We start from the raw sequence: 56,454 nt of genomic DNA, 5'->3' as shown, positions 1-56,454 counted from the left end.
TCCCCCCGGTGCAGGATATCGCACCGGGCGATGGGCCGCCTCATATCAGGCTGGACAAGGCCGCAGAATTCCTGATCGGAGACCGCCTGAGATGAATGACAAGACAGGTCCCGTTCTGATCGAACTCGACGCAGACGAAGAGGTGCAGACCCCGGCTGAGGCTCCGGCTGTGCCCGATGCGGCGGCCCCTGACGGGCAGGCGATGCAAACGGTCGTGGCGCTTGCCGCGCGCAAACCGTCCCGATTGGCACGTTGGTTCTGGTCGCTTTTGCTGTCTGTGGTGCTGTTCTTTGTCTCACTGGCAGCGTGGAACGCGATCACTGCGCTTTTGGCGGCAAACCCGGTTATGGGCTTTGCGGCGACCATTCTTGTGACCGCCTTCGCGCTGGTTGCACTTCTTGTCGCATTCAAGGAATTGGCCGCTTTCCTTCGATTGGGACGCATGGACAGGCTGCATCAAAAGGCCTTGGCAGCGGCATCTTCCGGGTCCTTGGCTGAGGCCAAGGAAGTAGCAAAGGCGATTGGCAAACTCTACGCAGGACGTCCCGAGTTGCGCCCGGGGACCGAGACCGTGACCGTGCGTATGGATGAGGTCTTTGAGGCTGAGGCCTTGCTTGGCCTGACAGAACGTGAGGTGTTGGCCCCTTTGGACGCCGCAGCTCTGCGTGAGGCGGAGGCCGCGGCGCGGCAAGTCGCGACAGTCACCGCTCTTGTGCCGCTGGCTCTTGCCGATGTGGTATCGGCTCTGACGGCGAACCTGCGCATGATCCGCAGGATCGGTGAAATCTATGGCGGCCGGTCGGGAACCATCGGGTCTTGGCGTTTGGCTCGGGCTGTCATGGGGCATCTGGTGGCCACAGGGGCCGTTGCAGTGGGTGATGATCTTTTAGGCTCTGTCGCTGGCGGGTCGATCCTATCGAAGCTTTCGCGCCGCTTTGGCGAAGGTCTGGTCAATGGTGCCTTGACGGCGCGCGTTGGGATTGCTGCGATTGAAGTGTGCCGGCCCTTGCCATTTCAGGCCGTCACCCGACCTTCTGTGGCAGGGTTGATCACACGCGCCCTAACCGGGGTATTTGACCGAAAGGACGCCAATGGAAACGCTCGCGATTGACCTGACCACTTATCAGCGCAGACCGCTGGACTCGCGCCACGTCGATCGGATGCGCAAGTTGGGTGAGGTGCAGGACCATCCCGCCGGGCACGTCCTGCAGCAGACGGGCGCGCCGATCGAGGCGTTTTTCTATGTCGAAGAGGGTGAAGTCGAAGCCATCGATCCCGTGACGGGTGAGCGCTACGGCGAAGGCACGCTGGGTCCCACGCAATGGTTTGGCGAGATCAGTTTTCTGAACGGCGGCAACGCGATGATGGGCGCGCGCACAACCATGCCGTCGCGGATCATTCGGGTGGAGCGTGAAGCCATGCTGAACCTGATGAGCCAAATCCCCGAGATGTCGGATATCATCATCACGGTCATGGCGGCGCGGCGGCGCAGGCTCTTGGAGAGCAATCAAGCAGGCCTGCTGCTGATCGGCGCAGACGTGGATCGCGATATTCGGCGCATTCAGCAATTCGCCGGGCGCAACAGGATCCCCTACCGCGTGATCGAAATCGGGTCGGGCGAGGCGCATGAGATATCGGAAACCTGTTCGATCATGCCGACCGAGCCAGCTGTGATCTTTGGCAAGAACAACGTCATCGAAGACCCGACGCCCGCGAAGGTCGCGCGCCTGTTGGGCTATGACATGGCGCTGGGCGACCGCGAACTGCATGACGTGCTGATCGTCGGCGGCGGCCCCGCAGGTGTGGCGGCAGGTGTTTATGCCGGGGCCGAAGGGCTTAGCGCTCTGGTGATTGAGGACCTGACCATCGGAGGGCAGGCAGGCACGTCGAGCCGGATTGAAAACTACATGGGTTTCCCGACTGGCATCAGCGGCGGTGATCTGGTCTGGCGGGGCGAGGTGCAGGCGATGAAGTTTGGCACGCGCTTTGCCGTGCCGCGTCGGGCCACCGCGTTGGAACACCGCGAGGACGGCATTTTCGACGTGACGCTGGGCGACGGCACTGTGACCTGTGCGAAATCCATCGTCGTGGCAACGGGCGTGCAATACCGCCGACTGCCGATCAACCGGTTGGAAGAATTCGAAGGCGCGGGCATCTACTATGCTGCGACGGAGGTCGAGGCGCGCTATTGCCGTGGGTCCGAAGTGGTTGTGATCGGCGGCGGCAATTCGGCTGGGCAGGCGGCGATGTATCTCAGCCGCACAGCCAAACACGTGCATGTGCTGGTGCGTGGCCCGTCCCTTGCGGCGTCGATGTCAGATTACTTGCTCAGCCGCTTAGAGGCCGATCCCGCGATCACCATCCACTTTCAAACGCAAATGACAGAGTTGCACGGTGACGAGGACCTGACGGGCATCACCATCCGTGACGGGCAGGCAGGGCAAGAGTTTACCATCCCAACCTGCGCTGTTTTCATCATGGTAGGCGCCGCACCGAACACCGAATGGCTGTCTGGCCTCGTGCAACTGGATGAAAAAGGCTTCGTCAAAACCGGGCCCAAGGTGGGCGCCGACAGCCCCTATGGAACATCGCATCCGGGCATCTTCGCCGTCGGCGATGTGCGGGCCGGATCGGTCAAACGTGTGGCCAGTTCCGTGGGCGAAGGATCGGTGGTGATCTCAAAGGTCTGGGAACATGTCCAAAGCGTGGGATAGGGCGTAGCCTGACCCTTCTATGTTTCAAAAATACTCAATTGCTCCGGCGACAGTAAGCGAAGCAGAAGGCCTCCTTGTCGTGACCGTTGCGGCTGATATAACGCCGCCAGCATGACACTCTTTGTGATCATTATTCGAATTATATCCCCGGCGCTCTGACAGCTAGAGACGCCGGGCCAAGGCGTTTGAGACCTCGCGCCGCCCAATTCCCGAAATTCCATCCGGACGGAACCGATGTCTGATCAATCCATCGACTACAAAGACACCCTCAATCTGCCTGAAACCGACTTTCCCATGCGTGCGGGCCTGCCCAAGCGCGAGCCTGAATGGCTCAAGCGTTGGGAGGAACTGAAGGTCTATCACACCCTTCGGGATGCAAAGGGCCGCGAGCCGTTTACACTGCATGACGGCCCGCCCTATGCGAATGGCCATCTGCATATCGGCCACGCGCTGAACAAGACGATCAAGGATATCATCGTGCGCTCGCATCAGATGATGGGCCATGACGCGCGTTATATCCCGGGCTGGGACTGTCATGGTCTTCCGATCGAATGGAAGATCGAAGAGCAGTACCGCAAGAAGGGCAAGAACAAGGACGCTGTGCCGATCAACGAATTCCGGGCCGAGTGCCGGAAATTCGCGGAAGGCTGGGTCGATATCCAGCGGGATGAGTTCAAGCGGCTGGGGATCACAGGCAACTGGGACAAGCCCTATCTCACGATGGATTTCCACGCCGAACGGGTGATCGCGGAAGAGTTCATGAAGTTCCTGATGAACGGGACTTTGTATCAGGGCTCAAAGCCAGTGATGTGGTCGCCGATTGAACAAACCGCACTGGCCGAGGCCGAGGTCGAGTATCACGACAAGGACAGCTTCACGATCTGGGTGAAGTTCCGCGTGGCGGGGCAGGTGCCTGGTGATAAGACGCCTGACCTGACCAAGTTGACCTCTGCCGACATGCGCGCGCATGAACTGCAGAATGCTTTCGTGGTTATCTGGACCACAACGCCTTGGACCATGCCGTCGAACAAGGCGGTCGTGTACGGCGAAAGCATTGCTTACGGCCTTTATGAGATCACAGGCACACCCGACGAATGCTGGGCCAAGGTGGGTGAGCGATACCTTCTGGCCGACAACTTGGCGGCGGATGTGTTCAAACGCGCGCGGCTGGAAGAGGGGCAGTACACCCGCCTCCGCGATGTCAGCGCGGAAGAACTCAAAGGTCTCGCACTTTCTCACCCGCTGGCCGGGGCCGAAGGTGGTAATGGCGAATGGGATGATCTCCGCGACTTCCGCGCAGCCGAGTTTGTGACCGACACCGAAGGCACCGGCTTTGTTCATTGCGCGCCATCTCACGGGATGGAGGAATATGAACTCTATCGTGACCTGAACATGCTGAACCAAGTCATCACCTACAATGTGATGGACGACGGCAGCTTCCGTCAGGATCTGCCGTTCTTTGGTGGCAAATACATCCTGTCGCGCAAAGGTGGTGAGGGTGACGCGAACACCGCCGTGATCAACAAGCTGGTCGAAGAAGGCGGTCTGCTTGCGCGCGGTAAGATCAAGCACAGCTATCCGCATTCCTGGCGCTCCAAAGCTCCGGTGATCTACCGCAACACGCCGCAATGGTTTGCCGCGATTGATAAACCTGTGGGCGATGGTCTTGACACGCATGGCACCACGATCCGCGAACGTGCGCTGACCGAAATCGACAATGTGAAATGGACGCCCCAATCAGGTCGCAACCGTCTGCATTCGATGATGGAAAGCCGCCCGGACTGGGTGCTGTCGCGTCAGAGGGCGTGGGGCGTGCCGTTGACCTGCTTTACCAAGAAAGGCGCGTTGCCAACGGATGAAGAATTCCTTCTGCGAAATGAAGAGGTCAACCGCCGCATCGCGGATGCCTTTGAGGCCGAAGGAGCGGATGCGTGGTACGAAGACGGCGCGAAAGAGCGGTTCTTGTCGGGCATCGTGAACCCTGAAGATTATGATCAGGTCATGGATATCCTCGACGTCTGGTTCGACTCGGGCTCGACCCATGCCTTTACGCTGCGTGATCGCGAAGACGGCACCGAAGACGGGATCGCGGATGTCTATATGGAAGGCACCGACCAGCACCGCGGGTGGTTCCATTCCTCGCTCTTGCAGTCGGTCGGCACCACAGGGCGTGCGCCCTATCGCAATGTCGTGACGCACGGTATGACGCTGGATGAAAAGGGCTTCAAACAGTCCAAATCGCTGGGCAACATCACCCCGCCAGAAGACGTCATCAAACAATACGGTGCGGACATCCTGCGCCTCTGGGTGGCTCAGACCGACTATACCGCCGACCAGCGGATCGGGCCTGAAATCCTGAAAGGGGTCGCCGACAGCTATCGCCGCTTGCGCAACACGTTCCGCTTTTTGCTTGGCTCGCGTGTCGAAGGCTCGCCTGCCGTGGACGTGGCCGAAATGCCTGAACTGGAGCGCTGGGTGTTGCACCGTTTGGCGGAACTGGATGCTGAGGTGCGCGCGGGATACGGCGCCTTCAATTTCCAAGGCGTCTTTCAGGCGATCTTCAACTTTGCGACGGTCGAGCTGTCGGCGTTCTATTTCGATATTCGCAAGGACGCGCTCTACTGCGATGGCGACACCGCGCGCCGCCGCGCTTGCCGTCATGTGCTTGATTTGATCCTTGAGCGCTTGAACACGTGGCTCGCGCCGATCCTCGTTTTCACCATGGAAGAGGTCTATCTGGAGCGGTCCGGCGGCGAAGGTTCGGTTCACTTGATCGACATCCCGGAGACGCCTGAGGCATGGAAAGATGACGCCTTGGCGGCCAAATGGTCCACCATTCGCAAGGTGCGCCGTGTCGTGACCGGTGCGCTGGAGGTTGAGCGTCGTGAAAAGACCATCGGGGCAAGCCTTGAGGCGGCGCCGACTGTCTATGTCGATGGCGATACAGCGGCTGTTCTGGCGGATACTGCGTTTGACGACATCTGCATCACCTCGGACATCACAGTGACGGAAGGGACCGCACCCGATGGCGCGTTTGCCCTCGACGACACGGCAGGGATCGGCGTGACATTCTCCCAGGCTGAGGGTGAGAAATGTCAGCGTTGCTGGAAGATCCTGCCAGACGTTGGCAGCCATGCGCATGGGGGCGTCTGCGGTCGCTGTAACGACGCGCTGGGTTAAGCGCGCTCGCGACCTATCATTCAGGCCCTGCCGGTGCGGCGGGGCCTTTTTGTTGGTTGGGAGGATCGGCAGTGTCGAATGAAGAACCTGGCATTGAGCTTCACACGCCTGTCCCCAAAGCGCTTGGCCTCGCGCTGCAAAAGGGATTGGAGGAGGCGGGGCAAACGCTGACAGAGGCCGACTTGCGGCCGTTCCTGCTTTCGGTGACCGATGACAGCGGCGCGTTACGCGCGGGGTGTCGCGGTGAGATCGCCTTTCGATCGGCTCGCGTTTCTCAGCTTTGGGTCCATCCTGATCTTCGCGGGCAGGGAATTGGTGAGGCTTTGCTGCGAAAAGCAGAGGCGCACGCGCGGATGGCACATTGCATCCGCATCCAAATCGAGACCCGCAGCGAAGGGGCTCGACGGCTCTACGAACGGCTTGGCTATTCTGTGTTCGGCACGCTGGCTGATTACGAAGGGACGCAAGCTTTCTATTACCTTGAGAAACGGCTCGACTAGCGGGGGATAGTCCATAAGGTCGGCTGGGAAACGAACCAAAGGACCTGCTGCCCGTGACGAAACCCTTTGCCAGCCTCAACAGGGCCTATGCTCAGACCTTTCAACCCGGTCGGCTGTCGCTCGGGCTGGTGGTGCCGATTGAGGATTACCTGCCCGAAGAACGTCCCGCGATGGACCGCCATATAGACCGCGTGCGTCTGGCGGAAGAGCTGGGATTTGCAGCGGTTTGGCTGCGGGATATTCCGTTTGAGGTGCCAAGTTTCGGCGATGTCGGTCAGATGTTTGATCCGTTCGTTTACCTTGGGGCGCTGGCCATGCAGACCGACCGGATCGGCATCGGCATCGCAAGCGCAATCCTGCCGCTGCGCCACCCTGCGCATCTGGCCAAGGCGGCGGCGTCTGTTGATGTTCTTTCTGGTGGACGGATGCTTTTGGGAGTGGCGTCTGGTGACCGGCCGGAAGAATACCCGGCGATGGCCATCGACTACGAGACACGCGGCATGCGGTTTCGTGAAAGTGTCGAGTACATGAAGGCTGCCTTTCATACGAACCCGAGGCTTGAGAACGGGTTCGGGCGTTTGAATGGGCATGTCGATGTTCTGCCCAAACCCACGGCAGGCCGCATTCCCATGCTGATTACCGGGGGATGCCAGCAACCGCCTGAGTGGGGCGCAGAGCATATGGATGGCTTTATCACCTATCCACGCCCCGCAGCGATGCAGCAATCCATTGTCGAAGGCTATAGGGCGCGCGTTGCGGAGGCCTGTGACGTGGACAAGCCCGTCATGCAGTCACTTTACATCAATCTCATGTCTGCAGCGGATGCGCCTGCGCGCCCAATCCATCTGGGGTTTTCAAGCGGGGTTGAGTATTTGCTACGGTATTTGAAAGAGATCGAGGCGCTGGGCGTGAACCATGTCGCGATCAATCTGCGTTTCAATTACGCGGACACCGAGGACACGCTGCGCCAGTTGGCCGAGGTCATCTTACCCGAGTTCGCTTCAAACGTCTGAAACAAAAAGGGGCCACCCTTTGTAGGGTAGCCCCGCTTCTTGGATATCTCGCAGCTTACGAGATCATGTCGTAGGCGCGTTCACCGTGTGCGGTGATGTCCAGACCTTCGGCCTCGTCATCGCTGCTGACGCGGAGAGGTGTGATCATCTTGGTCACAAGGATGATCGCGGTGGTCATCACTGTGGTAAAGATACCGACCACAATCAGACCGCCAACCTGCTCAGTGACGCCTGCATGGCCAAAGACCACCAGCATCAGGATACCGAACATCCCGCCAACACCGTGGACGGCAAAGACGTCCAGTGTATCGTCGATGTTGAGCATGTCTTTCACCACGCGGCACAGTTCCTGACACATGATGCCAGCGACGCCGCCGATGATCAGAGCTTCGACCGGGCTGACCGAGCCGGACGCCGGTGTGATCGACGCGAGGCCAGCGATGGTGCCTGTGACGATGCCCACGAGCGAGGCTTTGCCAAAGCGGATACGTTCCCAGAGCGCCCAAGTAAGCGATGCGGTCGCCGCCGAAATGTGCGTGACGGTCAACGCCATGGCCGCGCCACCATCTGCTGCTAGTTGCGAGCCACCGTTAAAGCCGAACCAGCCGACCCAAAGCATCGCGGCACCAATCATGACCATGCCGGGATTGTGCGGTGGTTTTCCTTTGTCCTTGCGTGGGCCAAGGAACGCCGCAAGGATCAGCGCCGCCAGACCGGCGGTCTGGTGAACGACAATGCCGCCGGCAAAGTCATTTACGCCATTTTCAAAGAGCGACCACTCTGCGCCAGCCAACAGGCCACCGCCCCAGATCCAATGCGCAACCGGCGCGTAGCAGAGCAGCATCCAGAGTGACGAGAAGATCAGGACAAAGCCAAAGCCGATCCGTTCAACGTAGGCACCGACGATCAGCGCCGGTGTGATGATCGCAAAGGTCATCTGGAACGCAAAGAACAGAACCTCGGGGATCGTCCCAGAGACAGTGTCAGCGTCAACGCCATTTAAGAAGGCTTTGCCCAAGCCGCCCCAATAGGCGTTTCCGTCGCCAAACGCGATTGAGTAGCCAACCGCGAGCCACAGCACGCTCATCAAGCAGGCAATGGCAAAGCAGTGCATGAACACGCTCAGCACGTTGCGGGACCGCACGAGGCCCCCATAGAACAACGCCAACCCGGGCAGCGTCATGAACAGCACAAGCGCTGTTGCCACAATTATCCATGCGGTATCCGCACCAACCATCTGAGTCCCCTTCCGATCGTCTTTATTTTTCTCGCGGGGACACTGCGTTTGTTTTCTGGGCTGTGAATAGGCAAAGTCTGAATCCGCCCGCCTAATTTGGTGGCGCTTCCGAAACTGCACATATTTAGGGCGATATCTGGTGTATATGCGCATTTTTTATGCGGCTTCAGAAGCTTGTTTGTTCGCGAAACACGCTTCAGGTTCATGCCATGTCGTTTGACCAAAAGACGAAGGATGAGCTGCGGATGGCCCTGCTGACGCTTGCGAATGAGCGGGCGCCCGACAAGACGTTTTGCCCATCAGAGGCGGCGCGACGGGTGGCCGAGAACTGGCGTCCATTGATGCCAGAGGTACGCAGGATTGCCGTCGAGTTGGGGCTCGCGGCTACGCAGAAAGGGGTCATCGTTGACCCTGACAAGGCACGCGGTCCGATCCGGCTGAGACAACGGCCATGACCAGCGCCAGCCTTTCCACGCCGGTGGGCGAAATCCACCTGCATGAAGATAACGGAAAGCTCGTGCGCGTGACTTGGGACACCAGTGGCCTGCCAACCGTTCGAGACACCCCTCTGCTCGCAACCGCTTTGGATGAGGTGCAAGCCTATTTCGAAGGCAGGCTGACGCGGTTTTCAGTGCCGTTGGCTCTGGGCCCCAGCGAATTTCAGGCCCGTTTCCAGCGCGCATTGCTGGACATCCCCTTCGGCGAAACGCGGACCTATGGAGACTTGGCGTCGGATCTGGGCGTTTCCGCGCAGACCATTGGTCAGGCTTGCGGCGCAAACCGATTGCCGGTGATCGTGCCGTGTCACCGGGTTTTAGGCGCGTCGGGTCTTGGCGGTTTTTCTGGTGGGGTGGGCGTCGAGACCAAGGTGCAGTTGCTGCGGCACGAAGGAGCCGCAGGTCTGCTGATCTAGCGTTCTGGTATCAGGTCCTGCAGCGCCCCGGCGACCAGAAGGTAGGCAGTTGTTGCAAGAAGAGCGGTCTGCGCCAAGGCGCCGACCTCGAAGTTGACCCATGCCGCATGGCCCGCGACGGCGGTCCAGAGGATCGACACAGGAAGCGAGATCGCGCGCCACCGCTTCGTGCGGACGGGGTGGATGAATTTGACCGGCACAAACATCATTACGGCAAGGACGACGACCGCGACCAACGTGACCCAATGGTTTGGTTCCAGGGCAAAGATCACAAGGATGGCCATGTTCCAGCACCCCGGAAAACCCGAGAACGAATTATCCTGCGTCTTCATCCGCGTATCGGCAAAATACATGGCGCTGGCAAAGGTCATGACGATCAGAACGGCCCAGCCGGTCCATCCGGACATGAGGCCAGAGACATACAGCGCATAGGCCGGGATGAAGACATAGGTGAGGTAATCGATAATCAGGTCCAGCAGGACCCCGTCAAAGGCCGGTGCGTTGGTTTTGACATCGTATTTGCGAGCCAGTGGGCCATCAATGCCGTCCACGACGAAAGCCACGACCAACCAAAGAAACATGATGTCCCAACGGGCATTTGTTGCCGCCAGCATGGCCAGCATGGCAAAGACCGCGCCTGAGGCGGTAAAGAGATGCACCCCAAGTGCCTTCATCCGTAACGTCATCGGATTTTCATGACTGAACTGACGTCGGGATGCAATGTGTCCCGACGTGGATCATGCGAGGCAAATTGCTACCAGGGCTTTGCGGCTCATGTTTCGCGGTCTGCGTGTTTCGCTATCACCCTTGCCTCATCCCCGTGCCCGGGGATGGGCTGCGGAATAGACTTCCATGAGACGGGCAGTATCCACCGCCGTATAGGCCTGCGTTGTGCTGAGCGACGCGTGGCCGAGCAATTCTTGAATGGCGCGCAGATCGCCTCCGGCGCTCAACAGATGCGTCGCAAAGGAGTGACGCATGGCATGCGGCGTCGCAGTCGCCGGCAGGCCCAGTTGCAGGCGTGCGTTTTCCATGACCTTGGCCACCGCACGTGCCGAGAGTGGACCGCCCCGCGCGCCCCGAAACAATGGTCCGTCATTCTCTTGTGGCCACGGACACAGGCGCAGGTAACGGTCAACGGCGTGTCGCGTGGCTGGCAGGACCGGAACAACCCGTTCCTTGCCGCCTTTGCCGATGATCCGCAGGGCCTCGGGCAATGGCGCATCGGCGCCTTTCAGGCCAAGCGCTTCGGAAATCCGGAGCCCGCACCCGTAGAGTAGCGTCACCACTGCAACGTCGCGCGCCCCGATCCAATCCTCGCGTGCTTGCACACCGACGGTTTCGATCATCGCGGTTGCTGCGTCTTCTGCCAAAGGGCGCGGCAATTTCTTTTGAAACTTTGGTGCCCGCGCAGACAAGACGGATGTGGGTTCAATGCCGTGTTTTTCGGCCAACCAGCGGAAAAATGTCTTAACGGCGGAAAGGGATCGCGCGAGCGAGCGGGCCGCGACGCCCCGGCCACGCTCGTGTGCCATCCATGCCCGCATGTCCGAGATGCTCACGGCCTCAAGAGCAGAGAGCCCCTGCGGCGCAGCCTTGTGCCCTGTCATGAAGGTCAAAAAGCCCAGAACATCAGCCTGATAGGCTTTAATCGAATTCTCAGCCGTGCCTTTCAGCGCCTTTTCAGAGGCGAGCCAGCCTTCCAGCGCGTCACGCGCCTGCGGGCTGATGATCAGGCTCATGCCAACCAGCGGCGCAAAGACCGCTCGAAAACGCCGCCAAAGAATGTCAGCAAATCTGTGCCTTGAGCCGCCGAGAATTGGTGCGGGTCTTCTGACCCCATGACCAGCATCCCGGGCAAACGGCCTTCGCCAAGATCAAGACGGATGCAAGCCTCGGACTGAATCCAGTCGCTGCGGTCGCCATACATGCCGGGTCCTTCGCTTTGGACCTGACGCAGCACCACGGTGCGATCGTTGCTTGCCGCGCGGCCAAGATATTCGTCGATAAAGCCCGGTTGAGTGACCATCAAAATTCCGTCGAACCGGGCAACCAGCGGGTCGTCGCTGTTTGTCATGCTCTCAAGAACAAGGCGGGCCATGTCCACGCGAAGAATATCGGCGACCTCCCCCGCGACATCACGCAGGAAGGTCTCAAAGTCCATCGGGTCCAGCATGCGCAGGATCGCGCGGTGGATTTGGTTGGTGCCAGCAAGGTTTTCATAGGCTGCGGCGATCACGTTGCGATGGGTTTCTTCCAACCGGTCAAGCCGAGCTTCCAGCCGGTCCATGGCGATCCCGCGCAGGTCGACGATGTTGTTGCCCATCGTCTTTTGATGCGCTGCCACAAGCGCGCGCATGATGTCTTGGTCCGCCAACAGCTGATCGGGGGCGTCCAGAATACGGTCGCGAATATCCGCGTCCATTTGCAGGGCGTTGCTCATTCTTTTTCTCTGCCTCTATGGTTTCCGGCCCTTCTTGCCGAGGGCCTGGAAATCAAAATTGTTTTGTTGGCTATAGCACAGCTTCGCACTCGGGCGAGATTATTTCTTGGCACCGGCTGTGGGTGTGGCAATCGCGTCATGGGGCACAAGGTTCCACGCCATGCCGGCGTTGCGATAGATGCGCTGTTTCTTGTGGGGGTAGTCGCCCACGTCATGCGGCAATCGCTGGCCAACCACGATCATTCTGAGCGTCTCGGTTCCTGTATTCACGATGGTATGGGCCAGCCCGCCCGCGCGATAGCCGATGAAGTCTCCGGGACCGATCGGGTGCTGATCTTCGCCGATTGTTGCGGTCGCGGTGCCGTTAAGGACGTAAACGCATTCATCCTCGTGGTGATGGACATGGTATTCAGTCGTTTCACAGCCCGGTGCGACTTCGATGATGTGAAACCCAAGCCCGGTCAGACCGGTGAAGTCGCCCAGCGATTTGTTCACCCGTTTGGCGTTCGAGTTCAAAAAGTGTGTCTTTTCCAGCCCGTCCATCTCGGCGATCTCTTGCGCCGTCAAAAGATAGGTATCGGTCATTGTTGCCTCCTCTTCTGGCAGAAAAGGTCAGGTATGATGACGTTTTTGGCAAGGGCTGGGGTACAATGCAAAAGACCCGCCAGATTGGCGGGCCTTGGATTTGAGTATTTTTGAAACATAGAAGGATCAGACGATCTTGATCCCGGCGGCCTTGGCGTCTTCGAGGAAGGTGGCAAGGCCCTTGTCTGTCAGAGGGTGGCTGGCCAGTTTCTTGATCACTTCTGGTGGCGCGGTGATGACATCTGCACCAATGCGCGCACTGTCGAGAACGTGGTTCACCGAGCGGATCGACGCCGCGAGAATTTCGGTTTCGAATGCGTAATTGTCATAGATCGTTCGGATGTCTTCGATCAGCTCCATCCCGTCTAGGTTGATGTCATCGAGACGCCCGATGAATGGCGAGATGAACGTTGCACCTGCCTTGGCTGCCAGAAGCGCCTGGTTGGCAGAGAAGCAAAGCGTAACGTTCACCATCTTGCCTTCGTCCGACAGGACCTTGCAGGCTTTGAGGCCGTCCCATGTCAGGGGCAGTTTCACGGCGATATTTTCGGCAATGTCAGCGAGCTTGCGGCCTTCGGCAATCATGGCATCAGCTTCGGTGGCAATGACCTCGGCGCTCACCGGGCCTGCGACCAGATCACAGATTTCCTTGGTCACTTCGAGAATGTCGCGGCCGGATTTCTTGATCAGCGAGGGGTTTGTGGTGACGCCGTCGACCATGCCGAGATCGTTCAGTTCGGCGATGGCGGGGACGTCGGCGGTATCGACAAAGAATTTCATGGCGGTCCTCAGAAACAGCGCGGGTTGGAATGGCTCGCGGGTTGCTTTACCCCAAAGTTCATATGTCCGAAACCCAAGACATGTTTGCGGAAACACCCGGCGGCGAGGGCCCGGTAGAGATGAGCGATCATTTTGCCGAGGGCACGCTTGTTGGTGTGCTGACGACCCAGCCGATTGACCGTGTTCTGGACTACAAGGCGCCGGAGGGGGGCTGTTGGCTTGGAGCCTATGTCGAGGTGCCATTGGGGCCGCGCAAGGTGATTGGCGTAGTCTGGGGGCCGGGCAAGGGTGACTATGACCTGTCAAAGATCAGGTCTGTCATTCGGGTTCTGGACGCACCGCCGATGCGCGAAGAGATGCGTGAATTTCTAACGAAGGCCTCTGAATACACGCTGACGCCCATGTCCTCGATGCTGCGGCTTGGGCTGCGCGCACCGGGCTTGGGTGATCCGCCGTCGATGCGGCACGTGTATCGCCGCGGGGCTGTGGACCCGGACCGGATGACGGATGCGCGCAAGCGGGTTTTGGACACCTTGGCGGATTACGGGTCACTGGCATTCACGTTGAAAGAACTGGCCGAGGCGTCCGATGTGACGTCGTCGGTCGTGAAGGGGTTGGTCAAACTGGGCGCGGTTGTGGAAGAGGCCAGCCCGCGAGACCTGCCTTTCCCGCATCTTGACCCGGAACGTCCCGGAAAGGCGCTTTCAGAGGATCAATCCCATGCGTTGGAGGCCCTGCGCGGCGGCATCGCTGAGCAGGACTATGGCACGACGCTTTTGAAAGGGGTGACGGGGTCCGGGAAAACCGAAGTCTATTTAGAGGCGGTGGCCGAGGTGCTGCGACAAGGGCGGCAAGCCTTGGTGTTGTTGCCAGAGATTGCGCTGACATCCGAATTTCTGGACCGGGTCGAGGCACGGTTCGGAGCCCGACCGGCGGAGTGGCATTCGGGCATCACGATGACCGAGCGCCGACGGACGTGGAAGATGGTCGGGCAGGGCGCGGCACAGCTGGTCGTGGGCGCGCGATCGGCGCTTTTTCTGCCGTATCGCAACCTTGGTCTGATCGTGGTCGATGAAGAACATGACACGTCCTACAAGCAGGAAGACGGCGTTCTTTATAATGCGCGGGACATGGCCGTCTTGCGTGCTTCACTGGTTGGGGCGCAGGTAATCCTTGCCTCGGCAACGCCGTCGCTGGAAAGCTGGACCAACGCCGAGGCGGGCAAATACCAGCGCGTGACCTTGAACGCCCGTTTTGGGGCGTCGCAGATGCCCGAGATGCGGCCGATCGATATGCGGTCTGAGAAGCTTGAGAGCGGGCGCTGGATATCGCCGACGCTGCGCAAAGCCGTCGAGGCCCGGATTGAGGCTGGCGAGCAATCGCTTTTGTTCATCAATCGCCGGGGCTATGCGCCGATCACGCTGTGCCGGGCCTGTGGCAATCAAATCGGCTGTGACCACTGCGACGCGCGCATGGTCGAACACCGGTTCCTGAAACGCCTGATGTGCCATCAATGCGGCGAAACGAAACCGATGCCGACGGTCTGTCCGTCCTGCGGTGCGGAAGATCGTCTCAGTGCCGTGGGTCCGGGGGTCGAACGCCTGGCAGAAGAGGCAGTCGCGCTGTTCCCAGATGCACGCGTCGCGGTTTTGTCGTCCGATTTGTACGGGTCCGCCCGTGCGCTGAAGGCGCAGATTGAAGCCATTGCTGCGGGCGAAGCGGACATCGTCATTGGCACACAGTTGGTGGCAAAGGGGCACAACTTCCCCCTGCTGACGCTCGTGGGCGTGATCGACGCCGACCTCGGACTGCAAGGGTCAGATCTGCGTGCCGCCGAACGGACGTTTCAACTGATGCGGCAGGTGGCTGGTCGCGCGGGGCGGGCCGAGAAACCGGGCGTTGCTCTGTTGCAGACGCACCAGCCTGAGCACCCTGTGATGCGGGCGATTGTGTCGGGGGATGAAGAGGCGTTCTGGGCGGCAGAGGCGCAGGAGCGCGAGGCAGCTGGCGTGCCGCCATTTGGGCGAATGGCGGGGATCGTTTTGTCATCGCCAAATGTGCAAGAGGTTTTTGATATTGCTGGCGATATGGCCCGCAATGCAGCGCCCTTGATGCATATCGGAGCAGAGCTTTATGGCCCGGCCCCGGCCCCCATCGCTCGGATCAGAGGCAGGCACCGTGTGCGATTGTTGGTCAAGGCCCGCAAAGGCGCACCCATCCAGAGGGCGCTCGCGGCATGGGTCGGGCAGTTCAAATTTCCGAACACGTTGCGGGTGGCCATCGATATTGACCCCCAAAGCTTCTATTGAGAACGACCCCTTGTCCCAAGAGATTCAAAAGAAGGGCGCTGCAATGCTGCAGCGCCCCGGATGTGAAATATTTGTCAGTGGTAGCTGATCGATCCAGAGCCTGTGATCTTGCTGACCGAGAAGCCCAGCACGACCCCGAGGAAGCTGGCAACATGGCCGCCATTGTTCGGGTAATACAGATCAAAAGACACCTCGCCAGCAACACCGGCAACCGATTGCAGTGTGAAATCAAGGTCACCGTGCAACGAAGATGGTTCAACGAGGAAATAGCCAGCCACGCTGGATGTGAAGAGCGCGATGTCCCAGTCAGGGCCACCGGTCGCATTGTAGATGAGATAATGCGGCGGGCTGACATCAGCCGAAAGGTTCAGCGCCCACCAGCCCAGACCGGACATGGACAGAACCCCGGCCGAGTCCCACGACGTCTGAGTGTCCAGTTCCAGCACATGCTGATTTGCTTTCGCGTAGGGGTGATCCGGTTGGAGCTTCGCGAAATCCTTGATTTGTTGAATGCGCTGTTTGCTGTGCTCCAGCGCGCGGGCCTGCAATTGCTCCATTGCCAGGTCCTTGGCCTGACCTTCATAGGTGTCGTTGTCCAACATAGACTTTCCTCCAATACTTGTTGGTGCATTCGAAATTCGAAGATGAATGCACCCATAGGTTGCGGTGCGATTGTGCGTAGATCAAAAACAATATTTCTTCTGAAATGTGCGCTCGGTCACTTAATTAAGTGATTCTTTTCAATGGTTTAGATGTAAGTCGTTTGCAGAGATGGAGAATCTATAGTTTCCAAAAGCGCAACAATTTTGCCGCCTGATCAACTTTTCAGTTGTGTGCGCGCACATATTGACAGGGCCCCTGGGCCCTACGAATCGTCTTTAAGTTGTGAAAACGGCAGGGTTACTCAGCCGCCACCTGCTCCGGCACAGCCAACGCCACAATATCGAACATGATCCGGTTCAGCTCAAAGTCCTTGGGTGTGTAGACCTTGGCAACACCCATCGCACGCAGGCGTACCGCATCGTCGTCAGGGATAATTCCGCCAACCACCACAGGAATATCCATGCCTTCCGACCGGAGTCTGCCCATGAGGTCCTCGACCAGCGGGATGTGCGAGCCGGAGAGGATCGACAGGCCGATGACGTGCGGCGTTTCTTCCTTGGCTGCGGCGATGATTTCAGCGGGGGTCAGGCGGATGCCTTCGTAGGCGATGTCCATGCCGCAGTCGCGGGCGCGGGCGGCGATTTGTTCGGCGCCGTTGGAGTGTCCGTCGAGGCCGGGTTTGCCCATCAGGAATTTCAGCTTGCGGCCCAGTTGGGTCGAGGCGTCTGCGACTGCGTCTCGGATGTCTTCGAGACCCTCGGTCCGGTTTGATGGGTTCGACGACACGCCGGTTGGGCCACGGTATTGGCCAAAGGCGCTACGCACGACGTCGCCCCATTCGCCAGTGGTGACGCCAGCCTTTGCGCAGGCGATCGAGGCGGGCATGACGTTGGTGCCGTCTTTGGCTGCTTGGCGCAGGTCCGCGAGGGCGGCTTTGACGGCGGCGTCATCGCGCTGAGCCTTCCACGCGTTCAGACGTTCGATCTGGTCTGCCTCAACCGCGGGGTCGACGACCATGATGGCCTCGTCACCAGAGGTCAGAGGTGAGATTTCTCCAGCCTGATACTTGTTCACACCGACAACAGTGGTTTCGCCGGTCTCAATGGTCTGGATGCGTTCAGAGTTTGCTTCGACCAGACGCGACTTCATGTATTCGATGGCCTCAACTGCGCCGCCCATACCGTCGATGGTGGCAAGCTCTGCCCGCGCGCCTTCTTTCAGCGCTTCGGTTTTGGCATCCACGGCAGGGTTGCCGTCAAACAGGTCCGGGTATTCCAGAAGGTCGGTTTCGAGCGCGAGAATTTGTTGCATCCGCAGCGACCACTGCTGGTCCCATGGGCGCGGCAGGCCAAGCGCTTCGTTCCACGCGGGCAGTTGCACGGCACGCGCGCGGGCTTTCTTGGACAGCGTCACTGCAAGCATCTCGATCAGGATGCGGTAGACGTTGTTTTCTGGTTGCTGCTCGGTCAGACCAAGCGAGTTCACCTGCACACCATAGCGGAAGCGGCGCATTTTTGGGTCTTCGACGCCGTAGCGTTCCTTACAAATCTCATCCCACAGGTCCACAAAGGCGCGCATTTTGCACATCTCGGTCACAAACCGGATGCCAGCGTTCACGAAGAAACTGATGCGGCCCACCATCTGGGGGAAGTTCTCTGCGGGAACCTTGTCTTTCAGATCATCCAAAACCGCGGTCGCAGTGGCCAAGGCAAACGCCAACTCCTGCTCTGGCGTCGCACCGGCCTCTTGCAGGTGGTAGGAACAGATGTTCATCGGATTCCATTTGGGCAGATGTTCCCGCGTGTATGCGGCGACGTCTGTGATCATGCGCATCGACGGCTTGGGCGGGCAGACATAGGTACCGCGCGACAGGTATTCTTTAATGATATCGTTCTGCACGGTCCCTTGCAGTTTCGACACATCCGCGCCCTGTTCTTCGGCCACAGCGATATAAAGAGAGAGCAACCATGGCGCGGTCGCGTTGATCGTCATCGACGTGTTCATCTGCTCCAACGGGATCTCGTTGAACAGCGTCCGCATGTCGCCAAGGTGCGAGACAGGAACCCCCACTTTGCCTACTTCACCACGCGATAACTCGTGGTCGCTGTCGTAACCCGTCTGTGTTGGCAGATCGAAAGCCACCGAAAGACCGGTCTGACCCTTTGCGAGGTTGCCGCGATACAGCTTATTCGACGCCTCGGCTGTCGAGTGTCCCGCATAGGTCCGGAACAGCCACGGGCGATCTTTTGCGGGCTTTTCGGCGGCTGTATTCTGCGGCTGCGACATGGGACACCTCGTGAATCGTTGTGCGCAATAATGTTGCTTGATGCGACATATGCTTGAAAGATTATGGCTTTGTCAACGTGCTGCGTCGCGGCATGGCCGGATTTACCATACGACCAAAGCCTGACAGGGTGACGGCATGTTTGAAACCGTCGCGGTGCCGCTCTGGCTTTTGATTCTGATTGTCCTGTTCGCAGCGGTGACGTTTGCATCACATTTCTTGTTTCCGTCCGTGCGCTGGTTTCTGCGCCGTCGGGCCGAGCGTGTGATCGCTCGCCTGAACGAACGCCTGACCCGCCCGATCGAACCGTTCAAACTGGCGCGCCGCTACGACATGATCCAACGGCTGATCTACGACCCCGAGGTCAGTCAAGCGATCCTTGAATACGCTGAGCAGGAAGGCGTCCGAGAAGACGTGGCCTTTGAAAAGGCCCGTACCTATGCGCGTGAGATCGTGCCAAGTTTCAGTGCCTTTGCCTATTTTGGCTTCGGCATTCGCGCTGCGCGGTGGCTGGCTACCACGCTTTATACCGTTCAAACCGGTCCGAAGAATGGCGAGGTTTTGGCCAACCTGCCAGAAGACGCCACGGTTATCTTTGTGATGAACCACCGTTCGAACATGGATTATGTGCTGGTGACCTATCTCGCTGGCGAAGAGGCGGCCCTTAGCTATGCGGTGGGCGAATGGGCGCGCGTCTGGCCGCTATCGCGTTTGATCAAATCCATGGGGGCTTACTTCATCCGGCGCAGGTCGCGTGGATTGCTCTACCGCAAGGTGCTGGCACGTTACATTGATCTGTCGACACGGGGCGGGGTCACACAGGCCATCTTTCCAGAAGGCGGACTGAGCCTGGACGGACGGTTGGCAGCGCCCAAGATGGGGCTGCTGTCCTATGCGGTGGATACGTATCGCGATGACGGGCCTGAGATCGTCTTTGTGCCGGTTGCCATCAACTATGATCGTGTGCTCGAAGACCGCATTCTGGTGCAGGCGGGTCAGAACGGCACCCGGCGGTTTCAGGCACGGATTTCTGTGATTCTCTGGTTCATCCTGCGCAAACTTTGGCTGCGTGTCCGGGGCCGTTTCATGCGGTTTGGAACAGCCGCGGTTGTCTACGGAGACCCCGTTCCAATCAGCCGATACGCCGCGGATTTGCGAGTCGAACGGCTTGCCACTGACCTTATGCACGCAATTCAGGATGTCATGCCGGTCTTGGCTGTTCCGCTTCTTTCGCGGCTTCTTGTGACCGCGGATGGTCCATTGGACGCGCAGGCGCTGCAGGACGCTTTTCATGGTCTGATGACCACCCATCCGCAATTCGCAGGCAACCCGCCGCCGACCCCAGATGCAAGCAAAGCGCATCTAGAGGCGGCGCTTCAGCATCTGCTTCAGCGCCGTGTGATTTCTCAGACCAGCGACCAATGGGTCGTGAATCCCGATGATTTGCCTCTGCTGCGCTACTACGCGGCCTCCATTGAGCATGATTTTGCGGTCGCAGAAAAAAACAATGCAGAAAATGCCGCACCCGCTGGGTCATAAAATTTCAAAATAGACCAAAATACGATTGCAATGTTGCGCACGGCGTTCTAGGTCGGTGTCGACAGCCGCGCGATTCTGCGCTGCGGCGCTACTTTGAAGACCCTAAATTAGGAGACGACCCATGGCTCTGGACGCCGAAGACACAGCTTTCACCTACGACGCGCCTGTCAAGGATCTCTACGAGGTTGGTGAAATGCCTCCGATGGGTCACGTCCCAGCGCAGATGTACGCATGGACGATCCGCCGCGAACGCCACGGTGAGCCTGATAAGGCGTTCGAGGTCGAAGTCGTTGATGTGCCGAAGCTGGACAGCAACGAGGTTCTCGTCCTCGTGATGGCGGCTGGTGTGAATTACAACGGTGTCTGGGCAGGACTGGGCGTTCCGATTTCGCCTTTCGACGGTCACGGCGCGCCGTATCACATCGCGGGGTCCGACGCTTCGGGCATCGTCTGGGCTGTGGGTGACAAGGTCAAGCGTTGGAAAGTCGGCGATGAGGTCGTGATCCACTGCAACCAGGACGATGGCGATGATGAGGAATGCAACGGCGGCGACCCGATGTATTCGACGTCGCAGCGCATCTGGGGCTATGAAACGCCTGACGGCTCGTTTGCTCAGTTCACAAATGTGCAGGCCCAACAGCTGATGCCACGTCCTAAGCACCTGACCTGGGAAGAGGCAGCTTGCTACACGCTGACACTGGCAACTGCATACCGGATGCTGTTCGGGCACGAGCCACACGACCTGAAGCCAGGCCAGAACGTTCTGGTGTGGGGCGCTTCGGGCGGTCTGGGCTCTTACGCGATCCAGCTGATCAACACAGCAGGCGCAAACGCGATCGGTGTGATTTCGGATGAAAGCAAGCGTGACTTTGTCATGTCGCTTGGTGCCAAAGGCGTGCTGAACCGGAAGGACTTCAATTGCTGGGGACAACTCCCAACGGTGAACACGCCGGAATACAACGAGTGGTTCAAAGAGGCTCGTAAGTTCGGCAAGGCGATCTGGGACATCACCGGCAAGGGCAACAATGTCGATATGGTGTTTGAACACCCGGGTGAGAGCACGTTCCCTGTTTCGACCTTTGTCTGCAAAAAGGGCGGCATGGTCGTGATCTGCGCGGGCACCACCGGCTTTAACTGTACCTTCGACGTCCGCTACATGTGGATGCACCAAAAGCGTTTGCAGGGGTCGCACTTTGCCCACCTGAAGCAAGCGTCGGCCGCAAACAAGCTGATGTGCGAGCGTCGCCTTGATCCGTGCATGTCCGAAGTGTTCCCTTGGGCCGATATCCCGGCCGCGCATATGAAAATGCTGCGCAATGAACACAAGCCGGGCAACATGTCGGTTCTGGTGCAATCTCCAAAGACTGGCCTGCGCACACTGGAAGAAGTTCTGGACGCCGGTAAGGCCTGATCTGACTTCCTTTAGTAAAGCCAATAGGACCGGTCGCCTCTTTGAGGTGGCCGGTTTTTTCGTGGCTTTCGCATGGACTCAGTCGGATAGAGATCGAGGCCTCCCCATTTTTGGGGAGGCAAAACACGTGAGTGGGGTAAAAAACAAATTCGTGTTAAGGTTGTGTTAATGTTCTGTTAACATTTCCTAACGAGGCTGGCCTTGGACGAAAATTGGATGATCGACGTTCTGGGCGACCTGCACGGATTTGCGTGCCGAAACAATATGCCAAACTTGGCGCTGCAACTTGAGAATTCACTGCGAGTTGCCTTGTCAGAAACTGCGTCGATCCCGCAGGGGGCACCATTGCAGGTGGTTGAAAGCGATGGAACGATCACGCGAACAGTTTATCGAGGCGCTTGAACAGGTTTCAACTCTAGAAGACATGCAAGACTGTTCGGAAGAGCTTCGCGATCTGCTGAATGTGGCGCATGTAGTCTACCATTGGGTCTCTTCAAAAGGCGAACAGTACGGCTGTGGGACCTATGATACCGCGTGGGTCGATCGCTATCTTGAGCAGGACTATCTCCGTGTCGACCCAGTCATTTCAGGATGTTATGCTCGGTTTCACCCTACTGACTGGAAGCAACTGGATTGGAGTTCCAAGGGTGCTCGGGCATTCTTCAAAGAGGCTTTGGAGTATGGGGTAGGCAATCAAGGTTACTCGATCCCCATGCGCGGCCCTAACGGTCAATTTGCCTTGTTTTCGGTCAATGCGTCTTGCGATGATGACACTTGGGCAGAATTTCAAACGCAAAATCATCACGACCTGATCCTGATCTCCCATGTCTTCAACCAAAAAGCTCTCGAATTCGAAGGTCTGGCCGACAAAGGGCCGACCAAGGGCCTAAGCCCGCGCGAAATTGACGCCATGAGCTTGCTGGCGGTGGGCTATAGCCGGGCACAAGTCGCGCAAAACCTCTCTATCAGTGAACATACGTTGAGGGTCTACATCGAGAGTGCGCGGTTCAAGCTTGGGGCATTGAATACAACCCATGCGGTCGCACGAGCCATGCAGCAGGGATATATTGTTGTCTGATTTCTTCTACGCCAAGCAAAGAAGAACCCATTAAATTGGATCGACTTTTAGCGAAAAAGATTAACGAGACGCGCCAGCGCAGACCAAGCCGTTAACCACTTTCCGGCTACCCAATTATCGCGAGACGATAGGAGGGACCCGCATGATCCGTTTTGTATATGCAGACCAGCTGACGGAGCTGCCCAAGCTCAGGGAAACCATGCACATGGACCGCGCCTGGCAATTCAAGACGCGGCTGAAATGGGACGTGGCAGTGGACAAGGATGGGTGGGAAAGCGATGCCTATGACGCTCTCAACCCACTCTATGTTATCTGGCAGCTTCCTGATGGGGCGCATGGCGGGTCGATGCGGCTTTTGCCGACCACATCCAATACCATGGTCAACGATCACTTCCTGCATCTGACAGATGGTGTGCGCATTGAGTCGCCCAAGATTTGGGAATGCACACGGTTTTGCCTTGGCCCACGAGCGACACCCCAAACAGCCGCCGCGCTGATGCTGGCCGGAGGTGAGGTTCTGCAGGGCTTTGGGCTGACGTCCTTTGTGGGCGTGTTCGATGCCCGCATGGTCCGCATCTACAAGCGGATTGGTGCGTCGCCAGAGGTGCTCGGAAGTCAGGGCAAAGGGCGCGATGCGATCAGCGTGGGTCTTTGGGGCTTTGACGCCGCCGCGCAGGCGCGCGTGGCGCGACAGGCGGGGCTTGGTCCTCAAATCGTGCGCCACTGGTTCAACCGAGCTTTCGGTCACGTAATGCGCCAGGCCGCTTAGGTGGGTTGGCTGGCGGCATAATCCTCTTCTGTCACCGGCTCCAGCCAGGTCGCGCTAGCGGTTTGGATCGCAATGTGCTGCATCGGGCCATTCGCGAGCGCCCCGTGCCAATGCTCAACGCCGCCGGGTATCTCGACGACATCGCCTGTCGTGATGTGCCGAATCCAGCCGTCTCGATCCGCGACAATTCCATTGCCCGATGTCACGATCAGGATTTGACCATCATCATGGGTGTGCCAGTTCGTCCGCGCACCCGGGGCGAAGCTCACGCGCAAAGCCGAGGCTGGCATGTCTTCCGCGCCTGAAAGCCGCTCTGGACTGACCGCGCCAGTAAAGTAATCAGCGGGGCCAAGACCGCCCTGTCCGATTTGAACTCCAATTGTCGTGGCAGGGATGTGGCGCAGTTCGTTTGGCATTCGCATATCCTCGTCAGATGGCATCTGGCACATGCTTGACCCCTTCACCTGGTCATGTCACTTTAGAATTGTTCTAACTTCTTGACGTGGGGCCTCTGTCTCCGCATATGAAACTCGACGGCCGCGATGGTCTAAGGAGGCTTTGCCATGTTCATTCAGACAGAATCGACACCCAACCCTGCCACGCTCAAGTTTTTGCCGGGCCAATCTGTGCTTGAGACTGGCACAGCTGATTTTCAGTCCGCTGAGGCGGCGCAGACCTCACCACTTGCGGCGCGCATCTTTGCCGTTAACGGGGTCGAGGGGATCTTTTTCGGCAACGATTTCGTCACAGTGACCAAGTCCGACGCCGTCGAATGGGATCACATCAAGCCCGCCATTCTTGGGGCGGTGATGGAGCACTTTCAATCCGGCGACCCGGTCATGGCAGGAGAAGCGCAAGCATCCGGCCATGCTGAACACCATGGCGAAGATGGTCACATCGTGGGCCAGATCAAAGAGCTTCTGGATACGCGAGTGCGCCCAGCAGTCGCGCAAGACGGTGGCGACATCACATTCCATGGCTTTGATCGCGGCGTGGTTTACCTGCACATGCAGGGGGCCTGTGCAGGTTGCCCATCGTCGACTTTGACGCTGAAAATGGGGATCGAAAACCTGCTACGCCATTATATCCCAGAGGTGGTTGAGGTGCGGCCCGTTGCCGCCTGACGCGGATACGCACCAAACAAACATCACAGGGCGCTGCTATTGCGGCGCCTTTTCCTTGCGTGCGTCGCGGCCACAGGTCGTGACCTTTTGCCATTGCATCGACTGCAAACGTATCACCGGCTCGCCGTTGCCTGCATTCGCGGCCTTTAATCTAGGCGACATCGTTTTTTCCCCCTCTGCCGGTCAGGAACGGACGTATCCCACCGGAGTCCATCGTTGGTCCTGCGACCAATGCGGGTCATTGCTGGCGGCACAATTTCCGTATCTTGAGGGTCAAACCTATGTGCCCTTGGGCTTGATTGATCAGGCCGCGGACCTTCCGCCCACATTGCATTGTCACGCAGACGCCGCCATGCCTTGGCTGCCAAAGGACGACCTTCCCCGCAGCGCCGGAAGCGGACGCAACCAACTGCGGCGGGCCAAGACATGATCCTTGCCTTTGACACATCGGACCGCCGCGTCTGCATGGCGTTGCTGAAGCGCGGCACGGTCACGACCCATGTGGAAGACATGGCGCGCGGGCAAGCGGAAGCTTTGCTGCCCATGATCGAAGAGCTTTTGCATCGATCGGGAGCGACTTGGCCTGAAATAAAGGCCATAGCCGTTGGAGTGGGGCCGGGAAACTTTACCGGCATTCGAATTAGCGTCAGCGCCGCGCGCGGCATGGCGCTGGGCTTGGGCATTCCGGCGATTGGAATATCGGCTTTTGATATGGTTCGCCATCTCGCGCCGATGGCTCAGGGCGTCACCGTGCCCGGTCCCCGCGATCAGGTATATCTGAGCCTGACACCTTCGGCTGCCCCATACATGACCCCCGCCGACCAATGTGGCGATGCCACCTCAATCGAAGCCTTCGCACCAGATGACTTGATTTTGGCCGCCGCAAAAGTCGGCCAAGAGCGCCTGAGCGCAAATAACCTCACGCCTGCCAAACCGCTTTATATCAAACCCGCTGACGCGGCACCTGCGCGTGACCTACCACCAACGATCATCGACTCATGACCTCTGCAGACGACCGTCTGGCTATGCTGCATCGCTCGGTTTTCGGCGATCCTCTAGCTCATGGTTGGGGGCCGTCAGACCTGTCCGCAGCGCTCCACGATCCTCGTTACGAAGTGCTGCTGTCTGAAAATAGCTATGCCATCGCGATGGTCACTCTAGACGAAGCAGAGCTGGTGTTGATCGGCGTCACCCCGGACATGCGCGGGCAGGGGCGCGCGCGGGACCTGCTAGATCAATTGCACGAAACCCTCGTTGCACGTGGTGTGGCGCGTGTCTTTCTGGAAGTCGCTGAGGACAATACACCAGCGCTGGGATTGTACCTGACGGCAGGCTATCGGGAAATTGGCAAACGGCCGAACTATTACGCACGGGACGGGCAAACCGTTGATGCGATTCTGTTCGAATGCCATCTACCAGCGCGTGACGAGTTGCCGATCTGACAGGCTCTTGACCCTAGGTCGCCGCGCAAAGCGCACAGTTGGGGGTCACAATCCCCCAGACTCCACTTGACGCCCTTTCGCCCCTGCGGCCTAATTCAGCATGATCATTTGATCGTGACGTGAGGGGGGCGCGTGCGCAAAAGCTGTGTCTCTCCCGCTGCCACAAAAATGGGCCGACCAATCGGCCTCCAACATGGGGAAACCACATGACGTTCATGACCAAGCTTCTCGGCGGCGCGGCTGCGCTTGCCATTTCGGCCTCTGCTGTGGCCGCTGACCCGGCGATCATCTTCGACCTGGGCGGGAAGTTCGACAAATCCTTTAACGAAGCTGCGTTCAACGGCGCGACCCGTTGGGCCGAAGAAACCGGCGGCGAATTCCGCGAAGTCGAGCTTCAGAACGAAGCTCAGCGTGAGCAGGCCCTGCGCCGCTTTGCCGAAGCAGGTTCGAACCCGATCGTGATGGCAGGCTTTGCATTCGCGGGCGCATTGTCCGAAGTGGCTCCTGACTATCCAGACACCTCGTTCGTGATCATCGACATGGTCGTTGACGCGCCAAACGTGCGCTCGGTCGTCTTTAACGAACACGAAGGTTCGTTCCTTGTCGGCATGATGGCCGCTGAGGCATCCGAGTCCGACACCGTTGGCTTCATCGGTGGCATGGACATCCCGCTGATCCGCCGTTTTGCCTGTGGCTATGCGCAAGGTGTGAAGGCGGCCAATCCTGATGCGACCGTCATCGCGAACATGACTGGCACGACGCCAGCGGCTTGGAACGACCCGGTGAAGGGCTCCGAGCTGACCAAAGCGCAAATCAGCCAAGGCGCTGACGTTGTCTATGCTGCGGCTGGCGGCACAGGCGTGGGCGTTCTGCAAACCGCAGCTGACGAGGGCATCCTGTCGATCGGTGTGGACAGCAACCAGAACTACCTGCACCCAGGCAAAGTCCTGACCTCGATGATGAAGCGCGTGGACAACGCTGTCTTCACGGCTTTCTCCGATGGCCCGGGTCTTGAAACCGGCTTCCAGGTGCAAGGTCTGGCCAACGAAGGCGTTGGCTATGCGATGGACGACAACAACGCGCCGCTGGTGAGCGAAGAAATGGTTGCCAAGGTCGAAGCGGCCAAGGCATCGATCATTTCCGGTGAGCTTTCCGTCCACGACTACATGTCGGACGAAACCTGCCCCGCGCTGGACTTCTAAGCAAAGCACAACGCAGTCCCAGACAATGTCTGGGGCTGCGATCCACTCACTGACTTGGTGTCCGCAATGACCTCTCCCATCGACACATTCTTTAGCGCTTGGAGCGAAACCGACGCGGGTCGGCGCACGGCGCTGATCCAAGAGGCTATTGCCGAAACCTTCGTCTATTCGGACCCACGATCCGGCGGACGCCTCACTGGGATCGACACGATTTCGGAATATGTCGGCAACTTCTCTGCTAATGCGCCCGGATGGACAGCCACGGTTGAAAGCGCTGATGAGGTCAACGGATACACCCGTGCGATCATCGCCTTTGGTGGCATGGGGCCTGATGGGACACAGATGACCCAACACGGCACTTATTTTGCAGAGATCAACACCGAGGACCGTCTGACCCTGCTTGCCGGGTTTGTCGGAACAGGAGCCTGAACCCTATATGTCGACAGTCCCCGCGATTGAGCTGAAAGGCATTTCAAAGGCGTTTGGTCCGGTTCAGGCCAACAAGGATATATCGATTTCTGTCCAGCCGGGCACCATCCACGGCATCATCGGCGAAAACGGCGCGGGGAAATCCACACTGATGTCGATCCTGTATGGGTTCTACAAGGCTGACGCGGGCGAGATATTCATTCGTGGCCAGCGCACACAAATTCCCGACAGTCAGGCGGCGATTGCCGCGGGCATCGGCATGGTGTTCCAGCACTTCAAACTGGTCGAGAATTTCACCGTTCTGGAGAACATCATTCTGGGTGCAGAGGATGGTGCACTGCTTGCCCCGTCACTTGCCAAGGCCCGGACCCAGCTCAAGAACTTGGCTGAGGAATACGAACTGAACGTTGATCCTGACGCGCGTATTGAGACGCTGTCCGTGGGCTATCAACAACGGGTCGAAATCCTCAAGGCGCTGTATCGTCAAGCCGATATCCTAATCCTTGATGAACCGACCGGCGTGCTGACACCGTCCGAGGCGGATCAGTTGTTCCGTATTCTTGGGCGTCTGCGTGAAGAAGGCAAAACCATCATCCTGATCACGCACAAACTGCGCGAAATCATGGAGATCACCGACACCGTCAGCGTCATGCGTCGGGGCGAGATGACCGCGACTGTGAAGACATCAGAAACCAGCCCCGAACATCTGGCTGAGTTGATGGTCGGGCGTAAGGTCCTGCTGCGCGTCGACAAGAAACCTGCGCAACCCGGTGCGCCAGTGTTGCAGGTCGAGAATTTGCGCGTGACGGACAATAAAGGCGTCGAGCGCGTCAAAGGCATCAGCCTTGAGGTGCGCGCTGGTGAAATCCTCGGCATCGCAGGGGTGGCGGGTAACGGCCAGTCAGAACTGCTTGAGGTGCTTGGCGGGTATCAGACCGGCACTGGCACCATTCGCATGAATGGCGAAGAGATCGACCTGACCGGCAAGGACAGCGATGGTCAATCGCGCCGCCGTCGTGGCATTGCCCACGTGCCAGAGGACCGCCAGAAAGAAGGTCTGATCATGGACTTTCACGCGTGGGAGAACACGGCCTTTGGGTATCACACGCGCGGTGGGGCATATAGCAAGGGCCTCCTGATGGATAACGCCGCAATCCGCGAGGATACGCAGGCCAAGATGGACCGTTTCGACGTGCGGCCACCCAATCCGAAGCTTGCGGCCAAGAACTTCTCAGGCGGCAACCAGCAAAAGATTGTTCTGGCGCGCGAGATTGAGCGGAACCCAGACCTGCTGCTGATCGGTCAGCCGACGCGCGGTGTCGACATTGGCGCCATTGAGTTCATTCACCAACAGATTGTGGCTCTGCGCGACCAAGGCAAAGCGATCCTGTTGGTTTCAGTCGAACTGGACGAGATCATGAGCCTGTCTGACCGTATCGCGGTCATGTTTGACGGCCACATCATGGGCGAACGCCTGCCATCGGAAACCAATGAAAAAGACCTCGGCCTCCTGATGGCCGGCATCACGGAAAGCGCGGCATGATCGATCCTGCCGTCCTTCTATGTTTAAAAAATACTCGCGCCGCAGGCATGGCCGGAACGACCATTCCATCGCAACGGTGCAAATAAAAAGGGGAACGACTGACATGCTGCCTGTCCTGCTCGGCAAACTCCTTGGCATTGGCGCGCCCGCTCCGCAGCCAAAGCCCATCCGCGTGAAAACAAAGGACGACCCTAATGGATAAAATGCCCGCATGGGCCGATGTCCTGCTTGTGCCGCTGGTGTCGCTCATCCTTGCGGCAGTGCTGTCGGCGCTTGTGATCCTCGGGATCGGGGAAAACCCGCTTGAGGCGTTGAATTACATGATCCAAGGCGCGCTCGGATCGACCTATGGCTGGGGCTATACGCTTTATTACGCCACCAACTTCATTTTTACGGGCCTCGCTGTGGCCGTCGCGTTTCACGCCTCGATGTTCAATATCGGTGGGGAAGGGCAGGCGACACTGGGCGGTCTGGGTGTGGCACTGGTCTGTCTTGCGCTGCCTTGGCCGCACTGGACGCTTGCCTTGCCTGCCGCGATCATTGGCGGGGCGCTTTTTGGTGCGGCGTGGGCGGCGATCCCCGCCTATCTTCAGGCCAAGCGCGGCAGCCACATCGTGATCACGACGATCATGTTCAACTATATCGCCTTTGCCCTGATCATCTATTTGCTTAACAACGGCCTCAAGCCGGTCGGGCAGATGGAAAGCTCCACCGCCAAGTTCCCGGAAGGCGCGCATCTTCCGACTTTGCACGACATGCTGGCTGTCATCGGTATTCCGTTCTCCAAGGCCCCGCCGGTCAACATCTCGCTCTTCCTTGCATTGGCGGCGTGCTACGGCGTGTGGCTCTTGCTCTGGCGGACGCCGCTGGGCTTTGAAATCCGCGCCTTTGGCAAATCTGAACCCGCTGGCAAATACGCCGGCATTTCACCGACCAAGATCATCATGATCGTGATGCTGATCTCTGGCGGGTTGGCGGGATTGATGGCCATCAACACCGTGATGGGCGAGGCTGAACGGCTGGTAAATAACTCGGTCCAGAACGCGGGCTTTATCGGCATTGCCGTGGCGCTCATGGGACGTTCGCATCCTCTTGGGATTATCCTCGCCGGTCTGCTCTTTGGGTTTCTTGTGCAGGGCGGCGCAGAGCTTGCCTTCTGGACCTCGATCCCGACGGAACTCATCGTTGTCATTCAGGCGCTCGTGATCCTGTTCACCGGGGCTTTGGACAACATGGTGCGCATGCCGATCGAGGCTGTGTTCACCCGTCGCAGGCTGGCGCAGGCTGGCCGCGCTGAAAACACGCCTCGCACGCCTGGTAATTCACCGCCCCCGACAACGGCGGCTGAATGATGGATGTGTTTCTGACATTCTTGCCCGGCATCCTTGCGGCCTATGCGATCCTTTTGGTGGCGGCATCATCGCCAGGGCCATCCGTTGCCCTGCTCTTGGGCGTCGGCGCCGCCCAGGGACGCGCGGCTGCGATGCTGACGACCGTGGGTATCGCTTTCGGCAGTGTGGTTTTGAACGCGCTGACGCTGGCGGGCGTGGGACTGTTGCTTGAACAGGCGGCCTGGGCCTTTACCGCGCTTCGTGTCGTTGGTGCGGCATACCTTGGCTGGCTGGCCTACGGCGCATTCCGCAAGGCCGCCAATCCGACGGCAGTTAAGGTCAGGGAGATCGGCCACCAGACACGGGGGCGGTTGATTTTGACCGGCTTTGCTCTGCAGGTCACCAATCCAAAGGCCATCGTGTTTTGGGTGGCGATCCACGCCGTTTCGGGCATTGCGCTGGCGCCTGCCTCAGTTGTCGCGGTCTTCTTTGTGGGGGCGTTTGCCATTTCATTCCTGTGCCACGGCGCATGGGGTGTCCTGTTTTCGTCCCAAGCCTTTCGGGCTGCCTATGCCGCTGGCCGCCGCTGGATCGAAGCGGCACTCGGGACATTTCTTGCCTTCATGGCCTTTCGCCTTGTGACGGAGCGCTGACCCCATGGATTTCGCGACCTTTCTCCAGATCCTCGACTCAACCATCCGGCTGGCGACGCCGCTGCTTCTTGCGTGCTTGGCTGGCCTGTATTCCGAACGCGCGGGCATTTTCGACATCGGCCTTGAGGGCAAGATGTTGGCAGCTGCCTTCCTGTCGGCGGCAATTGCCTTCGTAACAGGTTCGGTCTGGCTTGGATTGTTGGCAGGCATTGGGGCGTCGCTGTTCCTGAGCGCGATCCACGGCATCGCCTCGATCACTTTCCGGGGCAATCAGCTGATTTCTGGGGTGGCTATCAATTTCCTTGCGTCGGGTTTGACGGTTCTGATTGCGCAAAGCTGGTTCGCGCAAGGCGGACGAACGCCTGCGCTGACCGATGGTGGACGTTTCAGCCCAATCGAGTTTCCATTTGCCGAGGCGATCCTGCCGGTTCCGGTCATTGGCCCGGTCTATGAGGGGCTGATTTCTGGCCATACAGCTATCGTCTATCTCGCTCTGCTGATGGTTCCGCTGAGTTGGTATGTGCTATTCCGCACACGCTTTGGTCTGCGCTTGCGTGCTGTGGGCGAAAACCCGGCCGCCGTGGACACGGCAGGGGTCAATGTCATTCGACTGCGCTTTACGGCGGTGGCGATTTGCGGCGTGCTCTGCGGTATCGCGGGTGCCTATCTCGCGACCGCGCTTCAGGCTGGCTTTGTAAAAGAGATGACGGCAGGTCGCGGATACATCGCGCTCGCTGCCCTGATCTTTGCCAAGTGGCGGCCGTGGTACGCGCTCTATGCCTGCCTGCTCTTTGGGTTCCTTCAGGCCATCGCGCTCAGGTTCCAGAATATCGACATCGGTGCCTTCACCGTTCCCGTCGAGTTCATGGATGCGCTGCCCTACATCCTGACCGTTGTCATCCTCGCCGGGTTTGTGGGCAAGGCGATCCCACCGCGCGCGGGTGGTGAGCCCTACGTGAAAGAGCGCTAGAGAGGAGCGCGGCGACCAAAATCGTTCCGATTTGTCGCAGGTTTGGCCCTACACCGCACATGCAGCATTTTGTAAGGCGGATTGGGTAAAGACCCGGAAGCCTCCATGCAAATCTATCTGCCCATTGCCGAAGTATCGGTAAACGCCTTCCTTCTTCTTGGCCTGGGCGGGTTTGTAGGCATTTTGTCCGGCATGTTCGGTGTCGGTGGCGGCTTCTTGATGACGCCGCTTTTGTTCTTCATCGGCATCCCTCCCGCTGTTGCGGTCGCAACCGAAGCGAACCAGATCGTCGCGTCGTCATTCTCTGGTGTCCTCGCGCACCTGAGGCGCAAGAGCGTTGATCTCAAGATGGGCTGCGTCCTCTTGGTAGGAGGGTTGGTCGGTGCGGGGTTGGGCGTGCTCTTGTTCAACTATCTGAAGTCGCTCGGTCAGGTCGATCTGCTGGTCCGGCTTTGCTATGTCGTGTTCCTTGGCGTGGTCGGCGCTTTGATGTTCGTCGAAAGCCTGAATGCCATCCGCCGCTCCAAACGGCCTGCGACTGGGCCGGTGCGCCGGACCCGGGACCGTGGCTGGGTGTCAAAGCTGCCGTTCAAAACAAGGTTTCGGGTTTCGGGTCTCTACATCTCGGTCATTCCACCGATCATGGTCGGGCTGGTCGTCGGCGTCCTTGCTGCGATCATGGGGGTCGGCGGTGGATTTATCATGGTGCCTGCCATGATCTATCTGCTTGGTATGCCAACCAAGGTCGTTGTCGGCACGTCGCTCTTTCAGATCATTTTCGTGACGGCATTTACAACGCTCCTCCATGCCACCACCAACTTTACCGTCGACGTGGTTCTTGCGGTCCTGTTGCTGGTCGGTGGTGTGATCGGGGCACAGATTGGCACGCAGATTGGTGCGCGGATGAAGGCGGAACAACTGCGTATCCTGCTGGCCGGAATGGTCCTTCTGGTGTGTGGCAAGCTCGCGTTGGATTTGTTGATCCAACCCGCCGAGCTTTATTCCATTGCCGCACCGGGAGGTCATTGATGCGCCGCCTATTGCTTGCCCTCTTGTTCTTGATCGTCTCACCGCTTTCGGCTGAGGAAACGATTGTCGCTGACCTAAGCCAACGGCGCGTTGCGATCACAACCGATTTCAACGGGTCAGAGATCCTGATCTTTGGCGCGGTGAAACGGCTTGCGCCATTGACGAGCCTTGAGCCATTGGACGTCATCATCACGGTCTCTGGGCCGCCATCACCGGTCACGGTGCGGCGCAAAGACAAAATCGCCATCATCTGGGCCAACCGCGACGAGGTCGAGATTGATAGCGCGCCCAGTTTCTACGCGATCCTGAGTTCAGGCCCGATTGAGGACATTCTTTCCGAAACAGAGGATTTGCGGCACAAAATCACCAAAGAAAAGATGATCCGTTCGGTCGACGCCGGCGGTGTCGCTGACGCCGCTGCCTTTACAGATGCCTTGATCCGAATTCAGCAGCAAAAGGGCGCGTTTTATGCAGATGAGGATGCGGTGTCGTTTGACGAACAGACCCTGTTCCGCACGACAGTCGACCTGCCAGCCAACCTGACCGAAGGCGATTATCGCACCCAGATATTTCTGGTTCGCGACGGCGCGGTCGTCAGCAAGTTCGAGACGGATATCGCCGTACAAAAGGTTGGGCTTGAGCGGTTTCTCTACAATCTGGCGTATAACCAACCGCTGATTTACGGGCTGATGTCGCTCGCCATTGCAATCATCGCGGGCTGGTTGGCGTCAGCTCTGTTTTCCGCGTTCCGCCGAACCTAGCCGCGCCCGATATAGGGCATCTTCGTTGCCATCACCGTCATAAACTGCACGTTCGCTGAGAGCGGCAACTCAGCCATGTGCAACACCGCGCGGGCGGCATCGGCCACGTCCATTGAATCGATCGGCGGCAGCCCATCTTCGACCCGGCGCGCATCAAGGGCCGCAACGATGTCTGTGCGGGCATTGCCGATATCAATCTGACCACAGGCGATGTCAAAGTCGCGCCCATCCAGCGACAGCGTTTTGGTGAGCCCGGTGATCGCGTGTTTGGTTGCGGTGTAGTTCACCGACTTCTCACGCGGGACATGGGCAGAAATCGACCCGTTGTTGATGATCCGACCACCCTGCGGTGACTGCTGCCGCATGATCCGAAATGCGGCGCGCGCCGCGAGGAACATGCCGTTCAGGTTCACATCAACACCTCGCTTCCAGTCGTCATAGCTCATCTCGTCAATCGTGACCTGAGGAACAAAAATACCGGCATTGTTGAACAGGGCGTCCAGATGCCCGACCTCAGACTGAAATGTCTCAAATGCATTCTCGACCGCTTCTTCATCCGTCACATCAGCCTGAAGAACGGTTGCGCTGCCTTCCTGTGCCAGTGCCTCAAGCTTGTCCTTCTGGCGCGCCAGAAGCCCGACATGCCATCCCGCCGCCATGAATTGGCGCGCCGTTTCTGCGCCGATGCCTTGGCTCGCGCCCGTGATCAGGATGGATTTCATAGCGGTGCCTCGCTTTGCGCCTCAAGCGTCAGAGGCACTTCCTTGGGTTTCAGATCGTCGATGACCAGTGGTCCAGTGGGCTTGGCCAATCGGTTTCGTACCACCCAGATCAAACGCTCGGATGCGCGGGTGATCGCAACATAGGCCAGTCGTTTCCAAAGCGGGATGCCGGCCTCTTGCCGGTTCATGCGCGCGGCGACGAATATGTCCGGGGCAAAGACCTGAACCGTGTCCCATTGCGATCCTTGAGCTTTGTGGATCGTTACCGCCGCCCCATGCAGAAAGGTTGCCCCCATCCTGGCGGCAAACGGAATAAACGGTTCTTCCTCGTCCGGTTTCTCGATCTTGACGATAGATGCGGCGCTGACCTGCGGGTCTTCGGCCCCAAAAACGTGCAGACGGGAAAAGCCCGGCTTGCGCCCTGGCCCAAGATAGACAACCTGCGCACCCTTGATCAGTCCGCGCGCTTCAAGATCGAGGCGTTTCTTGCGATGCTTCATAGGCAGTTCGATCCCGTCACAGATCAAAGGCTCACCGGGCAGCAACTCTTCCTCTGGCGCGCCATAGGCCGCGCGAAAGGCTTGGATGAGGCGGACACGCGTATTGTTGCGCCAGACCAGCACGGGTGAGCGCGCCATCAGGTCCGCTTCCACACGCTGACCTAATACAACGCGCTCGTCCTTTTGTGCGGCTTCGCTGACCATGCGCTCAAAGTCGTGGAATTCCAGCGCCGGATCGGCAAGCGCGTGGGCAAGGTCCAGAATGGGGTTATCGTCCGCCTGCCGGTGAACGCGGTTCAAGGTCAGCTTTCGACCCTTGGGCAGGTCATCGAACACCATCCCGCCGGGTTGGTTCACAGGCGCAAGCTGTGCCGGGTCGCCAAACATCAGCAGGGTTGGAAATATCTCGCGCAGGTCGTTGTATTGCTTTTCATCGAGCATCGAGGCTTCGTCGACAAAGCCGATGTCGAGAGGGTCCTCGCGCCGTTTCCAACCGGTGATGAAATCTGACCCGCGCAGCCCAGCGGCCGCCAGCGCGGCAAAAACCGATTTGCTGTCTTCGTATTGCCGCCGCGCGCGTTCCAAAGCTTCGTCCGTCAGCCCTTCGACTTCCGGCATTTCGCCATTCCCAGCCAGCCATTCCGCAATCTTTTCATACTCAGGGTCATAGACCGGCGTGTAGAGGATACGGTGGATGGTGGTCGCTGGCACACCGCGCGTGCGCAGGACAGACGCCGCCTTGTTCGTGGGCGCAAGGATCGCAAGCGTGCGGCGATCCTTTTTCTTGCGGCCTTCATAGTCGCCGCTGATCACGTCGATCCCGATTTCGGACAGGGCCTCGTACATCTTTGCCAAGAGCAGCGTCTTGCCGGACCCCGCTTTGCCCACCACGGCAAGTACCTGATCCTTGCCGCCAGAGGGCGGGGCAGCATACCCATCGCCCAAGAACACTCCGGCACTTTCAAGCGCGTCGGAGATGGTATCGTAGGCTTCGGCCTGATCGTCTGAAAATGTAACGGCGGTGCTGCTCATGGCGCGACCATAGGGGGCTGCACCGGCGGGGACCAGCGGCTAGGTGATGGCTTCAAGCCTTTCCTTGGACATATCGCCCGGAACAATCGTCACCGGTATCGGCAACGAGCCTGAATTGCGCGACAGCTGCGTCACAAGCGGGCCGGGGCCCTTGTTGTCTGTGCCGGCGCCCAGCACCAGCACGCCGATATCTGGGTCCTCAGTAACTTGCGCCATAATCTCTGGAAGAGGTTCGCCCTCGCGGATGACGAGTTCCGGGTCAATCCCCTGCTTGTCGCGCATCCATTTTGCAAACACTTCGAAATGCGCGTGAATGCGTTCTCGCGCTTCTTCGCGCATGATTTCACCGACCCCGATCCAGTGATTGAACTCCTCTGGAGGGATAATGGCGAGTATTTCGACGCCACCCCCTGTGTGGGCCGCGCGCATGGCGGCAAACCGCATGGCATTCAGGCATTCGCGACTGTCATCCAGTACCACCAGAAACTTGCGCATTTGCTTCTCCCGTGTTTGCCCACAGACTGTGACCTCTTGCTGTGCATTGCGCAATAAAAAGCGCCCTCGTTCGGGACAAACGAGGGCGCATGACGTATGCGAGTTTTGCAGCGACGTCTGGATGCGGGCCCGATGATCCTTTGCAATAGGAAGACCAACGGTAGGGACTATACCCGCGATAAGAGCCTAGCTCCTGACCGTTGTGTTAATCGTCCTCTGCAACAGATTCGTGACGACCCAGAGTAAAACCTCAGCGCACCATTCCCACGATGTCATAGGTCTGCTGCAGGATCGGGGCGGTGATCTCTCGTGCCCGCTCTGCCCCCCGCGCCAAAAGACGGTCGATCTCGGCTGGGTCCTGCATCAAGCGGTTCATCTCGTCCCCGATTGGACCCATCTTAGCGACAGCCAAATCAACAAGCGCAGGTTTGAACTGACCAAATTGCTGACCAGCGAACTCGGCAACGACTTGATCCGCACTCTGATCGCTCAGAGCGGCATAGATGTTCACAAGGTTCCGCGCCTCTGGTCGATTCTCCAACCCATCGACGGTTTCCGGCAATGGTTCCGGATCGGTCTTGGCCTTGCGAAACTTCTTGGCGATATCGTCTGCAGTGTCCGTCAGGTTGATACGGCTCATGTCTGATGGATCGGACTTCGACATTTTCTTTGACCCGTCACGCAGGCTCATGATCCGCGTTGCCGTACCCTCGATCACCGGTTCGGTGATCGGAAAGAAATCAACGCCGTAGTCATGATTGAACTTGGCCGCGATATCGCGGGTAAGCTCAAGGTGCTGCTTCTGATCTTCGCCAACCGGGACATGGGTCGCATGATAAACAAGGATGTCGGCGGCCATCAGCGTTGGATAGCCAAACAGGCCCAGCGATGCGTTTTCGCTGTTCTTGCCTGCTTTGTCCTTCCACTGGGTCATGCGCTTCATCCAGCCCATGCGCGCGACGCAGTTAAAAATCCAGCCAAGTTGCGCGTGCTCCGGCACCTGACTTTGATTGATCAGGATGGATTTTTCCGGGTCGATCCCGGACGCCAGATAGCCCGCCGCCAATTCGCGGGTGTTCTTGGCAAGGTCCGCAGGGTCCTGCCAGACGGTGATCGCATGCAGATCGACCATGCAATAGATCGTCTCGTGCGAGCCGGCCTCCTGCATATCCACAAAGCGCTTGATCGCGCCCAGATAGTTGCCAAGCGTCAGGCCGCCAGATGGCTGGATGCCGGAAAAGACGCGTGGCGTGAACTTCGAGTTGTCGTCGGTCATGTGGGACCCCTGCATTTGTGGGCCGCGGCCCGGTTTCGGGTGCGACCAAGATGGCTGGCACGCCAGCGGCGCATGGCTTATGCCGGGGACGTCAGCCCGTCAAGGAAAGTGCAGAAGCATGAGCCATTCCGACCCCTCCGCATTTAACCCTTTGCCTGCTCCCGTGGCGATCCTTGCGCTCGCACTTGGCGGGATCGAGCTCATGTTCTTTGCTGCGGAACAGGGCATTTTAGGCGGGCAGGCCGGTGTTGGTTGGCGTGCGGCGGCACTGCAGGACTACGCGTTCTCGGACAGGTATTTTGAATGGATGCTTCAAAATGGTCAGTGGCCGCTGGACGGATTGATGCGGTTTCTGACCTATCCGCTCGTGCATTTCAGTTTCACGGCAACGATCTTTGGCGTCGTGTTCGTGTTGGCCATCGGCAAATTCGTCGGGGAGGCCATGGGTGGTCTGGTGGCCGTCGCGATCTTTTTCGTGTCATCGGCTCTGGCGGCTGCCTTGTATGCCTTGGTGATCAATGACGAGTTTCCACTGGCAGGGGCGATGGTCGGGTCCTACGGGTTGATCGGCGCGTTTTCCTACATTCTGGCGACCACTCTGGAAGAAATGGGTGAAAACCAGCTACGCGCGTTTCAGTTGATCGGGTTTCTGATGGGCATTCAGCTTTTGTTTGCCCTGCTTTTCGGCGGTCCTCCGCATTGGATCGCCGATCTTTTTGGGGCCCTCATCGGCTTTGCCTTGGCGGCACTGGTGCGTCCGGGCGGACTGATCGCGCGGATGCGCAGGGATTAACGCTCCCTATTCAGACCGGCGCAGGCTGCCTTTCAATTCGGACAGGGTAAACGCCCGAAGGGCTTGGCCAGCGACGGCATAAGCCACGCCGCCAATCGCGATCAAAGCCGCCAGCGCGAGGTAGCGCCAGGTTGGCAGTCGCAGAATATCATGCAGCACAGCGTCGGCGCCCCATAGGACCGCGCCCATCACGAGGCTTGCCAGAATGATGCGCCATGACCGATCCCAGAACCGGGTGTCAGGCTGGGCCGCATCGCCCATGCCACGGCTGCCAAACCACAAGAGCGCAACCATCGCCCATCCGGCCAGCGTTGCCCCCCATGCTGCGGCGATAAAGCCAATGACGGGCGCAAGGCCGATGGCAATGCCCGCGTTCACGACCATGGCAACAAGGGCATATCTAAACGGGCTGCGGGTGTCTTCACGTGCGAAAAAGAGCGGTTGCAGGACCTTTTGCAGCACAAAGGCGGGCAAACCGAGACCGTAGATGGCGCAGGCCAATGCCGTGGCAGCACTGTCGGTTTCCGAGAATGCGCCGCGTTCGAAAAGGACCGATACCAGCGCATCGGGGATTACGATCAAAGCAACGGCGGCAGGGACTGTCAAAGCCAGGCAAATCTCACCGGCACGACTGATGGCCTGTTGTCCACCTAGGGTGTCATCGGCCTGCAATTTGCGCGACAGGTCGGGTAGCAACACAATGCCAATGGCAATCCCTACAACGCCCAACGGCAGCTGATAGAGCCGATCGGCGTAGTACAGCCACGCATTTGCACCTTCAAAGTAGCTGGCCACCTGACGCCCGACCAACAGATTGACCTGTACGACGCCCCCAGCCAACGCAGCTGGGGCCGCGATGATCGCCAACCGTCGAAGTTCCGGCGTCCACTTGGGGCGGCGCGGGAGCAAGGTAAAGCCAGCGCGGCGCGCTGCGACCCAGAGCAAGGCCATCTGGGCAACACCTGCAAAGGGAATCGTCCAAACCAACGTCAAACCGGGATCCCATCCCTGCCACAGCCCAAAGCTCAGGATGGCCACAAACATCACGTTGAGAAGGACTGGCGCTGCCGCCGCTGCCACAAAGCGTCCGAGGGCGTTGAGAACGCCCGACAGCAAAGCCGCAATCGAGATGAAGAGGATGTATGGAAAGGCAATGCGCCCATAGAGCACCGTCAAATCAAAGCGCGCATCACCCGCAAAACCGGACGCCATAGCCAAAACCAGCCAAGGCATCGCGAATATGCTGATGACGGTGAAAATGATCAGCACGAAACTCAAACCGGTCAGCGCATCCTGAGCAAAGGCGCGCGCCTCGTCCTGTGCTTCGACTTTTTTTGAGAACATCGGCACGAAGGCGGTATTGAAAGCACCTTCTGCAAAGAACCGGCGGAACATGTTGGGCAAGGCAAAGGCCACGACAAAGGCATCTGCCACGGGGCCTGCGCCCAGCGCCGCAGCTATGAAGATGTCACGGACAAATCCGAGCACGCGGCTCAGCATTGTCCACAACCCCACAGTCATGAAGCCACGGATCAGTCGGTTGGACGGCATGGATCAGAGGGCCTTATGACTGTGCACGTTCGGCGCCCAACATGATCGCGTCGCGCAACTTGCGTTCGAGCGTCTGCTGTTTGGATTTGTTGTGAATCTTCAGCCCGAACATGTCCTTCACATAGAACGTATCAACCGCTTGCGCCCCGTAGGTCGCAATGACCGCGCTGGCGATATAGATGTTCGAGGCAGCAAGAGTTCGGCACAAATCGTGCAAAAGCCCCGGGCGATCCCGCGTGTCGACTTCGATCAGCGTGTAGATATCCGAGCCATCATTGTCGAAAATGATGTGCGTCGGATGATCAAAGGGTTTCTCGCGCTTCTTCAGCTTGTCCTTCTCTGCCAAAGCATCGCGCGCCACCACTTCGCCCATTAGTGATTTGTGGATCATCGTTTCCAGCCGTTTCAGGCGGGGGCCTTCGAACGGGGTTTCGTCGCTGTCCTGTACCCAGAACACGGCTGTCGCGTAGCCGTCCTTGCTGGTGAATGTGCGGGCGTCGACGACCTCGGCACCGACAAGGGCCAAGGCACCAGTGATGCGGCTAAAGATGCCGGGATGGTCAAGCATGGCAAAGCAGGCACGCGTTGCGTCGCGTTCGGGATCGGGCTGAAGATCAATCCGCACTTCGTCATCGGGTATTTCGCGCAGCATGCGCGCGATGACTTCGTGCGCCGTGACATGCAGGTTTTGCCAGTAAGGGGCATAGTGCCTGCTGGTTTCCTTGCGGATGGCCGCTGTGTCCCAATCGCTGAGCGCTTCGCGCAGCTTTTTCTTGGCCTCGTTACCCCGGTTCTCACGGGTGATGGCCTCCATTCCCTCTTCGAGGACCGTGCGAGTCTGACGATAGAGCGCGCGGATCAGCACCGCTTTCCAGTTGTTCCATGTGTCAGGTCCAACGCCGCGAATGTCACAGACCGTGAGCACCGTCAGCAAATCGAGGCGTTTGACGGTTTGTACGGCCTTGGCAAAGTCCCGCACGGTGCGCGGGTCGGCAATGTCGCGCTTTTGCGCCATGTCCGACATCAGCAGGTGATAGCGCACCAGCCATTCAACGGTTTCGACTTCTTTCTTTTTGAGGCCGAGACGTGTGGCTACGGTCCGCGCGATCCGCGCGCCGAGGATCGAATGGTCTTCTGGACGCCCTTTGCCGATGTCATGGCACAGCAGGGCAACGTATAGGACCTTGCGATTGACCCCGTCCTTCAGGATCGACGAAGCCACGGGAAGGTCTTCTTCCAACTCGCCACGTTCGATCTGGGCCAGTGTGGAAACGCATTGGATGGTGTGCTCGTCGACCGTGTAGGCGTGATACATATTGAACTGCATCATCGCGACAATCGGCTCGAACTCAGGAATAAATGCCGAGAGCACGCCCAATTCGTTCATCCGCCGCAAGGCGCGCTCCGGATTGCCGTGCTTCAGCAGCGTCTCGAGAAAGATCTGAACCGCTTCGGGATCGTTTTGCATCCCGTAATCAATCAGGTGCAGGTTGGCGGCAACCACACGCATTGCATCCGGATGGATCAGGGTCCCGGTACGCATCGCTTCGCCAAACAGGCGCAGCAGATTGACCTTGTCGGCCAGAAACGCGTCGACGTCACCGATGGTGATCCGGTTTTGTTTGATCGCATAGGGCGGCGTCGCCTTTTTGGGGCGGCGGAACAGGCCAAGCAACATCGGCTCGGTCTTGACGTGTGCATCCTCCAGTGCGGTCAGGAAAATGCGCGTCAGGTCGCCGACATGTGTAGCGTGGCGAAAATAGTCCTGCATGAAATGCTCGACCGCGCGGCGTCCTTTGCCATCTGCATATCCCATGCGATCAGCAACCTCGACCTGCAGGTCAAAGGTCAACTGTTCGGATGCACGTCCCGTGGCGATGTGCATGTGGCACCGGACGGCCCATAGGAAATTCTCGGCGCGGACGAACCGGTCGAATTCCTCGCGCCGGAACAGACCCAGAGGGACAAGTTCTGCGGCGTCGCCGACACCGTGGATGTATTTGGCGATCCAGAACAGCGACTGCAGATCGCGCAGCCCGCCTTTGCCCTCTTTGACATTGGGCTCGACCATGTAGCGCTGGCCGCCTTGTTTCTTGTGTCGGGCGCTGCGCTCTTCCAGTTTCGCTTCGATGAAATCCGACGCCGTCGAACGGAAGAGGTCTGTCCAAAGGCGGTCTTTCAGCGTGACCGGCATGTCCTGATCGCCGCCGAGCGTGCGGCACTCGACCAGACTGGTGCGGATCGTGAAATCCTCTTTAGCAAGGCTGACGCATTCCTTGATGCTACGTGTTGCGTGGCCGACCTTCAGTTTGAGGTCCCACATCAAATAAAGCATCGTTTCCACAACGCGTTCGGCCCAGCCCGAGCGTTTGTCGGGGATCAAGAATAGCAGATCGACGTCGGAATGCAGCGCCATTTCGCCCCGGCCGTATCCACCAACAGCCATGATGGAAAAGGCAGGGTCATCCGACCCAGGCTTCTGCAAGTAGGTGACGGCGACGTCGTAGATGACCATCACCAGACAATCGGTCAGATAGGTGTAGGCAGTTGTTGCGGCGCGTGCATCCAAAGGGGCCGTCGCCAGAGCATCGGCGATGGCCTGATGCGCAAATGTCTTCGCTTGCAGAAGCATCTCAACCGCGCGCGCGCGGCGTGCCTTGTCGTCAGGCAAGGTTGGCAGCTCTTCGTGGAGAGCTGCCAAAAAGGTGTCAGCCGGAAACAACTGCTCGGCGGGGACGGCCATGTTCGGATGGGGCGTCAACCGCCAAGCAATTCCCATTGATCAGAACCCGAACCCGCGCCCGAAGCTGGTCGGCGCAGCCTGCAATGTCTGAACCTGTCCCCCTTGGATCGTCCCGATTGCCAAGCCGCGGTCGTTCGTTCCGTCAGTGCGTAGCCGGAAGATGCCGGTCGCACCTTGGAACCCGGCACTGCGTGTCAGAGACGCGGAGCCCAGCGGGTCGTTGCCGCCTTGCGCCCAAAGCGCGCCAATTGCGGCGATGCCGTCAAAGGCCGTGCTGGCAAGGATATGCGGTTGATTGCCATAGGTCGCGGCATAGCGCGCCTTAAAGGCCGCGTCGCGGGCCCGATCGGGCATGGCGAACCATGCGCCGTTGGCACCGGGCAGTGAGAACAAACGCGGATCGCTGTCCCAGCGGCTCAAACCCAGATACTGGATCGCATCTGGACCCAACCCACGCTCGGGCAAAAGTTCGAGGAAGATCGGCAGCGCGCCGGCCGCGTTCGACGTCAAAAAGAGCGCGTCTGCATCGCTGCTGCGCGCGGTTGCGGCCGCGGATGAGGCAGTCGCAAAAACCCCGGCTTGGGATGGTTCGTAGCCCGCCACACCGCTCAGCGTCAGTCCTGACTCGGCGACGGCCTTGGCAACGGCCGCGCGACCTGCTTCGCCAGCCACATCGCGGGCATGGATGAGCACCACTTTGGATTTTCCCTGTTCGGCAGCAAAGCGTGCCACCGAGCGCGCAGAGTCTTCAAACGTCTGACCCAATAGATACACATTGCCACCGGCAATGGCCGTGTTGTTCGAGAACGCGAGCACCTGCGTTCCGGTCCCTGCGACCGTGCGCCCGACAGCTGCCGCGGCCTCACCGTCAAGCGGCCCCAGAATGATGTCCGCGCCGTCATTCATAGCCTGCGCGGCTGCATTAACGGCCACCTGCGTATTGCGCTGAGTGCTATAGACGCGCAGGTCGACCTCTACGCCATTCAGGCTTGAGACGGCTAATTTCGCTGCGTTTTCAAGGCTGACGGCGATACCGTCAAGTGCTGCTACGCCCGACCCGCTGGGCACAAGAAGCGCGACCTGAACAGGCTCGGTGGTGTCAACGGCAGGTCCGCTTGGCGCGCCGCCCGGATTGGGCAGGTTCAGCGCGGACGGATCACAGGCGGCAAGAAGCCCGACCCCCGCGACCCCGACGACACCGCGCACGACGTTGCGCAGTCGATGAAAAACAGCAAACATAAACAAACCCCCGTTGATCAGGCCCCTTAGGTTAGGTGATGGGTGCCCGAAGTCATGCCGGTGCCCCCACAGCGCCAGCCTGAGCGCATAATAAGGATGTCCCAGAGGGGGTCGAGTCATGAATTTCCGTCAGCAAACACTTGCCCCTGCACTGTACCTTGTCGCGACACCCATCGGATCGGCCCGCGACATCACATTGCGGGCACTCGATGTTTTGGCGTCTGCCGATGTTCTTGCTGCCGAGGATACCCGCAATCTGCGCAAGCTGATGGAGATACACGGCATCCCTTTGGAAGGACGCCGTGTTCTGCCCTATCACGACCACAACGGGTCCGAGATGCGCCCAAAGCTGATTGAGCATGTCCGCTCCGGGAGGTCCGTGGCTTACGCGTCAGACGCCGGAACGCCTTTGATCGCTGATCCGGGATATCACCTTGCCTCCGAAATGCGGGCGGCGGGTCTGGCTGTGACGACTGCGCCGGGGCCAAGCGCGGTGATCACCGCGCTTTCACTGTCTGCTTTGCCGACCGATCAGTTTCACTTTGCCGGGTTTCTGCCCAACGCCAAGGCTGCGCGCCAATCCGCGTTGATGGGGCTACGAGACCTTTCTGCGACTTTGATCCTTTACGAAGCTCCGGGCCGTGTTGAGGATCTGTTAACCGACATCTGCGAAGTCTACGGGGGCGAGCGGCCAGTGTCGCTGTGTCGTGAGCTGACCAAACGATTTGAAGAGGTGCGCCATGGCCGCGCCGAAGATGTGCTGGACAGCGTGCGCGCGACACCGCCCAAGGGCGAATGCGTCGTCCTGATCGGACGCGCCGAAACGACAGAGGTGACCGACGACATGATCCGTGCCGCGCTGCAGACCGCGCTTGAAACAATGCGCATCAAGGATGCGGCAACGGCTGTATCGGGCTCGCTCAGTGTGCCACGCCGTCAGGTGTACCAGATCGCTTTGGACATGAAGTCAGATGGATAATCCCGCATGAGCGGACTGGTCTCCTACCTTGCCGGGCTGGCAGGAGAAGACTCTGTCATCCGCCACTATCGCCGCGACGGATGGTTGCCCGTCGCGCAACGCTGGAGAGGCGAAGCCGGTGAAATCGACCTGATTTTTCAACGGCAGGAGCGCTTCGCAATTGTCGAAGTCAAAAAAAGCCGCAGCTTTGCCGCCGCAATGGCACGGGTTAGCCCCGCGCAGGCACGCCGGATCGAAGCCACGATGCTTGAATTCTTGGTCTCAACGCCAAAAGGCCTGAATACGGATGTGACCTGCGATGTGGCTGCAGTTGATGCCCATGGACAGGTGCTCGTGCTCTTCGGCGCGCTGAGTTATGAGTCAACCCAACTTTGAAAAGCTGTTGTGCGTCAATGCAGATAGCCTTGGCATTGAAGTTCACGCACCCTTGCGCCATCACTGCCGGGAAACGGACAGGAGCGCGTCATGCAGGTGGCATTTCAGATGGACCCGATCGAAGGGGTCAACATTGACGCGGACAGCTCCTTTCGATTGGCCGAAGAGGCGCAGGCGCGAGGTCACAGCGTTTTTGTCTATCAGCCCGATGATCTGATCTTTGATAGCGGAACCGTGTCAGCAACCGGTCATGGGGTGACGCTGCGCCGTGAACAGGGCAACCATGTCACCTTTGGTGCCCGCGAAACCCGTGAATTAAGCAGTTTTGATGTGATCTGGCTGCGTCAGGACCCGCCGTTCGATATGGGGTATATCACGACGACACATCTGCTTGAGATGGTGCATCCGCAAACACTGGTCGTGAATGATCCGTTCTGGGTCCGCAACTTTCCCGAAAAGCTGCTTGTGCTGGAGTTTCAGGATCTGACGCCGCCGACCATGGTTGCCAGGTCGCTTGAGGCGCTGCGTGATTTCCGCGAACGGCACGGGGACATTATCGTCAAACCGCTCTATGGCAACGGTGGGGCCGGTGTGTTCCGGCTGACGCCCGAAGACGGGAACCTTGCATCCCTGCATGAAATGTTTGCCGGCATGAACCGCGAACCTCTGATTGCGCAGAAATTCCTGCCGGATGTCAGCGCAGGCGACAAACGCATCATCCTTGTCGATGGCGAACCCGTCGGAGCCATCAACCGCGTCCCGGCCAAGGGCGAAACGCGCTCGAACATGCATGTGGGCGGTCGTCCTGAAAAGATCGGGCTCACCGACCGCGAACGCGAAATCTGCGCAATCATCGGGCCAAAACTACGCGACAATGGACAGATTTTTGTAGGCATCGACGTCATCGGTGATTGGCTGACCGAGATCAACGTGACCTCTCCGACAGGCATTCAAGAGCTTGAGCGCTTTGATGGCGTGAACATCGCAGAGAAAATCTGGGAAGCCATCGAAGCCAAGCGCAGCTAGGCCGCCATTGTCAGGCGAAAGCTGATGGCTTCGGCGACATGAGGACGCCTGACGGTCTTTGCGCCGTCCAGATCGGCAATCGTGCGTGCGACCCGCAAGACCCGGTGATAGCCGCGCGCTGACAGCCCAAATCGGTCCGCTGCTTTCACAAGCAAGTCCCGGCCTTCAGTGTCGGGCTGAGCGATTTCTTCCAAAACTTGTCCTTCGGCATCTGCGTTTACACGGGTGTCGTCGACCGTCTCAAAGCGCTCGGTTTGCACATCGCGGGCGGCTCGCACGCGGGTCGCGACCTCTGCGCTGCTGGGGCCGCTCGGTGGCAAATCCAGATCGCTGAAGGCCACCGGCGGCACCTCGACCCGCAGATCGAAGCGGTCCATCAGTGGCCCTGATATGCGGCCCATGTAATCTTCTCCACAATGCGGAACGCGCGCGCAGGCGCGCTCTGGATCGGAGAGGTACCCGCATTTGCAAGGGTTGGCGGCCGCCACCAGCAGAAACTTCGACGGGTAACGCACGTGGGCATTCGCACGGGCGACCATGACCGACCCGGTCTCAATGGGTTGGCGCAGCGTTTCAAGAACCGTGCGTGCAAATTCCGGAAACTCATCCATGAAGAGCACGCCGTTATGCGCGAGCGAGATTTCACCGGGCTTGGCCCCGCGCCCGCCGCCGACAATTGCGACCATGGAGGCTGTGTGATGCGGCTCTCGAAATGGACGTATGCGTGAAATGCCTCCGTCATCCAAAAGGCCCGAGATCGAGTGGATCATCGAGGTCTCAAGCGCTTCGGCCGCGCTTAGGGGGGGCAGGATCCCGGGCATTCGCGCCGCAAGCATTGATTTGCCAGAGCCCGGTGTGCCGACCATCAACAGGTGATGACGTCCCGCAGCTGCAATCTCGAGCGCCCGTTTGGCGCGTTCCTGACCTTTGACATCGCGCAGGTCGCGCGCATGGGCGTGGCCTGTGACCTCGCCGGGTTCTGCCGGTGTCAGTGGGGTCCGCCCGGTATAGTGGCGGAGCACTTCGCCTAAAGTGGCGGGCGCGATGACTTCGGTCCCGCCGACCCATGCGGCCTCTGCGCCGCTGGCTTTCGGACACAAGAGCCGCCGGTCATCCTCTGCCGCAGCCATGGCGGCGGGCAGTGCGCCGACCACATGCACAAGATCACCGTTCAGCGACAACTCTCCCAAAGCGACTGTCTGCTCGACCTCATCCTTCGGGATCATGTCGAGCGCCGCCAGCAATGCCAGCGCGATGGGAAGGTCAAAATGTGACCCTTCCTTCGGCAGGTCCGCAGGCGATAGGTTCACCGTGATCCGCTTGGACGGCAACGCAATGGACATTGCCGACAACGCCGCGCGCACCCGTTCACGGGCTTCGCTGACTGCCTTGTCGGGCAGGCCGACAATGCCAAAGGCCGGCAGCCCCGGCGTGACGGCGCATTGTACTTCAACGCGCCGCGCCTCGACCCCTTCAAAGGCCACCGTATAGGCCATCGCCACCATGGCAGCCTCCCGTTAACATCCGTTAACGGTTAGCCGCTGCTTGGTTTATGATTGGTAAATGGCCATGAATTTATCCCATGTGGCCGGATCATTGACGGTCTTGTCCCGGCAGAACGCATTGCAGAACCCGAAGATGCGGCCATCGAGTTCCATGAAATGGGTCACGTCCTTGCCTGAATAGGGGCAGGCATCGTTTTCCGACGGACCGGTTTCGACAGCGCGCGCCGGAAGGCGTTTAGGTCCGGGCCATGGGCTTTCCGTCTTGGCCTCGCGATAGGGCATCGGATCATAGGACTTCGTCAGACCCATTGCGCGCCATTGCCGGAACAGAGGGTCCGACAGGTGTGCGTCGACATAGGCCTGCGCCTGTTCCGAAACAGGCAGGCCATAGCCTGCGATACGCGCGGCGACAGGCGCGTAGAACACATCCGCAAGCGAATAGGCCCCAAAGAGCCAAGGACCGTCACTCGCCATTCCGCGCGCCGTGGCCCAAAGCGTTTCTATCCTTTCAAGATCCGCTTTCACCGCGTCGCTGGCTTCGAAATCAGCCCAACCATGAGCCAGGTTCATCGGGCATGCCCCGCGCAGTGCACCAAACCCCGAATGCATTTCCGCCGTGATCCAGCGGGCAAAAGCCCGTTGGGCCGGGTCGGCTGGATACAGTCCCGCCTCAGGGTGACGTTCATGCAAGGTCTCGCCCATGGCCAACGTGTCCTGCAATACAAAGCCCTCGGGCGTTTTCAGGACGGGCACCAATCGTGCAGGAGCCAGCGGCGCAAGGTCGTCGGCCATGGTCCCACCATAAAGCCCGACCATGTGTACGTTGTAAGCGATGTCGAATGCGCGCAGCATGAGCCATCCGCGCATGGACCAGCTAGAAAATGTCCGGTCACCAATATAAAGATCGTATGTCATGCCAAGACTTTAATCGCGAAAATCCTGCGGATCGAATTCCGATTTGAGGCCTCAGGTATCACGGGGCGTGATTGATCGGATCCACCACGGGGCGGTCCCCGAGTGCCACGCGCGTCACGCTGAGCGGGTCGATCTTGTGGGCAAGGCTTTCATAGGCGGTGACGCCGAGGCCTCGCTGGACCTGTGTCAGGATGGCCCCGAAATGGGCCACGGCTACGATATTCTGACCCGGGAACGTCTTTATCAGGTGATCAACCGTGGTGTTGATCCGCGCGGCAGCTTGGTTCCAGCTTTCTCCATTAGGCGGTGCAACATCGCCGGGGCGCTCCCAATAGGCGCGTGACAACTCGGGATGCTGCTCTGAAACTTCTGAAAAGTGCAGCCCGTCCCAGTCACCGAAATGAAACTCACGCAGGTTGGCATCATGGCCCAATCGCTGCCGCTGGCCCTGAATGGCATCCGCCGTCGTCCTCGCTCGCAAAAGGTCCGATGAAATGACAATGGCATCCTGTGGCAAATAGCGTTCAAGGCGGGCAATGGCGTCGGTATCGCTCAGATCCGCTGGCACATCGCGCCAGCCTGTAAAGTTCTTTTGATGTGTCGGCCCGTGGCGCACCCAATAAAACGTGGTCATGGCAACTCTCCCTTGAGCGCAAGAGGTAGCCCGGCCATGACGACGACAACCGGATCGCACAATGTGGCGAGCTGTTGATTCAACCGACCTTGCGCTGAACGAAAGGCGCGACCAAGACGGCTTTCGGGCACGACGCCCTGACCAACCTCATTGCTGACCATGATGATCGGAGCGGGACAGGCGCTGATGGCAGAGATCAGCGCTTCACACGTTTTCTCAAGATCGGTTTCTGCGAGCAACTGGTTCGACAACCAGAGCGTCAGGCAGTCCAAGAGTACAACGTCCGTCGATGGGATCGTGGAAAGAACGGCCGCGACATCGAAAGGTGCTTCATGTGTGACCCAGTTCGGTCCGCGCTGCTGTTTATGCTGGTCGATCTTGGCGCGCATCTCGTCATCAAAGGCTTGCGCCGTTGCGATGTAATGTTTGGGCAAGTTGTAGGAATTGGTCAGGTTTTCTGCCCACAGGCTTTTTCCGGAACTCGCCCCACCTAAAACGAGCGTTCGGTTCGGCAACTTTTTTTTCATCTTTATTGATCCATTCCCGGCGACGCTGCGTAACCCCGATAACAGCACAAACAAAGGGTCTGCCACAGACCTTTGCCAATTGGGGGTTAAACTATGGCGCTTGATGGTTTTTCAGAACACTCCTTGTCCCGCACAGCAATGCGTGCCGAACTGTTGGATGCCGAGACAGAATTGCGACTGGCCTATGCGTGGCGCGACGAACGATGTGAGAAAAGCCTGCATCGCCTGATTACCGCTTACATGCGCCTCGCCATTTCGATGGCTGCCAAGTTCAAGCGCTACGGCGCGCCGATGAACGACCTGATCCAAGAGGCAGGTCTGGGCCTGATGAAGGCCGCTGACAAATTTGACCCGGATCGTGGCGTCCGTTTTTCGACTTACGCGGTGTGGTGGATCAAAGCCTCTATCCAAGACTATGTGATGCGCAATTGGTCGATGGTGCGGACCGGTTCGACATCCTCGCAAAAATCCCTCTTCTTCAACATGCGTCGCGTCCAAGCCCGGCTGGAGCGTGAAGCGGCAACTGCTGGTATGCCGCTCGATAAGCATCAAATGCGTCAGATGATTGCGACCGAGGTTGGTGTGCCGCTGCACGACGTCGAAATGATGGAAGGCCGTCTGGCCGGGTCGGACTTTTCGCTTAATGCGACCCAATCGGTAGAAGATGAAGGCCGCGAATGGATTGATGCGCTCGAGGATGACAGCGAACAGGCAGCAGAGCGCGTCGAAGCTGAACACGACACCGAGACCCTGCGTGGCTGGCTTGTCACCGCGCTGAGCGCTCTGAATGAGCGTGAGCAATTCATCGTTCGCGAGCGCAAGCTGCGCGACAGCCCACGCACACTGGAAAGCCTCGGCAACGAGCTGGGTCTGTCCAAAGAGCGTGTCCGTCAGTTGGAGGCGGCCGCCTTTGGCAAGATGCGCAAGTCGCTGGAAAACCAGAGCCGCGAAGTCCACGAATTTTTCGCCTAACGACCCAAGCAAGACCCTAGTTGCGTCGCGCACCTCGGTGTGCGGCGCTTTTTTGTGGAATCAGCGCATCTTGCGGCGCGCCTGCGCACCGCTTAGCTTCGCGGCAACTGCGAAGGGCTGAACAACATGCTTGCCAACAAACGCATCCTCTTGATCATTTCTGGCGGCATTGCGGCCTTCAAAGCGCTTGATCTGATCCGCAGACTGCGAGAACGCGGTGCAGACGTGACCCCAGTCCTAACCCGCGCGGCAGAGCAATTCGTAACGCCGCTGTCGGTATCGGCTTTGGCAGGCAACAAGATCTTTCGCGATCTGTTTGACCTGACAGACGAGGCCGAGATGGGCCATATCGAGCTTTCGCGCTCTGCAGACTTGATTGTCGTGGCCCCTGCCACCGCAGATTTGATGGCCAAGATGGCGACAGGCCAGGCCGATGATCTGGCGTCGACCCTTCTTTTGGCAACCGACACCGATGTGATGATCGCCCCTGCCATGAATGTGCGGATGTGGGACCATCCAGCAACCCAGCGAAACCTCGCGACCTTGCAGGCGGACGGCGTGCGCATCGTTGGGCCGAACCAAGGTGATATGGCTTGCGGTGAACATGGACCGGGGCGGATGTCCGAACCGCTTGAAATCGTTGCTGCAATCGAGGCGGCTTTTTCCCAAGGTCCGCTAGCGGGACAGCACATCATCGTGACATCTGGGCCGACGCATGAGCCGATCGACCCGGTCCGTTACATCGCGAACCGCTCATCTGGGGCGCAGGGCACGGCGCTCGCCGAGGCGCTGCGTGATTTGGGGGCAACAGTCACATTCGTCACGGGCCCAGCGACGGCGCGCCGTCCCGAAGGGATGAAAATCGTCGAAGTCGACACGGCGCAACAAATGCTCACCGCAGTGCAGACTGCGCTGCCTGCACGAGCAGCGGTGTTTGCTGCTGCCGTCGCGGACTGGTCTGTGGTCGGTGCGTCTGATCAAAAGATCAAGAAAGACGGCAGCGGCAAGCTTCCGTCTCTGAACTTTGCCGAAAATCCCGACATCCTCGCCACTGTGTCTCAGATGACAGACGGAAGGCCGGAATTGGTGGTGGGGTTTGCGGCCGAAACGCAGACGGTTGTCGAAAACGCGACGGCCAAGAGGGCGCGGAAAGGTTGCGACTGGATTGTTGCCAATGATGTCAGCCCGGAAACGGGTATCATGGGGGGTACGGAAAACGCGGTCACCCTGATCACCAAGGATGGCGCAGAAACCTGGGACCGAGCAAGCAAGACAGCCGTGGCCGCTCTACTAGCCCAGCGTATTGCGGATGCGCTCAAGGGATGACGCCGACCGTCTCGATCCTGTTCGACGTCGGCGCGGACACCACTGTTCCGTTGCCTTCATATGAAACGGCTGGTGCCGCTGGTGCGGATATCAGAGCCAACCTTTCAACGGATGATCGGGCAACAGGTATTTGCTTGAACCCGGGCGCACGCGCTCTCATCCCTACGGGGCTGCGCATGGAAATCCCCGAAGGCTTTGAATTACAGGTACGCCCGCGCTCTGGTCTGGCGCTCAAGCAGGGTCTCACCTGCCTGAACACGCCCGGCACGATAGATTGCGACTATCGCGGTCCGGTCGGGGTGATCCTGATCAATCTGGGGCAGGAGCCTGTCACTATTCAGCACGGAGACCGGATCGCCCAAATCGTGGTCGCTCCTGTTACACAGGCGCGCTTTGCGGTCGCAGATGAGTTGACCGAAACGCAACGCGGGTCATCTGGCTTTGGCTCAACAGGAACGGATTGACCGATGATTGTCGTGTTTGCCATGGCCGCTACCCTTTGGGTGATCGGCGCTGTCATGAAGACCCCGCATCAGGCCCGCTGGATCATGATCGGGCTTCTCTTCGTGGGTGTTCTGATCATCCATACTGTCCTGCCGGATGGCCACCCGCTCCGCGAAGGCACCGGCGGTGACGCACGCCTATGGCTGTTGGTTCTAGGGTTTGTGGCGCTCGCCTTGATCTATCGCCGGGGGCTGAACTGGCTGCGCGCGCGCTCGAACTCGGCACCTCTTGCTGCGCCCGAATTGCCGGTCGTTCAGCCTATGGGCGAGGTCGAACTGGAGCGTTATGCCCGTCACATCGTGCTGCGCGAGATCGGCGGTCCGGGGCAAAAGCGTCTCCACGATGCCAAGGTTCTTGTTATCGGGGCAGGGGGGCTTGGCTCGCCTGTGCTGCAATATCTGTCAGCGGCGGGCGTGGGGACCATCGGGGTCATCGACGATGACACCGTGGATCATACGAATCTGCAACGACAGGTTATCCACCGCGATCAGGCCACTGGCACGCCCAAGGTCCTTTCGGCCAAGGCGTCCATTGAGGCCCTGAACCCTTATACAAACGTGCTGACCTATACCCGCCGTCTGTCCGACGATATCGCGCGCGATCTGTTTGACGATTTTGACCTGATCATCGACGGAACTGACAACTTTGATACCCGCCGCCTCGCGAACCGGACGGCTGTTGATCTGGGCTTGCCTTTGATTTCCGGCGCGCTCAGCCAGTGGGAAGGACAGATCACCATCTTTGACCCGACCCGCGGCGCGCCCTGCTATCACTGCCTGTTCCCGGAAGATCCCGCGCCAGAACTTGCGCCCAGTTGCGCAGCTGCGGGCGTTCTGGGGCCGTTGCCGGGGATCATCGGGACGATGATGGCCGCAGAGGCGATCAAACTGTTGACCAATGCAGGTACGCCGCTTTTGGGTCACATGCTGATTTACGACGCGCTCGACGCGGAAACCCGAAAGATGAAGATCAAACGCCGCGCGGATTGCGAGGTTTGCAGTCCAGCCGCACGCGCGTCGGCCTAGCGACACCCACGTTGCCGCCCTACATCCACTGGAAAGGAGACTTTAATGACCAACCCCCTTCTCGCCCAGTGGGATACACCATTCGGCCTGCCGCCCTTTGATCTGATCGAAGACGCGCATTTTGAGCCTGCACTGCAGTCGGCTCTGAAAGACGCACGCGCCGACATCGCAGCCATTTCTGAGAATGCCGAAACGCCGACGCTGGGCAACACAATCCATGCTTTGGAGCTTGCGGGAGAGACCCTGAGCAAGGTCGTCCGGGTATTCTTTCATCAGGTCGGGACGCAATCGAACCCCGAGCGAGAAGCGTTGCAAAAGACGTTTGTTCAGGAACTGACCGCCTATAGCGCGGAGATCACGACAAACCCTGCAATCTTCGAGCGCCTGACGGCGCTGCATGAGACGCGCGATGCCTATCAGGGCGAAGACCAGCGTGTCATCGATCTCTACTATGAAAACTTCACCCGCGCCGGTGCCGCCCTGACCGGTGCCGAGGCCGACCGCATGACCGAGATCAAGCAGCGGCTTGGTCTGCTCGGGACGAATTTTACACAGAACCTCATGTCGGACGAACGCGACTGGCATATGGAATTGGGTGAGGGCGATCTAGAAGGCTTGCCTGATTTTCTGCTGGCTGCTGCGAAATCGGCGGCCAAGGACAAAGGCATAGATGGGCACATCATCACGACCTCTCGGTCGCTGATCATGCCGTTCCTGCAGTTTTCACCGCGCCGCGACCTCCGCGAAAAAGCGCAGCGTGCTTGGGCTGCGCGCGGGGCCAATGGGGGCGAGACCGACAACCGCGACATTGCCGCTGAAATTCTGACGCTCCGCGAAGAACGCGCCAAGCTGTTGGGGTATAACACCTTTGCCGATTACAAACTGGCTCCGGAAATGGCTGGCACGCCTGATCGCGTGCGCGACCTGCTGATGCAGGTCTGGGAACCAGCCAAGGCGCAGGCAGATGCGGATGCCGCGATCCTCACTGAGATGATGCGCGCGGATGGGATCAATGGCGATCTGATGCCGTGGGATTGGCGCTACTATTCCGAGAAGCGGCGTCAGGCCGAGCATGATCTGGATGAGGCTGAACTCAAGCCATACTTACAGCTCGATCGAATGATCGAGGCGGCCTTTGACTGTGCCGGTCGTCTCTTCGGGATCAAGGCCGAGAGGATCGACGTTACAGGCCCGCACCCCGACGCTCGCATCTGGAACATCACAAAGGATGGCCGTCACATGGCAACCTTTGTCGGGGATTACTTCGCACGAGGTGGCAAACGCTCGGGCGCTTGGTGTGGGACCCTGCGCGATGCGCACAAGTTGGACGGCGACGTGCGCCCCATTGTGACCAATGTCTGCAACTTTGCAAAACCGCCAGAAGGGGAACCGGCACTGCTCAGTTACGACGATGCGCGCACATTGTTTCACGAGTTTGGTCATGCACTGCACCACATCATGACGGACGTGCGCTACCCGATGATCTCGGGCACCTCTGTTGCGCGTGACTTTGTCGAGCTGCCCAGCCAGTTGTATGAGCATTGGTTGGAGGTGCCGGAGGTGCTTGCCGAGTACGCGACGCATTCCGAGACCGGCGAACCCATGCCCCGTGATCTGCTGGATCGTCTGCTAGGAGCGGCAACCTACGACATGGGCTTTCAGACGGTGGAATACGTGGCCTCTGCGCTCGTTGACTTGGCCTTTCACGAAGGTGCGGCTCCGGCCGACCCGATGGCTAAACAGGCCGCAGTTCTTGCCGACATCGGCATGCCCGCCGCGATTGAGATGCGCCACGCGACGCCGCATTTTGCCCATGTCTTTGCAGGCGATGGCTATTCCAGCGGCTACTACAGTTACATGTGGTCAGAGGTCATGGATGCAGACGCATTTGATGCCTTCACCGAGGCTGGCAGCGCCTTTGACGAGGCCACCGCGGATAAGCTGGTGACACACATCCTTGCTGCTGGCGGCAGCCGCAAACCGGAAGAACTCTATACCGCGTTCCGGGGGCGGATGCCGGGGGTTGATGCCTTGCTCAAAGGGCGCGGGCTCGCCGCCTAAATCCTAGCCTAGATCATCGCCTTGTCGCGGAGCCGGTTCCAGACCAGTTCCGCGAAATCCTCTCGCTGGGGTTCAACGCAGTGATCGCTAAGGAACCAGTAGAGGTATTTCTCGTACTCGAATCCGCCCATCTCGCCCTTGCGATTGCGGATGATGTCACGCAGTTCGTCTGGCGACCGGGCCACGATGGTGGCGTGATGGTAGTCACTGCGCCCACAGGTGATCACCGGCTTGCGCTGCATTAGCGCTTCGAACCCGGCAGAAGAATTCTGCGTCACGACCCAATCGCTCACCTGCGCCAGATCGTGGATCGAGGCATCCGTGATGATCAGGTTCGGCTCATGCTCGCAGATTTCACGGAGCTTGCGCGTGGCATCTTCGCGCGCCCAAGGGTGCGGTTTGATGTAGACGC

The 56,454-nt window shown here is 59.1% G+C and carries 55 protein-coding genes (2 of these 55 cut by a window edge); 34 read left to right on the top strand and 21 right to left on the bottom strand.

Features of this window, described 5'->3' with window-relative positions:
- The 6 genes from FE702_RS09210 to FE702_RS09185 all read left to right on the top strand — a co-directional run.
- Positions 1-95: the final stretch of a YcjX family GTP-binding protein gene (locus tag FE702_RS09210; protein WP_147125949.1), read on the top strand. Its footprint begins 1,318 nt before the window's first position; only the last 95 of its 1,413 coding nucleotides appear in the window; the start codon falls outside the window, past its left edge; it ends in the stop codon at positions 93-95.
- The gene (locus FE702_RS09205) at positions 92-1,111 is read left to right on the top strand and encodes a YcjF family protein (RefSeq protein WP_147125948.1); all 1,020 of its coding nucleotides are present in this window, start codon (positions 92-94) and stop codon (positions 1,109-1,111) included. Before FE702_RS09210 ends, FE702_RS09205 begins: the two co-directional genes overlap by 4 nt.
- Complete coding sequence (locus FE702_RS09200; protein ID WP_147125947.1) at positions 1,092-2,714, top strand: FAD-dependent oxidoreductase; 1,623 nt, start codon at positions 1,092-1,094, stop codon at positions 2,712-2,714. Before FE702_RS09205 ends, FE702_RS09200 begins: the two co-directional genes overlap by 20 nt.
- Before the next feature lie 234 nt (positions 2,715-2,948).
- Positions 2,949-5,894, top strand: coding sequence for an isoleucine--tRNA ligase (gene ileS / locus FE702_RS09195; protein ID WP_147125946.1), 2,946 nt, complete (start codon positions 2,949-2,951; stop codon positions 5,892-5,894).
- Between the two features lie 71 nt (positions 5,895-5,965).
- Complete coding sequence (locus FE702_RS09190) at positions 5,966-6,394, top strand: GNAT family N-acetyltransferase (RefSeq protein ID WP_186827032.1); 429 nt, start codon at positions 5,966-5,968, stop codon at positions 6,392-6,394.
- 53 nt (positions 6,395-6,447) lie between these two features.
- Entirely contained in the window at positions 6,448-7,407 is a 960-nt protein-coding gene (locus FE702_RS09185) for an LLM class oxidoreductase (RefSeq protein WP_255449641.1), read from the top strand.
- Between the two features lie 55 nt (positions 7,408-7,462).
- On the opposite strand, the gene FE702_RS09180 is transcribed toward FE702_RS09185, so the two are convergent.
- Positions 7,463-8,644 (bottom strand): ammonium transporter, encoded by a 1,182-nt coding sequence (locus FE702_RS09180; RefSeq protein WP_147125943.1) that lies wholly within the window; start codon positions 8,642-8,644, stop codon positions 7,463-7,465.
- 209 nt (positions 8,645-8,853) lie between these two features.
- Between FE702_RS09180 and FE702_RS09175 the strand changes: the two genes are divergently transcribed.
- Together FE702_RS09175 and FE702_RS09170 are read left to right on the top strand one after the other, a co-directional pair.
- The gene (locus tag FE702_RS09175; RefSeq protein ID WP_147125942.1) at positions 8,854-9,099 is read left to right on the top strand and encodes a DUF3253 domain-containing protein; all 246 of its coding nucleotides are present in this window, start codon (positions 8,854-8,856) and stop codon (positions 9,097-9,099) included.
- A complete protein-coding gene (locus FE702_RS09170; RefSeq protein WP_147125941.1) occupies positions 9,096-9,557 on the top strand; it encodes a methylated-DNA--[protein]-cysteine S-methyltransferase in 462 nt (153 codons plus the stop codon). The genes FE702_RS09175 and FE702_RS09170 overlap by 4 nt, the downstream gene beginning before the upstream one ends.
- Here the strand turns inward: FE702_RS09170 and FE702_RS09165 are convergent.
- The 5 genes from FE702_RS09165 to fsa all read right to left on the bottom strand — a co-directional run bounded on the left by FE702_RS09165 (position 9,554) and on the right by fsa (position 13,365).
- The gene (locus FE702_RS09165; RefSeq protein ID WP_147125940.1) at positions 9,554-10,243 is read right to left on the bottom strand and encodes a CDP-alcohol phosphatidyltransferase family protein; all 690 of its coding nucleotides are present in this window, start codon (positions 10,241-10,243) and stop codon (positions 9,554-9,556) included. The two genes, FE702_RS09170 and FE702_RS09165, sit on opposite strands and share 4 nt — an antisense overlap.
- 126 nt (positions 10,244-10,369) lie before the next feature.
- On the bottom strand, positions 10,370-11,299 hold the full coding sequence (locus tag FE702_RS09160; protein WP_147125939.1) for a tyrosine recombinase XerC: 930 nt from the start codon (positions 11,297-11,299) through the stop codon (positions 10,370-10,372).
- Positions 11,296-12,000: a DUF484 family protein gene (locus FE702_RS09155; protein ID WP_147125938.1), complete on the bottom strand. Its 705-nt coding sequence runs from the start codon at positions 11,998-12,000 to the stop codon at positions 11,296-11,298. Before FE702_RS09155 ends, FE702_RS09160 begins: the two co-directional genes overlap by 4 nt.
- Before the next feature lie 99 nt (positions 12,001-12,099).
- Positions 12,100-12,585: a cupin domain-containing protein gene (locus FE702_RS09150; RefSeq protein WP_147125937.1), complete on the bottom strand. Its 486-nt coding sequence runs from the start codon at positions 12,583-12,585 to the stop codon at positions 12,100-12,102.
- 126 nt (positions 12,586-12,711) lie between these two features.
- Positions 12,712-13,365: a fructose-6-phosphate aldolase gene (fsa, locus tag FE702_RS09145; RefSeq protein WP_147125936.1), complete on the bottom strand. Its 654-nt coding sequence runs from the start codon at positions 13,363-13,365 to the stop codon at positions 12,712-12,714.
- A gap of 119 nt (positions 13,366-13,484) precedes the next feature.
- On the opposite strand from fsa, the gene FE702_RS09140 reads away from it, so the two are divergent.
- Positions 13,485-15,674, top strand: coding sequence for a primosomal protein N' (locus FE702_RS09140; protein WP_147126177.1), 2,190 nt, complete (start codon positions 13,485-13,487; stop codon positions 15,672-15,674).
- 74 nt (positions 15,675-15,748) lie between these two features.
- Here FE702_RS09140 and FE702_RS09135 read toward each other — a convergent pair whose 3' ends face one another.
- On the bottom strand, positions 15,749-16,276 hold the full coding sequence (locus tag FE702_RS09135) for a hypothetical protein (RefSeq protein WP_147125935.1): 528 nt from the start codon (positions 16,274-16,276) through the stop codon (positions 15,749-15,751).
- Positions 16,277-16,574: 298 nt separating this feature from the next.
- Entirely contained in the window at positions 16,575-18,563 is a 1,989-nt protein-coding gene (locus FE702_RS09130; protein WP_147125934.1) for a protein meaA, read from the bottom strand.
- 136 nt (positions 18,564-18,699) lie between these two features.
- Between FE702_RS09130 and FE702_RS09125 the strand changes: the two genes are divergently transcribed.
- The 4 genes from FE702_RS09125 to FE702_RS09110 all read left to right on the top strand — a co-directional run bounded on the left by FE702_RS09125 (position 18,700) and on the right by FE702_RS09110 (position 23,358).
- Complete coding sequence (locus FE702_RS09125) at positions 18,700-20,100, top strand: 1-acyl-sn-glycerol-3-phosphate acyltransferase (RefSeq protein WP_147125933.1); 1,401 nt, start codon at positions 18,700-18,702, stop codon at positions 20,098-20,100.
- A gap of 121 nt (positions 20,101-20,221) precedes the next feature.
- The gene (ccrA, locus tag FE702_RS09120) at positions 20,222-21,511 is read left to right on the top strand and encodes a crotonyl-CoA carboxylase/reductase (RefSeq protein WP_147125932.1); all 1,290 of its coding nucleotides are present in this window, start codon (positions 20,222-20,224) and stop codon (positions 21,509-21,511) included.
- A 364-nt stretch (positions 21,512-21,875) separates the two neighbouring features.
- Complete coding sequence (locus FE702_RS09115) at positions 21,876-22,589, top strand: helix-turn-helix transcriptional regulator (RefSeq protein ID WP_147126176.1); 714 nt, start codon at positions 21,876-21,878, stop codon at positions 22,587-22,589.
- Between the two features lie 142 nt (positions 22,590-22,731).
- Positions 22,732-23,358 carry an acyl-homoserine-lactone synthase gene (locus FE702_RS09110; protein ID WP_147125931.1) on the top strand — a complete coding sequence of 209 codons (627 nt, stop codon included), beginning with the start codon at positions 22,732-22,734 and terminating at the stop codon, positions 23,356-23,358.
- Here FE702_RS09110 and FE702_RS09105 read toward each other — a convergent pair.
- Entirely contained in the window at positions 23,355-23,774 is a 420-nt protein-coding gene (locus tag FE702_RS09105; RefSeq protein ID WP_147125930.1) for a cupin domain-containing protein, read from the bottom strand. The genes FE702_RS09110 and FE702_RS09105 overlap by 4 nt on opposite strands.
- 147 nt (positions 23,775-23,921) lie before the next feature.
- On the opposite strand from FE702_RS09105, the gene FE702_RS09100 reads away from it, so the two are divergent.
- The 12 genes from FE702_RS09100 (at position 23,922) to FE702_RS09045 (ending at position 33,842) form a co-directional block, all read left to right on the top strand.
- Positions 23,922-24,482, top strand: coding sequence for a NifU family protein (locus FE702_RS09100; RefSeq protein ID WP_147125929.1), 561 nt, complete (start codon positions 23,922-23,924; stop codon positions 24,480-24,482).
- Positions 24,457-24,912, top strand: a complete 456-nt coding sequence (locus tag FE702_RS09095) for a GFA family protein (protein ID WP_488168917.1) — start codon at positions 24,457-24,459, stop codon at positions 24,910-24,912. Before FE702_RS09100 ends, FE702_RS09095 begins: the two co-directional genes overlap by 26 nt.
- Positions 24,909-25,484: a tRNA (adenosine(37)-N6)-threonylcarbamoyltransferase complex dimerization subunit type 1 TsaB gene (tsaB, locus tag FE702_RS09090; protein ID WP_147125928.1), complete on the top strand. Its 576-nt coding sequence runs from the start codon at positions 24,909-24,911 to the stop codon at positions 25,482-25,484. The genes FE702_RS09095 and tsaB overlap by 4 nt, the downstream gene beginning before the upstream one ends.
- Positions 25,481-25,924, top strand: a complete 444-nt coding sequence (locus FE702_RS09085) for a GNAT family N-acetyltransferase (RefSeq protein WP_147125927.1) — start codon at positions 25,481-25,483, stop codon at positions 25,922-25,924. The genes tsaB and FE702_RS09085 overlap by 4 nt, the downstream gene beginning before the upstream one ends.
- 206 nt (positions 25,925-26,130) lie before the next feature.
- The gene (locus FE702_RS09080) at positions 26,131-27,126 is read left to right on the top strand and encodes a BMP family lipoprotein (RefSeq protein ID WP_147125926.1); all 996 of its coding nucleotides are present in this window, start codon (positions 26,131-26,133) and stop codon (positions 27,124-27,126) included.
- Between the two features lie 66 nt (positions 27,127-27,192).
- The gene (locus tag FE702_RS09075) at positions 27,193-27,555 is read left to right on the top strand and encodes a nuclear transport factor 2 family protein (protein WP_147125925.1); all 363 of its coding nucleotides are present in this window, start codon (positions 27,193-27,195) and stop codon (positions 27,553-27,555) included.
- Between the two features lie 7 nt (positions 27,556-27,562).
- Positions 27,563-29,098 (top strand): ABC transporter ATP-binding protein, encoded by a 1,536-nt coding sequence (locus tag FE702_RS09070; protein WP_147125924.1) that lies wholly within the window; start codon positions 27,563-27,565, stop codon positions 29,096-29,098.
- A 194-nt stretch (positions 29,099-29,292) separates the two neighbouring features.
- Complete coding sequence (locus FE702_RS09065) at positions 29,293-30,450, top strand: ABC transporter permease (protein WP_147125923.1); 1,158 nt, start codon at positions 29,293-29,295, stop codon at positions 30,448-30,450.
- Positions 30,450-31,082, top strand: coding sequence for a LysE family translocator (locus FE702_RS09060; protein ID WP_147126174.1), 633 nt, complete (start codon positions 30,450-30,452; stop codon positions 31,080-31,082). Before FE702_RS09065 ends, FE702_RS09060 begins: the two co-directional genes overlap by 1 nt.
- Positions 31,083-31,086: 4 nt before the next feature.
- Positions 31,087-32,052 (top strand): ABC transporter permease, encoded by a 966-nt coding sequence (locus tag FE702_RS09055; RefSeq protein WP_147125922.1) that lies wholly within the window; start codon positions 31,087-31,089, stop codon positions 32,050-32,052.
- Positions 32,053-32,157: 105 nt separating this feature from the next.
- Positions 32,158-33,081 carry a sulfite exporter TauE/SafE family protein gene (locus tag FE702_RS09050; protein ID WP_147125921.1) on the top strand — a complete coding sequence of 308 codons (924 nt, stop codon included), beginning with the start codon at positions 32,158-32,160 and terminating at the stop codon, positions 33,079-33,081.
- A complete protein-coding gene (locus FE702_RS09045) occupies positions 33,081-33,842 on the top strand; it encodes a TIGR02186 family protein (RefSeq protein WP_147125920.1) in 762 nt (253 codons plus the stop codon). Before FE702_RS09050 ends, FE702_RS09045 begins: the two co-directional genes overlap by 1 nt.
- Here the strand turns inward: FE702_RS09045 and FE702_RS09040 are convergent.
- The 4 genes from FE702_RS09040 to trpS all read right to left on the bottom strand — a co-directional run bounded on the left by FE702_RS09040 (position 33,839) and on the right by trpS (position 37,867).
- The gene (locus FE702_RS09040) at positions 33,839-34,564 is read right to left on the bottom strand and encodes an SDR family oxidoreductase (protein ID WP_147125919.1); all 726 of its coding nucleotides are present in this window, start codon (positions 34,562-34,564) and stop codon (positions 33,839-33,841) included. The two genes, FE702_RS09045 and FE702_RS09040, sit on opposite strands and share 4 nt — an antisense overlap.
- Positions 34,561-36,096 (bottom strand): ATP-dependent DNA helicase, encoded by a 1,536-nt coding sequence (locus FE702_RS09035; protein ID WP_147125918.1) that lies wholly within the window; start codon positions 36,094-36,096, stop codon positions 34,561-34,563. The genes FE702_RS09040 and FE702_RS09035 overlap by 4 nt, the downstream gene beginning before the upstream one ends.
- Positions 36,097-36,135: 39 nt before the next feature.
- Positions 36,136-36,591 carry a universal stress protein gene (locus FE702_RS09030; protein WP_147125917.1) on the bottom strand — a complete coding sequence of 152 codons (456 nt, stop codon included), beginning with the start codon at positions 36,589-36,591 and terminating at the stop codon, positions 36,136-36,138.
- 250 nt (positions 36,592-36,841) lie between these two features.
- Positions 36,842-37,867, bottom strand: a complete 1,026-nt coding sequence (gene trpS / locus FE702_RS09025; protein WP_147125916.1) for a tryptophan--tRNA ligase — start codon at positions 37,865-37,867, stop codon at positions 36,842-36,844.
- A gap of 118 nt (positions 37,868-37,985) precedes the next feature.
- On the opposite strand from trpS, the gene FE702_RS09020 reads away from it, so the two are divergent.
- Positions 37,986-38,660, top strand: coding sequence for a rhomboid family intramembrane serine protease (locus FE702_RS09020; RefSeq protein WP_147125915.1), 675 nt, complete (start codon positions 37,986-37,988; stop codon positions 38,658-38,660).
- Positions 38,661-38,666: 6 nt separating this feature from the next.
- Here FE702_RS09020 and murJ read toward each other — a convergent pair whose 3' ends face one another.
- The 3 genes from murJ to FE702_RS09005 are packed head-to-tail and all read right to left on the bottom strand — an operon-like array spanning position 38,667 to position 44,193.
- Positions 38,667-40,211 (bottom strand): murein biosynthesis integral membrane protein MurJ, encoded by a 1,545-nt coding sequence (gene murJ / locus FE702_RS09015; protein WP_147125914.1) that lies wholly within the window; start codon positions 40,209-40,211, stop codon positions 38,667-38,669.
- A 13-nt stretch (positions 40,212-40,224) separates the two neighbouring features.
- Positions 40,225-42,954 (bottom strand): [protein-PII] uridylyltransferase, encoded by a 2,730-nt coding sequence (locus FE702_RS09010; RefSeq protein ID WP_346722154.1) that lies wholly within the window; start codon positions 42,952-42,954, stop codon positions 40,225-40,227.
- 39 nt (positions 42,955-42,993) lie between these two features.
- Complete coding sequence (locus tag FE702_RS09005) at positions 42,994-44,193, bottom strand: penicillin-binding protein activator (protein WP_147125912.1); 1,200 nt, start codon at positions 44,191-44,193, stop codon at positions 42,994-42,996.
- A 118-nt stretch (positions 44,194-44,311) separates the two neighbouring features.
- Here FE702_RS09005 and rsmI point away from each other — a divergent pair, with 118 nt between their 5' ends.
- From rsmI to gshB, 3 genes are all read left to right on the top strand, one after another.
- On the top strand, positions 44,312-45,172 hold the full coding sequence (gene rsmI, locus FE702_RS09000) for a 16S rRNA (cytidine(1402)-2'-O)-methyltransferase (protein ID WP_147125911.1): 861 nt from the start codon (positions 44,312-44,314) through the stop codon (positions 45,170-45,172).
- Between the two features lie 6 nt (positions 45,173-45,178).
- A complete protein-coding gene (locus FE702_RS08995) occupies positions 45,179-45,547 on the top strand; it encodes a YraN family protein (protein WP_147125910.1) in 369 nt (122 codons plus the stop codon).
- 90 nt (positions 45,548-45,637) lie between these two features.
- Positions 45,638-46,573: a glutathione synthase gene (gene gshB / locus FE702_RS08990; protein WP_147125909.1), complete on the top strand. Its 936-nt coding sequence runs from the start codon at positions 45,638-45,640 to the stop codon at positions 46,571-46,573.
- On the opposite strand, the gene FE702_RS08985 is transcribed toward gshB, so the two are convergent.
- The 4 genes from FE702_RS08985 to cobU are packed head-to-tail and all read right to left on the bottom strand — an operon-like array spanning position 46,570 to position 50,154.
- Entirely contained in the window at positions 46,570-48,078 is a 1,509-nt protein-coding gene (locus FE702_RS08985; RefSeq protein ID WP_147125908.1) for a YifB family Mg chelatase-like AAA ATPase, read from the bottom strand. The two genes, gshB and FE702_RS08985, sit on opposite strands and share 4 nt — an antisense overlap.
- Before the next feature lie 45 nt (positions 48,079-48,123).
- Positions 48,124-48,993, bottom strand: coding sequence for a glutathione S-transferase (locus FE702_RS08980; RefSeq protein WP_147125907.1), 870 nt, complete (start codon positions 48,991-48,993; stop codon positions 48,124-48,126).
- A gap of 58 nt (positions 48,994-49,051) precedes the next feature.
- Positions 49,052-49,627, bottom strand: coding sequence for a histidine phosphatase family protein (locus FE702_RS08975; RefSeq protein ID WP_147125906.1), 576 nt, complete (start codon positions 49,625-49,627; stop codon positions 49,052-49,054).
- Positions 49,624-50,154 carry a bifunctional adenosylcobinamide kinase/adenosylcobinamide-phosphate guanylyltransferase gene (cobU, locus tag FE702_RS08970; RefSeq protein ID WP_147125905.1) on the bottom strand — a complete coding sequence of 177 codons (531 nt, stop codon included), beginning with the start codon at positions 50,152-50,154 and terminating at the stop codon, positions 49,624-49,626. Before cobU ends, FE702_RS08975 begins: the two co-directional genes overlap by 4 nt.
- A 93-nt stretch (positions 50,155-50,247) precedes the next feature.
- On the opposite strand from cobU, the gene FE702_RS08965 reads away from it, so the two are divergent.
- The 5 genes from FE702_RS08965 to FE702_RS08945 all read left to right on the top strand — a co-directional run bounded on the left by FE702_RS08965 (position 50,248) and on the right by FE702_RS08945 (position 56,042).
- Positions 50,248-51,126 carry an RNA polymerase factor sigma-32 gene (locus tag FE702_RS08965; protein ID WP_147125904.1) on the top strand — a complete coding sequence of 293 codons (879 nt, stop codon included), beginning with the start codon at positions 50,248-50,250 and terminating at the stop codon, positions 51,124-51,126.
- A 126-nt stretch (positions 51,127-51,252) separates the two neighbouring features.
- Entirely contained in the window at positions 51,253-52,452 is a 1,200-nt protein-coding gene (gene coaBC, locus FE702_RS08960) for a bifunctional phosphopantothenoylcysteine decarboxylase/phosphopantothenate--cysteine ligase CoaBC (RefSeq protein ID WP_147125903.1), read from the top strand.
- Positions 52,449-52,916: a dUTP diphosphatase gene (dut, locus tag FE702_RS08955; protein WP_147125902.1), complete on the top strand. Its 468-nt coding sequence runs from the start codon at positions 52,449-52,451 to the stop codon at positions 52,914-52,916. The genes coaBC and dut overlap by 4 nt, the downstream gene beginning before the upstream one ends.
- A 3-nt stretch (positions 52,917-52,919) precedes the next feature.
- On the top strand, positions 52,920-53,981 hold the full coding sequence (locus FE702_RS08950; RefSeq protein ID WP_147125901.1) for a HesA/MoeB/ThiF family protein: 1,062 nt from the start codon (positions 52,920-52,922) through the stop codon (positions 53,979-53,981).
- A 45-nt stretch (positions 53,982-54,026) separates the two neighbouring features.
- The gene (locus FE702_RS08945; RefSeq protein ID WP_147125900.1) at positions 54,027-56,042 is read left to right on the top strand and encodes a M3 family metallopeptidase; all 2,016 of its coding nucleotides are present in this window, start codon (positions 54,027-54,029) and stop codon (positions 56,040-56,042) included.
- Between the two features lie 8 nt (positions 56,043-56,050).
- On the opposite strand, the gene FE702_RS08940 is transcribed toward FE702_RS08945, so the two are convergent.
- Positions 56,051-56,454 carry the 3' end of a capsular polysaccharide export protein, LipB/KpsS family gene (locus FE702_RS08940; protein WP_147125899.1) on the bottom strand. The gene runs 583 nt beyond the window's last position, so 404 of the gene's 987 nt are visible here — the last part of the coding sequence; its start codon lies beyond the right edge, outside the window; the stop codon is at positions 56,051-56,053.

Origin of the sequence: Shimia ponticola (genome assembly GCF_007995215.1) — a bacterium.
Lineage (GTDB): Bacteria > Pseudomonadota > Alphaproteobacteria > Rhodobacterales > Rhodobacteraceae > Shimia_B > Shimia_B ponticola.
Note: the sequence above shows the minus strand (reverse complement) of the source record. Positions and strands in the feature narration are given on the sequence as shown.

Excerpts from the sequence above, each read along its gene's own strand:
- FE702_RS09170 (WP_147125941.1), top strand. The coding sequence starts at position 9,096 with ATGACCAGCGCCAGCCTTTCCACGCCGGTGGGCGAAATCCACCTGCAT.
- FE702_RS08975 (WP_147125906.1), bottom strand. The coding sequence starts at position 49,627 with ATGACCACGTTTTATTGGGTGCGCCACGGGCCGACACATCAAAAGAAC.
- tsaB (WP_147125928.1), top strand. The coding sequence starts at position 24,909 with ATGATCCTTGCCTTTGACACATCGGACCGCCGCGTCTGCATGGCGTTG.
- ccrA (WP_147125932.1), top strand. The coding sequence starts at position 20,222 with ATGGCTCTGGACGCCGAAGACACAGCTTTCACCTACGACGCGCCTGTC.
- coaBC (WP_147125903.1), top strand. The coding sequence starts at position 51,253 with ATGCTTGCCAACAAACGCATCCTCTTGATCATTTCTGGCGGCATTGCG.
- FE702_RS09165 (WP_147125940.1), bottom strand. The coding sequence starts at position 10,243 with ATGACGTTACGGATGAAGGCACTTGGGGTGCATCTCTTTACCGCCTCA.
- FE702_RS09175 (WP_147125942.1), top strand. The coding sequence starts at position 8,854 with ATGTCGTTTGACCAAAAGACGAAGGATGAGCTGCGGATGGCCCTGCTG.
- FE702_RS08985 (WP_147125908.1), bottom strand. The coding sequence starts at position 48,078 with ATGGTGGCGATGGCCTATACGGTGGCCTTTGAAGGGGTCGAGGCGCGG.
- FE702_RS09065 (WP_147125923.1), top strand. The coding sequence starts at position 29,293 with ATGGATAAAATGCCCGCATGGGCCGATGTCCTGCTTGTGCCGCTGGTG.
- FE702_RS09055 (WP_147125922.1), top strand. The coding sequence starts at position 31,087 with ATGGATTTCGCGACCTTTCTCCAGATCCTCGACTCAACCATCCGGCTG.
- FE702_RS08980 (WP_147125907.1), bottom strand. The coding sequence starts at position 48,993 with ATGACATACGATCTTTATATTGGTGACCGGACATTTTCTAGCTGGTCC.
- fsa (WP_147125936.1), bottom strand. The coding sequence starts at position 13,365 with ATGAAATTCTTTGTCGATACCGCCGACGTCCCCGCCATCGCCGAACTG.
- FE702_RS09060 (WP_147126174.1), top strand. The coding sequence starts at position 30,450 with ATGGATGTGTTTCTGACATTCTTGCCCGGCATCCTTGCGGCCTATGCG.
- FE702_RS09010 (WP_346722154.1), bottom strand. The coding sequence starts at position 42,954 with ATGGCCGTCCCCGCCGAGCAGTTGTTTCCGGCTGACACCTTTTTGGCA.
- FE702_RS09085 (WP_147125927.1), top strand. The coding sequence starts at position 25,481 with ATGACCTCTGCAGACGACCGTCTGGCTATGCTGCATCGCTCGGTTTTC.
- FE702_RS09160 (WP_147125939.1), bottom strand. The coding sequence starts at position 11,299 with ATGAGCCTGATCATCAGCCCGCAGGCGCGTGACGCGCTGGAAGGCTGG.
- FE702_RS09005 (WP_147125912.1), bottom strand. The coding sequence starts at position 44,193 with ATGTTTGCTGTTTTTCATCGACTGCGCAACGTCGTGCGCGGTGTCGTC.
- FE702_RS09040 (WP_147125919.1), bottom strand. The coding sequence starts at position 34,564 with ATGAAATCCATCCTGATCACGGGCGCGAGCCAAGGCATCGGCGCAGAA.
- dut (WP_147125902.1), top strand. The coding sequence starts at position 52,449 with ATGACGCCGACCGTCTCGATCCTGTTCGACGTCGGCGCGGACACCACT.
- gshB (WP_147125909.1), top strand. The coding sequence starts at position 45,638 with ATGCAGGTGGCATTTCAGATGGACCCGATCGAAGGGGTCAACATTGAC.
- FE702_RS09200 (WP_147125947.1), top strand. The coding sequence starts at position 1,092 with ATGGAAACGCTCGCGATTGACCTGACCACTTATCAGCGCAGACCGCTG.
- FE702_RS08950 (WP_147125901.1), top strand. The coding sequence starts at position 52,920 with ATGATTGTCGTGTTTGCCATGGCCGCTACCCTTTGGGTGATCGGCGCT.
- FE702_RS09105 (WP_147125930.1), bottom strand. The coding sequence starts at position 23,774 with ATGCCAAACGAACTGCGCCACATCCCTGCCACGACAATTGGAGTTCAA.
- FE702_RS09035 (WP_147125918.1), bottom strand. The coding sequence starts at position 36,096 with ATGAGCAGCACCGCCGTTACATTTTCAGACGATCAGGCCGAAGCCTAC.
- FE702_RS09135 (WP_147125935.1), bottom strand. The coding sequence starts at position 16,276 with ATGTTGGACAACGACACCTATGAAGGTCAGGCCAAGGACCTGGCAATG.
- FE702_RS09020 (WP_147125915.1), top strand. The coding sequence starts at position 37,986 with ATGAGCCATTCCGACCCCTCCGCATTTAACCCTTTGCCTGCTCCCGTG.
- FE702_RS09100 (WP_147125929.1), top strand. The coding sequence starts at position 23,922 with ATGTTCATTCAGACAGAATCGACACCCAACCCTGCCACGCTCAAGTTT.
- FE702_RS09075 (WP_147125925.1), top strand. The coding sequence starts at position 27,193 with ATGACCTCTCCCATCGACACATTCTTTAGCGCTTGGAGCGAAACCGAC.
- FE702_RS09155 (WP_147125938.1), bottom strand. The coding sequence starts at position 12,000 with ATGAGCAACGCCCTGCAAATGGACGCGGATATTCGCGACCGTATTCTG.
- FE702_RS09080 (WP_147125926.1), top strand. The coding sequence starts at position 26,131 with ATGACGTTCATGACCAAGCTTCTCGGCGGCGCGGCTGCGCTTGCCATT.
- FE702_RS09030 (WP_147125917.1), bottom strand. The coding sequence starts at position 36,591 with ATGCGCAAGTTTCTGGTGGTACTGGATGACAGTCGCGAATGCCTGAAT.
- murJ (WP_147125914.1), bottom strand. The coding sequence starts at position 40,211 with ATGCCGTCCAACCGACTGATCCGTGGCTTCATGACTGTGGGGTTGTGG.
- trpS (WP_147125916.1), bottom strand. The coding sequence starts at position 37,867 with ATGACCGACGACAACTCGAAGTTCACGCCACGCGTCTTTTCCGGCATC.
- FE702_RS09125 (WP_147125933.1), top strand. The coding sequence starts at position 18,700 with ATGTTTGAAACCGTCGCGGTGCCGCTCTGGCTTTTGATTCTGATTGTC.
- cobU (WP_147125905.1), bottom strand. The coding sequence starts at position 50,154 with ATGAAAAAAAAGTTGCCGAACCGAACGCTCGTTTTAGGTGGGGCGAGT.
- FE702_RS09050 (WP_147125921.1), top strand. The coding sequence starts at position 32,158 with ATGCAAATCTATCTGCCCATTGCCGAAGTATCGGTAAACGCCTTCCTT.
- FE702_RS09115 (WP_147126176.1), top strand. The coding sequence starts at position 21,876 with ATGGAACGATCACGCGAACAGTTTATCGAGGCGCTTGAACAGGTTTCA.
- FE702_RS09045 (WP_147125920.1), top strand. The coding sequence starts at position 33,081 with ATGCGCCGCCTATTGCTTGCCCTCTTGTTCTTGATCGTCTCACCGCTT.
- FE702_RS09130 (WP_147125934.1), bottom strand. The coding sequence starts at position 18,563 with ATGTCGCAGCCGCAGAATACAGCCGCCGAAAAGCCCGCAAAAGATCGC.
- ileS (WP_147125946.1), top strand. The coding sequence starts at position 2,949 with ATGTCTGATCAATCCATCGACTACAAAGACACCCTCAATCTGCCTGAA.
- FE702_RS08965 (WP_147125904.1), top strand. The coding sequence starts at position 50,248 with ATGGCGCTTGATGGTTTTTCAGAACACTCCTTGTCCCGCACAGCAATG.
- FE702_RS09140 (WP_147126177.1), top strand. The coding sequence starts at position 13,485 with ATGAGCGATCATTTTGCCGAGGGCACGCTTGTTGGTGTGCTGACGACC.
- FE702_RS09110 (WP_147125931.1), top strand. The coding sequence starts at position 22,732 with ATGATCCGTTTTGTATATGCAGACCAGCTGACGGAGCTGCCCAAGCTC.
- FE702_RS08995 (WP_147125910.1), top strand. The coding sequence starts at position 45,179 with ATGAGCGGACTGGTCTCCTACCTTGCCGGGCTGGCAGGAGAAGACTCT.
- FE702_RS09070 (WP_147125924.1), top strand. The coding sequence starts at position 27,563 with ATGTCGACAGTCCCCGCGATTGAGCTGAAAGGCATTTCAAAGGCGTTT.
- FE702_RS08945 (WP_147125900.1), top strand. The coding sequence starts at position 54,027 with ATGACCAACCCCCTTCTCGCCCAGTGGGATACACCATTCGGCCTGCCG.
- FE702_RS09150 (WP_147125937.1), bottom strand. The coding sequence starts at position 12,585 with ATGACCGATACCTATCTTTTGACGGCGCAAGAGATCGCCGAGATGGAC.
- rsmI (WP_147125911.1), top strand. The coding sequence starts at position 44,312 with ATGAATTTCCGTCAGCAAACACTTGCCCCTGCACTGTACCTTGTCGCG.
- FE702_RS09180 (WP_147125943.1), bottom strand. The coding sequence starts at position 8,644 with ATGGTTGGTGCGGATACCGCATGGATAATTGTGGCAACAGCGCTTGTG.
- FE702_RS09205 (WP_147125948.1), top strand. The coding sequence starts at position 92 with ATGAATGACAAGACAGGTCCCGTTCTGATCGAACTCGACGCAGACGAA.